Origin of the sequence: Polaromonas sp. UBA4122 (assembly GCA_002381615.1) — a bacterium.
Taxonomy (GTDB): Bacteria; Pseudomonadota; Gammaproteobacteria; order Burkholderiales; family Burkholderiaceae_C; genus Polaromonas.
In genome coordinates this window covers 1-57,671 of record DFWY01000029.1, presented here as the reverse complement: position 1 = coordinate 57,671, position 57,671 = coordinate 1, and the positions used below count along the sequence as shown (strand labels likewise).

The following is a 57,671-nucleotide window of genomic DNA, read 5'->3' as shown; positions in this document are numbered from 1 at the left end:
GACTTCGTCAAGGGTTACCGGCACGACCGGCTCTGCACAGTGCCGGCCACCGAACTGGCGTTGAAACACGTCGGCCGGGCGGTGCCCAACGCGGCGCTTTTGGGAGGCTTCGCCGCCATCAGCGGCAAGGTCAAGCTGGAATCGGTGTGTGCCGCGATCCTGGACAAATTTCCCAAGAAAATCGCCGAAGGCAACATCGCGGCCACGCGCGAGGCATACAACATGGTGATGGAGCAAATGAAGGAGATGCAGCATGCTTAAGCAGACCGAAGGCTCCCATGCCATGGCCGAGGCGATTGCCTTGTGCCGCCCAGAAGTCATCTGCGCCTATCCGATCACGCCCCAGACCCACATCGTTGAGGGATTGGGCGAAATGGTGGCCGCCGGCGAATTGAAAAATTGCGAGTTCATCAACGTCGAGTCGGAGTTCGCCGCGCTGTCGGTCGCCATCGGCGCCTCGGCCGCCGGGGTACGCACCTACACCGCCACCGCAAGCCAAGGTCTGCTATTCATGGCCGAGGCAGTGTACAACGCCGCCGGCCTCGGCCTGCCGATCGTCATGACCATCGGCAACCGGGCCATCGGCGCTCCCATCAACATCTGGAACGACCATACCGATTCCATGTCGATGCGCGACGCCGGCTGGATCCAGATCTACGCCGAGACCAATCAGGAGGCCGTCGATCTGCATATCCAGGCTTTCCGCCTGGCCGAAGAATTATCCATTCCGGTGATGGTGTGCGTGGACGGTTTCATCCTCACCCACGCCTACGAGCGGATAGACATCCCAACCCAGGAACAGGTGGATACCTATCTGCCACCCTTCGAGCCGCGCCAGGTGCTCGATCCGAAAGAGCCAGTATCCATTGGCGCCATGGTCGGCCCCGAAGCTTTCCTGGAAGTGCGCTACCTGGCCCACCACCGGCAGATGCGCGCGCTGGAATTGATTCCGCAACTCTCCGCCGAGTTCAAGCAGCAGTTCGGCCGCGAGTCAGGCGGCCTCATCAAACCCTATCGCTGCGAAGATGCCAAGACGATCGTGGTGGCGCTCGGCTCCGTGATGGGCACCATCAAGGATGTGATCGACGAGATGCGCGCCGAAGGCTGCTCAATTGGCGCTGTGGCGATCTGTTCGTTCCGGCCGTTCCCGAGCGAGGAACTGCACGATCTACTGTCGCATGCCAAGCGCATGGTGGTGCTCGAAAAATCGCTGGCGGTCGGTATCGGCGGCATCGTTTCGCACAATCTGCGCATGGCGCTGTCCGGCATTTCGCTGCACGCCTACACCGTGGTGGCCGGACTCGGCGGGCGCGCCATCACCAAGGACAGCCTCCGGACACTGTTCGACAAGGCGTTGAAAGACGAGTTGGAGGCGCTCACTTTCCTCGACCTCAACCACGAGATCGTGAACCGCGAACTGGAACGTGAAAAGCAGGAACGCCGTTCCGGACCATCGGCCGAAAACATCTTGCGCGACCTCGGCACCGTCGCAGCCACAATCCGCTGAAAGGGTCACCATGGAGATGCAACAGATCAAGTTCTACCAGACCGGCACCTTTACCGTCGGCAACCGCCTGCTCGACCAGAACCAGCGTTCGGTGCAGGCCAACATGGAGCGCACCAACTCGCTCAATTCCGGCCACCGCGCTTGTCAAGGCTGCGGCGAGGCGCTTGGCGCGCGCTACGCGATAGATGCCGCCATGCGTGCCGCCAATAATCAAATCATTGCCACCAATGCCACCGGCTGCCTGGAAGTATTTTCGACGCCTTACCCGGAAACCTCTTGGCAGATTCCGTGGATTCACTCGCTGTTCGGCAACGCCGCGGCGGTAGCCACCGGCGTGGCCGCTGCCATGAAAGTCAGGGGCCGCACCGACGTGCGCGTCATCGCCCAAGGTGGCGACGGCGGCACTACCGACATCGGTTTCGGTTGCCTGTCAGGCATGTTTGAGCGCAACGACGACGTGCTCTACATCTGTTACGACAATCAGGCCTACATGAACACCGGCGTGCAGCGTTCCTCCGCCACGCCGCCCACCGCGCGCACGGCCACCACCATGCCGCTCGGGACCGAAGGAGGCGCTCCGTTCGGCCAAGGCAAAAACGTACCGTTGATCGCCATGGCGCACGAGATTCCGTACGTCGCCACGGCCTCGGTAGCCTATCTGCGCGACCTCGAAAGCAAGGTCACGAAGGCGATGTCGATGCACGGCGCACGCTACATCCAAATCCTGGTGCCTTGCCCGCTCGGCTGGGGTGCTGAATCGCACGACACCATTCGCCTGGCGCGTCTGGCGGTGGAGACTGGAATGTTCCCGCTGTTCGAAGCCGAGCACGGCGAGGTGGTCAGCTCCACCAAGATCCGTCATCGGGTGCCGGTCGAAGATTACCTGAAGCCGCAAAAGCGCTTCGCGCATCTGTTCGGCAAACAACCCGCGGTCGAGACGATCGCACGCATACAAGCCATCGCCGACAAGAACATCAAGAAGTACAGCTTGCTGGAGGAGCGTTGAAATGGATAAACCGTTTGCCATCACCCTCGACGTCGGCTCCTCGCTGGCCAACCGCACCGGCTCCTGGCGCACCAGCCGGCCGGTGTATGTCGACCGCCTGCCGCCCTGCAACAATGCCTGTCCCGCCGGAGAAAACATCCAGGGATGGCTGTTCCATGCCGAGTCGGGCGAATACGAAAAAGCCTGGCGCGAACTGGTGAAGAACAATCCGATGCCGGCCATCATGGGGCGCGTTTGCTATCACCCATGCGAGTCGTCCTGCAACCGCGGCCAGCTTGACGAGACGGTAAACATCCACGTGGTCGAGCGCTTCCTTGGCGACGAGGCCATCAAACATGGTTGGAAAGTGGAACTGGCGCCAACGTCAGGCAAGCACGTTCTGGTCATCGGCGCCGGCCCCTCAGGCCTGTCCGCCGCCTACCACCTGCGCCTGCTCGGCCACGCCGTGACCATCCTGGAAGCGGGGTCGCTGACCGGCGGCATGATGCGCTTCGGCATCCCAAAGTACCGCCTGCCGCGCGAAGTGCTTGATGCCGAAGTCAAGCGCATCGAGGACATGGGTGTTGCGATCCGACTCAACCACAAAGTCGACGATGTGCTGGCGACGATGAAGGAGGGCGGTTTCGACGCAGCCTTCCTTGCTGTCGGCGCCCATCTCGCCAAGCGCGCCTACATTCCGGCTGGCGACGCCAGCAAGATTCTCGATGCGGTTTCGGTGCTGCGCGGCATGGAAGGCGAAGACAAGCCGTTGCTGGGACGACGCGTCGTGGTGTATGGCGGCGGCAATACTGCCATCGACGTGGCACGCACAGCCAAACGCCTGGGCGCGGAAGAATCGATCATCGTCTATCGCCGCACCCGCGAGAAAATGCCGGCGCACGATTTCGAGGTCGAAGAGGCGCTGCAGGAAGGCATTATGATGAAGTGGCTGTCGACCATCAAGGATGCCGGGGAAACCAGCTTCACGGTGGAGAAGATGGCGCTGGACGAAAAAGGCTTTCCGCAGCCCACTGGCGAATACGAAACCATCGAGGCTGATTCCCTGGTGCTGGCGTTGGGGCAGGACGTGGATCTTTCACTCTTGGAAAATGTGCCCGGTCTGACCAACGAAAACGACATGGTGCAGGTGGACCGCGGCATGATGACCGCCTATCCTGGTATCTTCGCGGGCGGCGACATGGTGCCCTCCGAGCGCACGGTCACGGTTGCCATAGGCCACGGCAAGAAAGCGGCACGCAACATCGACACATGGCTGCGAGGGACCTCTGTTGAGGTCGCGCAAAAACATGAGGCGGCCACCTTCGACAAGCTCAACACGTGGTATTACACGGATGCACCCAAAACAGTGCAGCCGGTGCTCGATATCATCCGCCGCCAATCCACTTTCGAGGAGGTGCTGGGCGGCCTCGACGAAAGCAATGCGCTGTTGGAAGCACGCCGCTGCCTATCCTGCGGCAACTGTTTCGAGTGCGACAACTGCTATGGCGTCTGCCCCGAAAACGCCGTCATCAAGCTCGGCCCGGGCCAGCGTTTCAGCTTCAACTACGACTATTGCAAAGGCTGCGGCATCTGCGTCACCGAATGCCCGTGCGGTGCGATCAAGACGGAACCCGAAACGATTTGAGCGGAAACCGGGCGAAAAAATGACAGTATGAAATTTATTTTTTAATTTGGTCGCGTTGACGAGGCGCTGCCAGCAAAGATATCGAATCACCAAATATACGAATTAGGTAAGCTCCCTTTTGGCTGTATCTCGGTGCCCCTCAACGGCCACGCTGGCCGACTCGTCACCATTGGCCGGCTGGTCGCTTGCTGCGTATGAATGCTGCAATCGCCTCAACCGAATCCGGGCGGTTGCCGCGCTGGGCGAACTGCAGCGCGGTCAGGCCTTGCTGGTTCTTGAGCTGCACATCGGCGCCTTCCTGCAACAGGAGTTTGACGGCTGCTGGCTTGCCATACATGGCTGCCATCATCAAGGGCGTGGTGCCGTTGGGTGATTCGGCGTCAATGTAGGCGCTATTTTCAAGCAACAGGCTGATGACGCTCAACTGCCCGCCGCTGGCAGCGTAATGCAAAGGGGTCCAGCCCGTCTTGTTGACGTCGGCCCCCCTTTTAATCAACTTCTCGACCAGGTCCTTGTGGCCTTTGAGTGCAGCCAGCATGAGCGGGCTTTCTCCCTTGATGTTGAGAATATTTACATCGGTTTTAGGCCAGTCGATCAATACCTGCGCGGCTTTGAGTGAAGGCTCGCGCAACGCCACATACAGACCATACTGGCCTTGCGGGTCTATCGTGTTGGCATCAAAGCCGCGCGCCAGAAGGGCCTTGAGCTTACCCGGGTCGTCCTGCTTGATGGCACTAAAAAAGTCATCATAGGAGCCAGCATGAACTAAGCTAAATCCAATAAAAACAAATAGATATATGATATTTTTAATGTAATTTATGAGGTTTCTACTCATGCGACTACTCCCGTAAACAGCTGCTCAAAATTGCGACTGGTCGCCTCGGCGATGGCTTCCAGGGGTTGCTGTTTGAGTTTGGCGATCTGCTGCGCCACCAGGGGAACATAAGACGGATTGTTGGTTTTTCCACGGTAAGGCATCGGGGCTAGATAGGGGCTGTCGGTCTCGATCAGCATGCGGTCAAGCGGTACAAACCGGGCTACTTCCCGTATGTCACCGGCGTTTTTGAAGGTCAGAATGCCTGAAAAGGAGATGTAAAAACCCAGGTCGAGCGCTGCACGGGCTACCGCCTGGGTTTCTGTGAAGCAGTGGAAAACACCGCGCGCCTGCCCTGCGCTACCGCCCTCCTCTTTCAGGATGGCCAAGGTGTCGTCGGATGCGCTGCGGGTATGAATGACCAGCGGCTTCCCGGTTTGGCGGGCCGCGCGGATATGTACCCGAAAACGCTCGCGCTGCCATTCCATGCCGGCCATGGTGCGCTCACCCAGCCGGTAATAGTCCAGCCCGGTTTCACCGATGCCGACCACTTTGGGCAGGCTTGCGCGCTGCAGCAGATCGTCGAGGCTGGGCTCCAGCACGTCCTCGTTGTCGGGGTGTACGCCCACGGTCGACCAGAAGTTGTCATAGCGCGTAGCGAGCTGGTGGACCGTCTCAAACTCTTCCAGTGTGGTGCAAATGCACAGGGCCCTGCTCACTTGGGCATCCTGCATGGCTTGGCGAATCTGCGGCAGCTGTGCCTGGAGCTCGGGAAAGCTCAAATGGCAATGGGAATCGGTGAACATTCAGAAAAGACGTGGTTAAGTATAAAAAAAGGCCTGTAGCCCACGTGTGAAGGGCGCAGGTAGCTATGAAACATGTAGCGTGTCAGCAGAGACAACACGGCACCTGCTGGCGTCTACATGATGTCTAAATGGTCTGCGTGGGTCGGTCGGAGGCCAGATGGGCGCCCAGGATTTCTTCAATCTTGATCTTGAGCTGGCGAGACTTTTCGTCGGAAGGAAACCGGACACCGACGCCCTGGGTGCGGTTGCCGGCGGCCCGTGGTGGTGTGACCCACGCCACTTTACCGGCCACCGGGTAGCGCTGGGTGTCCTCGGGGAGCGTCAGCAAGACGTAGATATCGTCGCCCAGCTTGTACTCGCGCGCGGAGGGAATGAAAATGCCGCCTTCTTTAAACAGCGGAATGTAAGCGATATACAGTGCCGCTTTTTCCTTGATGGCCAACTGAACAACACTAGGCCGGGCGGTGGCTGAGGCAGGGGAACCGGCGGGAGGCGATGTACTCATTGCGTTAGTTTATCGGTTTGGCTGCGCCTGCATAGAGCCAAAGTGCTGGAATTGCAGCACTTGCAGCACTCATTTTGCGTTGAGCGCCGTACGGGCACGGCTGACCAGCGATTCCAGCATCAACCCCAGGTTGTATGGATGCTCCACGGTACGGGCGATGGTGCTTAGTTCTTTAGCCCAGTTGGCAAGCGCATAAAGACCGAGTTTCCCCGCTGAGGGCGCCGGAAGGTCGTTGGCACTGAAAAACCGTGGAGAAGCCCCCACCCGGACCGCCAGGACGTCATGGCAAAGCTTTTGCAAAGCATCGACGGCTTGGGCAGGCCCCCAGTCAGCCAGCGCGCTGACGTCGCCCCGGGCCATGGCTTTGGGCAAGGCCTGCCAGCGCTGAGATGCGTCGCTGGGGGGGCTGTTTTGCGCCCAGGCCAAGGCATCGGCAGGACGCCCGCCGGCCGCCATCAGGAGCGTCTGCAGATCGGCGGCATCCGGCGGCCGGACTGCTTTTTTGGCGCTACCCTCCTTGTCGGCCCGTTGGTTCTGACGCACGGCTTCTTTGCCGAGCCAGGTCAAGGCTGGCTCAAATTCGGGCCAAAGCATGGTGTGGCCTAGGCAGCGGCTGCGGATGGTCGGCAGCAACTGGTGCGCCGCCTCGGTCGCCAGAATGAATTTGACCGCACCGGGCGGCTCTTCCAGCGTTTTGAGCAGGGTGTTGGCCGTGACGTTGTTCATGCGCTCGGCCGGAAACACCAGCACGACCTTGGTGCTGCCGCGGGAACGCGTGAACTGGGTAAACGACACAGCTTCGCGCGCCGCATCCACCTTGATTTCTTTGCTGGGTTTGCGTTTTTTGCTGTCCAGCTCATCCTGCGTTTTCTCGTCCAGCGGCCAGCCGAGTGCCAGCGACAGGGTTTCGGGCATCAGCATGCAAAAGTCGGCGTGGGTGTGTACGTCCACCGCATGGCAGCTGCCGCAATGGCCGCAAGCGCCTTTGGGCGTGGGCTGCTCGCACAGCCAGGTCCTGGCCAGCGCCAGCGCCAGTTCAAACTGGCCCAAGCCTGATGGCCCACTGAGCAGCCAGGCGTGGCCGCGCTGGGCCAGCAGGCTTTCCAGCTGGGTTTGCAGCCAGGGCGCGAGGGGCGGGTTTTTGACGGCTATATCCACGCTGATATCACTCATGGCAACCAGCCTTTGGCTACAAACACCTGCCGTACCGCCTGCCAGACCGCTTCGCGGGTTTGTGAGGCGTCAATGCGGGCAAAGCGTTCTGGGTGGCCTTGCTGGCGATCGGCATAGCCTTGTGCAACCCGGCGGAAAAACGCCAGGGGTTGCGCTTCAAATTTATCGGGTACGCGCGCGCCTTGAAGCCGCACCGCGGCCTCTTCGGGCGGCAGGTCAAACCAGACCGTGAGGTGAGGCTCGATGACGGTTTCGACTTCGGGCTTCATCGGCGAGTTGCCCGCCGGGTCACCGAGCAGCCCTTCGTCAGACTGCACCCATTGCTCCAGGGTCGACAGCACATTCAGGTCAAAACCGCGCCCCGCCCCCTGGTAGGCAAAGGTGGCGTCGGTGAAGCGGTCGCACAGCACCACGTCGCCGCGCACCAGTGCAGGCGCAATCACGCGCACAAGGTGGTCGCGCCGGGCTGCAAAAATCAGCAGGGCCTCGGTCAGTGGGTCCATGGGGTCGCCTAGCACCATGGCGCGAAGTTTTTCGGCCAGCGGCGTGCCGCCGGGCTCGCGCGTCAGCGTCACCGCCCTGCCCTGCGCCCTGAAGGTGTCGGCCAGGCCCGCAATGTGCGTGGATTTGCCCGCGCCGTCTATGCCTTCAAAGCTGATGAAAAGGCCGTGCATGGTCATTCGATTTACTGGCCCCGGATGTATTGGTTGACGGCGTGGTTGTGCTCGTCCAGGCTGGTGCTGAACTGGCTGCTGCCGCTGCCGTCATTGCGCGCTACAAAATAAAGCGCTTGGGTGGGCGCGGGCTGTACGGCCGCCAGCAAAGCGGCTTTGCCGGGCATGGCAATTGGGGTGGGCGGCAGGCCGACGCGGGTGTAGGTGTTGTAAGGCGTGTCTTCAGCCAAGTCGCGTTTGCGCAGGTGGCCGTCAAACTGTGGGCCCAAGCCATAAATTACGCTCGGGTCGGTCTGCAGCAGCATGCCCATTCGCAGCCGGTTGGTGAAGACACCGCCGATTTGCGGACGGTCGGAGGGCTTGCCGGTCTCTTTTTCGATAATGCTGGCCAGAATCAGGGCTTGCTCCGGGGTTTTCAGGGGCGTGCCGGGGCTGCGTAGCGCCCAGGCGGCCTCCAGTCGTTTGTCCATCGCCCGGGCGGCACGCTTGAGCACGGCCAGATCGCTGGAGCCTTTGGCATAGGTATAGGTGTCCGGGAAAAACCGGCCTTCTGGATGCATGCCCGGCCTGCCCAATTTTTCCATGATTATTTCGGGGCTTAGCCCTTGCGTATCGGGTGCAAGCTGCTCTTCTTTTTGTAGCGCTGCACGCACCTGCGTGAAGGTCCAGCCTTCGACCAGTGTGACGCTTTTGAGGGTTTCCTCGCCGCGCACCAGCATGCTCAGCAGTTTGCGCGGCGTGGTGCCGGGTACCAGTTCATAGCTGCCGGCCTTGATCAGCCGGGCTTGCCCCGAAAAGCGGAACCAGGCCTGCAACAGCAGCACAGGCACTTCAGCGCCGCTGGCCACCACGGCGTTAGCCACGCCGCTGGCGGGTGTACCGAGCTCGATTTCAAGGTCCACCACCTGGCTGCCCGGCTGCAGCCGCAGGGGAATGGGTTGGTGCAGCCACCACCAAGCCGCACCGCCCAGCAGCAGGGCACCGGCCAACACCCATTTCAGCAAACTTGTAAAGACACGACGCACAACCGAGCTACCTTTTCAGTATGGAACGCAAAACCAAGGGGCTATGATAATTCAGGATATCTCCACCACCATAGCAAACCGCCCCATGACCATGCCCAGCACTGCCCTAGATATTTCCGGCATCGCCGAACTGACGCACCTGGGGGTGATTCGCGTGGCTGGCGTTGAGGCCGTGAAGTTTTTGCAGGGCCAGCTGACGCAGGACGTGGCCTTGCTGAGTCTGTCGGAAGCGCGCCTGGCCGCTTTTTGCAATGCCAAAGGCCGCATGCAGGCCAGCTTTGTGCTGTTCAAGCGTAGCCATGAAGAAGTCTTGCTGGTGTGCAGCCGCGACATTCTGGCCGCCACACTCAAGCGCTTGTCGATGTTTGTGTTGCGCGCCAACGCCAAACTCAGTGACGCCAGCGGTGATTTTGCGCTGTACGGCGTGGTTGGAAATACACTTAATACTATTGAATCAATAGCTGACGGTTCCCGTCCTGCTTGGTCTAAGGTCGATATTGATGATGCAAATCTGGTGTTTTTACACCCGGGCGCCGGTCTGCCGCGCGCGCTCTGGTGTGCGCCTGCCGGTTCACCCGCGCCCCAAGGTCCGCACGTCGACCTGGCCGTGTGGCACTGGCTGGATGTGCGGTCGGGCATTGCCATGATCACCCAGCCGATTTTTGAGGCCTTCGTGCCGCAAATGCTCAATTACGAATCCGTGGAGGGCGTGAACTTCAAAAAGGGCTGCTACCCCGGCCAGGAGGTCGTGGCGCGCAGCCAGTTTCGCGGCACGCTGAAACGGCGCGCCTACCTGGTGCATACCGCAGGAACACCCGCTGTCGGGCAAGAGGTGTTTCACGCATCCGACGCGGAGCAACCCTGCGGACTGGTGGCCGCTGCTGCGGCCAACCCCTCGGGCGGGTTTGACGCGATTGTGTCGATGCAGACGTCAGCCGCTGCCGATGCGGCTGATGGGCGCCTCACCTTGGGGACTGCCACAGGCGCTGCTTTGGCGCTGCTGCCACTGCCCTACTCCTTGCTCGAAGATATCTGAGCGCACTGATAGTTAAACGCATGAGTTTAAAGGCTTCAACATGTGTTTGATCGCATTTGCCATCGGCGCTTCGGCCCGTTGGCCGCTGGTGATTGCGGCCAACCGCGATGAGTTTTTGAACCGTCCGACCCAGCCTTTGGGCCGCTGGCGAACCGCCCATGGACAGGAAATCATTTCCGGGCGCGACCTGCGCGCCGGTGGAACCTGGCTGGGCATGACTTCCGGCGGGCGGGTGGCGTTTCTCACCAATGTGCGCGAGGCTAAGCCCCAAGCTGCGCCACGTTCCCGCGGCGAACTGGTGACGCGCTGGCTTGAAGAGGGCGGCGACGCCGAAGCGTTTGCACTGGCGCTGCAGAAAGACGGCGCAGCCTACGGCGGCTTCAACCTGGTGCTTGGTGATTTTCAGCGAAATGCCTGGACGTGGATCACCAACAAATCCGCCGCCGCTTCGACCCTGCAGGTGCAGCCACTGGAACCCGGAGTGTATGGCCTCTCCAATGCGGCACTGAACACGCCGTGGCCCAAAACCACGGCACTGAAGAGAGTGCTGGCTGCCGCCTTGACGGAAGCGAATGCGCCTGAGTCGGATGCCCCGGATGCGATGCAAGACTTACTCTGGACGGGACTGGCCAACCGCGAACGTGCCCGTAGCGAGCAACTGCCCGCCACCGGCGTGCCCCTGGCGTTCGAAGAGGCCTTGTCCAGCGCCTTTGTGGAATTTCCCGAACACGCCTATGGCACACGCTGCAGTACCGTGTTGCTTGCCAGCGCGCAGGACAGCCGCGAGGGCGCGCGGCGCTGGGATGTTCGAGTGGAAGAACGCACGCATCTGCACGCAGAACAGCCGGCGAAAGAAATAGCGGGAGCCTCCCACGGCCACAGCAGCGCTACCCCGCAGACCAGCAGCTTTCTGGTCCCTTGGCAGCAACTGCCAGCGCTTTGATATAGCTGACCCTAAAGCGCCTTGAACATTTCAATATGCGGAATGCCGACTTCGTCAAAAGGCGCTCCACGCGGCGCAAAACCCAGGCGCTGGTAAAAACCTTCGGCACTGCGTTGTGCGTACAGCATGACCTCGGCATCGCCGCGTTGTTGGGCGGCGTCCATCAATGTGTGCAGGATGCTCTGCCCGACGTGTGAACCCCGCAGGGCGCGGTGAACCGCCATGCGGCCTATCTTGCCCACATCACTGGCGTGCCTGAGCAGCCGCCCCGTGGCGATGCCCTGCCCCAGGCTGTTGTAGGCTACGGCATGAACGGCTGTGGCGTCGGCTTCATCCCACTCCATCTCCAACGGAATACCCTGCTCCTGCACAAACACGGCGGTTCGCACTTTCGCCGCATCCGTGCCCAAGGCGGCCCAGCCCCCGGTTTTGATCTGGAGCATCGCCTCCCCGGCTTCAAAGCATGTCAGCAGGCTGCGCAGCGCGTCCGGCACGGGTTTGGCGGTTTGTGATGCCGGGTCCGCAAACACATAGATCAGCTCACAGGTGATGAGCAACTCATCCCCACGAAAAATGGCACCGGAGAAAACCATGGACGACTTGCCGACACGGGCACATGTGAGCGCCACATCGAGCCGGTCATCAAAATGCGCCGACCCGTGGTACTCAATGCTGGCTTTTTTGACGTAAAGATCGCCGCCAAGCTGCAGCATGGCCTCTTCATACGGCAGGGCCAGCGCGCGCCAGTAGTCCGCCATGGCCGTGTCGAAGTACATCAAATAATGCGCATTGAACACGATTTTCTGCATGTCAACTTCCACCCAGCGCACGCGCAGTCGGTGAAAAAATCGAAAGTCTTGTCGTTTCATATTGGTGAAGTCAGGTTGAAAGTGTGCCAAAAGCTTGCCGCAGCGCCCGCGCCGCATCGGCATGAGCGCGGCCATCACGCGCCAAAGTGACTGCGATCAGGGTTTTCTTGCAATTCATGGGCGTCTGCAGCTATTAAAGTAGAGTGAACCTGATTCGGACAAGATTGGGACAAGATCAGGGATTAGCCCCGCATCGTACAACGCAGAAAGACAAGCAAGCCATGGCCTTCATTTACTACGTCACCCAGATCCAGTTTGAATTTGGCGCCATCAAACTGCTCAGGCAGGAATGCGAGCGTGTCGGCATCACCCGGCCTCTCATCGTTACAGACCCCGGCGTCAAGGCGGCAGGCATACTACAAAAAGCGCTCGATGCCCTGAATCCGTCAGGCTCCGGCATGACGGTGGCCGTGTTTGACCAGACGCCCTCCAACCCCACCGAAGCAGCGGTGCGCGCGGCAGCCGCGCTGTACAAAGCCAGCGGCTGCGACGGCTTGATTGCCGTGGGCGGCGGCTCGGCGATTGATTGCGCCAAGGGCGTGGCGATTGCCGCCACTCACGAAGGCCCGCTCAAAACCTACGCCACCATCGAAGGCGGCTCACCGAAAATCACCGAGCGCGTGGCGCCGCTGATTGCCGTGCCCACCACCAGCGGCACCGGCAGCGAAGTGGCGCGCGGCGCCATCCTCATCGTGGACGACCACCGCAAGCTGGGTTTTCACTCCTGGTACCTGGTGCCAAAAACCGCGATTTGCGACCCAGAACTTACCCTCGGCCTGCCCGCCAAACTGACCGCCGCCACCGGCATGGACGCGATTGCGCATTGCATGGAAACCTTCATGGCGCCCGCCTTCAACCCACCGGCCGACGGCATTGCGCTGGATGGCCTGGAGCGCGGCTGGACGCACATCGAGCGCGCCACGCGCGACGGTAGCGACCGCAGGGCACGTTTGAACATGATGAGTGCCTCGATGCAGGGCGCCATGGCCTTTCAGAAAGGGCTGGGCTGCGTGCATTCGCTGAGCCATAGCCTGGGCGGTGTTGACCCACGCCTGCACCATGGCACGCTGAACGCCATGTTCTTACCCGCCGTGGTGCGCTTTAACGCCCAAGCCGAATCGGTGCAGAAAGAGCATCGCCTGGACCGCATGGCCCGCGCCATGGGGCTGGCGTTAGGCAGCGACATTCCCGAAGCCATCAATGACATGAACGCCCGCCTCGGCCTGCCCACCGGCCTGGCGGCGATGGGCGTACAGCGCGACCAGTTCAGCCGCATCATCGAAGGCGCGCTGGCCGATCATTGCCACAAGACGAATCCGCGGCTGGCCAGCGTGGAGGACTATGAGGAGATGTTGGAGCAGTCGCTTTGATGGTTGCGCCTCCCCTGACCACATTCAGAGGCTCGCCGGCACCTTTCGGCTGACGCCGGACGGTCAAACGTGTATCCCCGAACGACAGAAAAAGACTGTGAGGAGTCGGTCAGTGACGGCGAGTGGCTGGCAACAGCATGCCCAAAGCGGCCAGTGATGACTCCGAAAAGCAGAGGGTTAGAACGCCACGTTAATGGGCAGCCGGAACAGAGCGAACGCAGCGTGTGAGATTTCCCAGTGAGCGTAGCGAACGAATTGAACGCTTTGTTAAGTGTGTGGCACTGAAATCATCTCGTGAACTTCTTTTCTTAGCACTTCCACGACCTCATTCAATGCATTACAAAGCTCGTCTGCTTTTTCCTTGGCTGTATCTGTATATACAGCGTCTTGTGTAGACGAATCCCAGTCAGGTTCAGTCCACAGCTTGATGTTTATCAACCAAATTTTCCGACGTTCGTCGTAATGTAAAAAAATTAATTTAAAAAAGGGGCAATCGCATGAATCTCCTGAACTGGGTACGCGGTCCCTTTCTTATCGTAGCGATTTTTATCTTCGTCGTGGGCGTCTCTTGGCGCCTCTTTTCTTTGTGGCGAATACCTGTTTCACAAACGACTGGTGCGCCCGCGCGGCAAGAATTTGGCACCGGCGCCGCACTCAGAGCGGCATTCACACGTATGGTGCCAAGGGGTGGCTTTCATCCAAGCGCCACCCTGGTCAACAGCAACCCCTATGTATTTCACATAGGGCTGGCTGTTGTGTTTCTGGGCTACGCGCCGCACATTGCCTTCGTCCGGCGCACTACCAGCTTGTCGTGGCCGGCGCTTCCCGACCTTGTGATGTACCTTTCTGCCGCCGTCACCATAATTTCGCTGCTCCTGGCCCTGCTATTTCGCCTGACCGATCCAGTATTGAAAAAGATTTCCAAGGCCGACGATTGGATCACTTGGACCGTCACATTCCTTCCCCTCGTCACCGGCATGGCGGTGATCGGTGATTCGTCCGCCAGCATCTTGACGCGTGACCATGTGATCTATCCCGGCCCGCTGGCAGTGCATTTGCTGACGCTGGAATTGCTACTGATGTGGTTTCCGTTCGGCAAACTGATGCATGCCTTTTTGGTGCTGCCGGCCCGCATGCAGCTGGCCACGTTCTTCGGCCGTCGCGGAGTGCGCTCATGATTAATATGGATGTTTTTCATGGTTTTCTGGAAGCCATTCACCACCTGCCGGAGATGGCGCAGCCCGTTCCACTGACTGACGTGGAACGGCTGGCGCGTGCCAAGACTGTCATGCGCGCCAAGATCGACCGAGGACTGGCGCTCGACCTCGAAGCCTGCGTCAACTGCGGCTACTGCTCTGAGTCCTGCCATTTCTACCAAAGCACGGGGGACCCCAAGTACAGTCCCAGCCGAAAGCTGGATTTACTGCGCCGCGTGCATGCGCGTGAGACCTCGGCCTTCGCGCCCCTGAAACGCCTGTTCACCCCCGACATCACCGTGGCCGACCTTAAGGAGTGGCAGGAACTGGTCTATGACTCGTGCACCGAATGTGGCCGCTGCAGCATGATCTGCCCCATGGGCGTCAATACCGCGCGCGGCGTGAACGTGATGCGAGAAGCGCTTTACGAAGCGGGGCTTGCGCCGCTTGAACTGCAGGCTGTTGCACAAGAACAGGCCGAACGCGGCACAGTGTTCGGTGTCGGCCCGGCGCAGCTCCAGCAGACACTAGAAACTCTGCGCGCGCAGGGCATTGTAATTCCGTTGGACGAGCCCAAAGCCGACGTGATGCTGGTCACTACCGTGATCGACGTGTTGCTATATCAGGATGCGCTCGCGGCTGCGGCGCGTATCCTAAACTATCTGGGGGTGCGCTGGACGCTGCGCAGTGCCGGTTTCGAGGCGGCGAATTTTGGTCTGTTGTCGGGCAGCGAGGCGCTGCAAAAAGCCGCTAGCCAGCGCCTGATTGATGAGGCGCTGACTATTGACGCCAAAATCGTCATCCTGCCCGAGTGCGGCCACGCTTACCCTGCGTTGCGCTGGGACGGACGATTGACCAACGGCCAGCCGCTACCGTTTGACGTGTTGGCAGTATCTGAATACATTGGCCGCGAGGTCACCAGCGGTCGGCTTAAGCTGCTGCCCGCAGAGCCTGCGCAAGCCGGCCGCAAGATCACGTACCACGACGCCTGCAAGCTCGCGCGCCATGGCGGCGTGATGACCGAGCCGCGTGATGCGCTCAAAGCGCTGGGTATGGACCTGATTGAGACCACCCCCACGGCTGAGCAAAACTGGTGCTGTGGTGGCGGGGCTGGCGTCTTTCTTATCAACCGCGCTGAGGGCTTGCGCCACAAGGCATGGGAGATCAAACGTGAGCAGATCAATGCCACAGGCGCTGATACCGTGGTGGTGTCCTGTGCCAGTTGCCGCCTGAACTTCATGGCCGGTGCCGAAGCCGACCAGTGGCCCACAAAGATTGAAAGCGTGGTCGAGATGGTGGCGCGGCAGTTACCAGCTTGAATTCGTGCTATGGCAGGTCGAGTCCCATCGCGCTCAAGACCATCGAATGGGCAGTGCTGCAGCAACTGGTGTTTGGTCACCAAGACAGCCGAACTGAACTTTCAGTAAAGCGCTCGCAATTAAAGTGCCCGGACCAGGCTGGAAAATTCATTCCGACGTTCGAGCGGATCTATCACATCCGCGAAGGATAGACGGTGCAAAAAAAGGGTGAAGGGCATCCTGATAGTGGCTGAAAGTGAATGTATGGAAATGGCCTATCTGATTTCCTTGTTCCGTTGGCACCAATACACCACGCAGAGGCGCAGCGTTATAACTATTGGGCTTGTTGCCCAATTTCGCACGAATCCTTGCGGTCACCCCTTTTGCCCCGGTTGCAGTTCGTAGTGCTGGTGAATATCGTCATGCTCCAGCCTTTCAAAGGCGGCCAGCGGGTCATTCAGGCAAGCCGTGGCCATGCGCCTATCGAGGAACCCCACCAGATGCACCGGGTGCGTGGTCCGGGCCAGCCAGTCACCCAAGATGAAACGGTCAAGTGCACCCAGAATCAGGCCCTTGGGGGCCGCCCGCTGCGCCTGGCACCACCGCAATGTCTTGCGGCTGCAAACCGTTTTTCTCGATATGCCGTCGCGCCAGAGGCGCCGACGTAGAAGCGGAGGGCTTTCATCGGAGGACTGATCTTGAGTTTATAGATGGTCGGTCTGCAATTTGCTATATTTTTTATAGCTGTTTGCTAACGTTCTATATGGGCTACAGGGCTATTTGACCATCAAACTTCCTAAAAAGCCGTCGTGGGTGAGACCGAGGCACGCCCTCGCCCACCCTTCCCTCCTTGGCCCTATTTCTTGAGTGCCGCCAGCTTGCTGAAGGCCGACTCCATGGCAGTCCCTGCTGCAGGCTGAGGTGCACCTTGACGCCCGCCGCCATAACCGCCGCGATTTTGCGGGCCGGGCCGCGCGCTTTCAAAGCGGTTGTCACGCGGGCCGTCGCGCCGTGCGGGGGCATCGCCCAGTTTCATGGTCAGGCCGATGCGTTTGCGCGCCACGTCGATTTCGGTCACGCGCACCTTGACGATGTCGCCGGTTTTCACCACCTCGCGCGCGTCGGTCACAAACTTGTTGGCCAACTGGCTCACATGCACCAGGCCGTCCTGGTGCACACCAATATCCACAAACGCGCCAAAGGCCGCCACGTTACTGACGGTTCCTTCCAGCATCATGCCTTCCTTGAGGTCCTTGATGTCTTCAATGCCGTCGTTAAAGCGCGCCACCTTGAAGTCAGGGCGCGGGTCGCGCGCTGGTTTTTCCAGCTCGGCCAGGATGTCCTTGACCGTGATGACACCGAACTTCTCATTGGCGAACAGCTCGGGTTTCAGGGTTTTGAGCATCTCGGCGCGGCCCATCAGTTCGGCCACAGGTTTTCCGGTGTGCACCATGATTTTCTCCACCACCGCGTAGGTTTCAGGGTGCACGCCGGTCATGTCCAGCGGGTTGCTGCCGCCGCGCAGGCGCAAAAAGCCGGCGCTCTGCTCAAAGGTTTTGGTGCCCAGGCCGGTGACCTTGAGCAAATCGGCGCGGCTGGCGAAGGCGCCGTTGACGTCGCGCCAGCGCACCACCGACTTGGCCACCGTCTGGCTCAGGCCCGACACGCGCGCCAACAGCGGCACGCTGGCGGTGTTCAGGTCCACGCCCACGCTGTTCACGCAGTCTTCAACCACGGTGTCCAGGCTGCGCGCCAGGTCGCTCTGGTTCACGTCGTGCTGGTATTGGCCGACGCCGATCGATTTGGGGTCGATCTTGACCAGCTCGGCCAGCGGGTCCTGCAGGCGGCGCGCAATGCTGGCGGCGCCGCGCAGGCTCACGTCCACGTCGGGCATTTCCTGGCTGGCAAACTCGCTGGCCGAATAGACCGATGCGCCGGCTTCGCTGACCACCACGCGCTGCATGCCGTCAATCTGCTTCATCAGGTCGGCGGCCAGCTTGTCGGTTTCGCGGCTGGCCGTGCCGTTGCCAATGGCGATCAGGTTGACGCCGTGCTTGTCGCAGAGCTTGGCCAGGGTGTGGAGCGAGCCGTCCCAGTCTTTGCGTGGCTCGTGCGGGAAGACCGTGGCGGTTTCCACCAGCTTGCCGGTGGCATCGACCACGGCCACTTTCACGCCGGTCCGAATGCCTGGGTCAAGCCCCATCACCACGCGCGGGCCAGCGGGCGCGGCCAGCAGCAGGTCGCGCAGGTTGTCGGCAAACACCTTGATGGCGACTTTTTCGGCGTCCTCCCGCAGGCGGGTGAACAGGTCGCGCTCCAGCGACAGGCTGAGCTTGACGCGCCAGGTCCAGGCCACGCATTTGCGGATCAGATCGTCGGCCGGCCGTGCCTTGTGGCTCCAGCCCAGATGCAGTGCAATTTTTCCTTCGGCAATGCTGGGCTGGCCTGCTTCTGGCGGCACCGGCAGCACCAGCTTGGCGTCCAGAATCTCCAACCCGCGGCCACGGAACACCGCCAGCGCGCGGTGCGAGGGCACGCGGCCAATCGGCTCGTCGTAATCGAAGTAATCGCGGAACTTGGCGTTATCGGCGTTGTTTTCGTCCTTGCCGGTGACCAGCTTGGACGAAAACAGGCCTTCGCTCCAGAGCCAGTTACGCAACAACTGCACCAGTGCGGCATCTTCGGCCCAGCGCTCGCTCAGGATGTCGCGCACGCCGTCGAGCACGGCCTGCACTGTGGTGAAATCGTCGCCGCTTTCGTTCTTTTCGGTTTTCACATAGGCGGCGGCCTCGTCGGCGGGCACCAACGTGGAATTTGCAAACAGCGCATCGGCCAGCGGCTCAATGCCGGCTTCGCGTGCAATCTGGCCTTTGGTGCGGCGCTTGGGCTTGTAGGGCAGGTACAGGTCTTCCAGGTCTTGCTTGGTGGCGGCCCGCTCAATGGCGGCGCGCAGCGGTGGCGTGAGCTTGCCCTGCTCTTCAATGCTTTTTAAAACGGCTTCGCGGCGGTCTTCGAGCTCGCGCAGGTAGCTAAGGCGGTATTCGAGTTCGCGCAACTGGATGTCGTCCAGCCCGCCGGTGGCTTCCTTGCGGTAGCGCGCAATAAACGGTACAGTCGCGCCGCCATCGAGCAGCTCCACCGCTGCCTTGACTTGATGTTCCTGGGCTTTGATTTCTGCGGCAATCTGGCGGATGATTTTCTGCATATTGGAAAAATAGTGTTCGGCTGGAAGGCTATGAGAAGGCCATGAGCTGGGACAGGCTTGCGGCCTGCCGGCAAGCCCTTCCCCCCATAAACTGACGTCAAGGGACGGCATTGTCCCACAGCTGAAAAGGACCCTCATGCTCATAATTGCAAGCTACTTTGTAGCGAATTTATTCAGTCCTCCAGAAAGACAACCATGCGTATCCGCACCATTCTTTTAGTCATTGCCATTCTGCTTGTTGCGGGCTTTGTCGCACTCAACGTGGACGAGTTCACGCGCATCAGCGTGCTAAGCCTGGGCTTCACCACCATCCAGGTTTCGCTGGGCCTGGTCATGCTGCTGTTGCTGGTCGCGGCAACGGTTGTTTTTCTGGCCAGCACGCTCTATATGCAAAGCACCCACCTGATTGAAACCCGAAAGAATGCCCGTGAACTGAACACTCAGCGCGAGCTGGCCGATAAGGCCGAAGCCTCGCGCTTTACCGAATTGCGCAGCTACCTGGAAACGCAAGCCACGGCCGCGCAGCAACACGACGTCGCCGTCAGCACCGTGCTGACCGAGCGCTTTGCCCAGCAGCAGCAGGCACTGCTGACCCGCATCGAGCAATCCGACAACACCATGGCCGCTTACATGGGCCAGCTGGAAGACCGGCTGGAACGCCGCGGCGCAGTCAACCACATCATGAACAGGGATAGCGTCAACACACCGCTGGCTTGACAACTGCGAAGGCTGCAGTTCCCGCCCGCCCGCCGATGTCTGCGGCCGGTACAGCACAATGCTGACATGAAATTTCGCAGCCATCGAAGACCTTGCCTCGCGGCGCAACTTTCGGTGCAGCTTCCAGATCAACAGGCATGCGTGGCTCATTCAGCGACCCCCGATACTCGCGTGGGTCAAAGCCTTTCCAGCAGGCGTTGAAGCCTGACGCGACTTGAACCTGCTTAAAAAGATCCTCCGGGCCCTCCTGCTCGCGCCGGTTGCCCTGCTTTTGCTGTTCGAGGAATGGGGCTGGGAGCAGCTGGCTGCAGGCTTTGCCGCACTGGGCAGGTTGCCGTGGTGGGGCCAGCTGGAGCGGCTGATTACGCGCTTGCCGCCCTGGGCGGCCCTGCTGGTTTTTGGTATACCTGTGGGGGCGCTGGTGCCTATCAAGCTGCTGGCGCTTTACCTGTTTGGCCGAGGCCATGTCATGCTGGGCTTGGGGCTGGTGCTGGCCGCCAAGCTCACCGGCACGGCGCTGGCGGCGCGGCTGTTTCAGCTCACCCAGCCCGCGCTGATGCAGCTGAAGTGGTTTGCACGTCTCTACACCCCCTGGAAAAACTGGAAAGACCGCCTACTGGAGCAGGTGCGCAGCTCGTGGCCCTGGCGCATGGCCCACCAGCTCAAAGTGCGTGTGAGCGTGCATATGAAGGTTTGGCGCATTCGCATCCGGGCGGCTTTAAGATCTGCAGGCTTGTAAATTGGGCTCCAGCGCTTCCGTCGCGAACAAAAAACACGCGCTACGCCGCTGAGGTGGTCAAAGTTGATTTGATCCGCGTTTCCCTAAGAGGTTGAAGACTTCATTCAGCATGACACCAACCTTACAAAAATGTAATCCCTGCGTCACCGTTGTGGCGGTTTCGAAAGAGCAGACTTTGATATGTCTGGAAACAATGGATCGTTTTAGATAATTTTTAAAAGTCATTTCTTTTTTTGGAGTAACTCATGAATGCATATTTGAAGATCGTTTCAAAAATTGGAATACCCGTGGCTGGCTTGTTGGCGTTGTCAGCGTGTGGCGGAGGTGGCGATTCCGGCCTCGGTACGGTAGGTTCCCATACACCTACCACAGTGAGCGGTACAGCCGCCAAAGGCCTTGTGAAACAGGCCAATGTTCTCGTTTGCCGAATCGTGAACGGCATACCAGAGGCGGACGCGACGTGCGCATCGGGGACCACGGGGCCCGATGGTTCATTCAGCGTCACGATGAGCGACGGCTATACCGGCCCAGCAATGATAAAAGTCATGGCGGGGACTGGAACTACGATGCTCGACGAAACCACCGGTGCCTATATTCCCTACAACATGACCATGAGGGCAATGGTCCCCGCGGTATCCGCCACGACCACCGTTTATGTGACGCCGTTTAGCGAAATGGCGGCCAGTGCAATGGGCACATCTGGCATAGATGCAGGCAAGATCACCCAAGCCATGACCACGGTAGGGACAATGATGGCAGGCTTGGGCGTTGACCTGAGCATCAAGCCGATGATGGATCTGAAGAACAATGGCTCCGACCCGGCCATGCTGGGCCAGCAGGCCAATATGGTCAAGCAGCTGACAAGAGTGATGATGGCAGCCAAATACGCAGGTTCGCTGAAAGATTCGAATGGTGCCGCCTGCAACGCGACAGGAACATCTACCCCTCAGCAAATCGCATGTACCGTGAACGTGATGGCTAGTGTGATGACAGGCGCGGCGACGACTGATCCAACAAAGGCTGCTACGGTCCTCGCTGCATTGAATGCCCAGACCGTAACGACGGCATACATGCCCATCATCAAGGCGGATGGAACGCTCGCCATGCCCATGCAATCGGTTGACATGACATCGACCACGACCACGTCCACGTCTATGCAGGCTGCCATGCAGAGCGCGGGGATGACAACTGCCGCTGCTCCCAACACCGCAACCACCATGATGAACGGAATGCACTAGAAAATATCACGCTCCGTCTCAACCAAGTGCTGATGGAAACACGGTTGAGATGGATGTCGTACCTTGTATTTCGTGAGGCTGTGACGCCCGGGATGTGCGACAGGTTGACAGTAAACGTGGTCAACTCGCCTGACGACGCGGCCGAGATCGTGCTTCCATGGGAGAACGACGATCGACCTGGTGATGGCCAGTCCCAGGCCTCAACTGCTAAAGAACCTATCACTATGCGCAGCGCCCAATTGAAGACCCGATGCGGACGTTGGGCACCGCTGCTTTGAGCGGGGTTCCTGTTGGTTGGCCAGATCCACAGCCTTCTGAACGTGCCACGCATCGCGTTCTGGTTCTATCTCCTGCTCGGTGTCTTGCTCATGCTACCCAAGCCGGCCAGACATGCGTTAACAGGCTCGAAGTCCAAACGACGTCAATCTGCAGTGCATTCAGAAGGCGCGCGTCAGTGTTGGTCAGGGTCGCGACGCAAAGCACGAATCCGCGAAATGATAATGCCGACAATCCCACCGACAATCATTGTTTCGCCGAGAATATGGTGCCAGCCACCCATCGGAGTAAGCAACAACATCGAGCCGCCGATCACGAGAGCCGCGAAAGCGATGGCACTCGTGAGCCGCTCCAGATTGCGGCTGAAGCGACGTCCCACGGCCTCCAAACCCGGAAGTCGACCGAGATTGCCTTCGGCGATACGTCGCAGGATGCGTCGCGTGTCGCCGGGCGCATCGTTTATCAGTCGCTCCATTTCGCGCGCAAGCTTGGTGGTCTTTTCCTTTATCCGCCCCAGTGAGAAGTGCTGTGCGGTCAGGCGTGAGATTTCTTCGCGAAACGATTCCATGTGGTTATAGCTCGGGGCGAGTTGGCCAATCATCGACTCCAGGATGACGAAAGCACGCGTCAGCAGGACAAACTCGCCAGGATTGTGTACCCCGTTCCGGCTTCCGGCACGCAGCAGAGATTCGAACGCATTCCCGATCGAAACATCCGCCAGATTGGTCCTGCGGATTTCATAAATCACTGCCTTGATGTCCACCAATAGCTCCGCACGGTTGACTTTTTCATTCGCCGGCGCCATTTCCAGATAAGCCTCGGTGGCGGCCCGCGCATCGCCTTTGACGACCGCTTCGAGCAGGAGTGTCAGCGATTCGCGCATCGGCTCGTCAAGGTCGCCCGTATTCCCAAAATCGAGAAGGGAGAGCCGCCCATCGGGCAGAACGAAGACATTGCCGGGATGCGGGTCGGCATGAAACAACCCTTCTTCGAAGATCGAATGCAGCATCAGCTTTACCAGGGTGTTGATCACCCGCGGCATCGCTTCCGGGTGCAGCTTGGCGTAGCTATCCACCCGTTCGCCGGCCGAGTACTCCATCGTAAGCACGGTTTCTCCCGAATACTCTGCCACGACATCCGGAATCCAGAGATCGGGGACATCTGCCAGCGCGGCGCGAATGAGCATGATGGAACGCGCTTCGCGACCAAAATCAGTTTCCCGGTGAAGACTGTTGGCCAATTCACGCACCACAACAGGGAGATCGAGGGCGCGCAGACGCGGAAAGAGCTTTTCTCCCAGACCTACCAGGTAAGTCAGTGCCGCGATATCGGTGGAGATTATTGCTTTAAGGCCGGGCCGCTGCACCTTCACGGCCACGTGACGCCCGTCCGGCATTGTCGCCTCATGCACCTGGGCGATGGTCGCGGCGGCTAGCGGCGTTTCGCCGAACGCTGAGAACAACTCAGTAAACGGGGCGCCCAGTTGGACTATGAGCGTCGCGCGAACCACGTGACTGTCCATCGCCGGCAACTGGTTGTGCAGCAACTCCAACTCATCGATGTAGGCGGCCGGCAGCAGGTCGCGCCGCAACGCGAGCACTTGTCCGAATTTGAGAAAGACTAGCCCCAGCTCCTCGAAGGTTTCCCGTACCTCCTTTGGTGGCGGCCAATGTCCCCTGCCGAACAGGGCTCCCAGGAACTTGTGTCGGGCGAGCACGCGCAGGATTTGCATTAGTCGCGGTGCCGCTCGCAGCACGGTACTTTTCTGCAGGTCGATCAGTACAGCCATACGCTCCTAACATTCATGGATAAAAACCATACATAGTTGACTCCTTTACTTGGTAGCAGGCGGTGGCATTCGGTCCATCATCATTTGCATCATGGCCTCCATCATTCCCATGCGCTTTTCCATCATTTGTTGACGTTCGTTCATGTTGGCTGGCATCGGCTTTTGGCCTTGCATGCTACCCATGCCAGCGCCTTTCATGCCGCCCATCATTGCCATGCCGTCCTGCATGGTTTTCATGTGTTCGGCCATTAGCTTGCTACGCTCTTCCGGGGTCTTGGCGTTCATCATCTTTTCGTGCATGCCCTGCATGGTCTTCATCTGGGCATCCATCTTGGCCATCTGGTCCGGTGTGGCCATGTTGTTGGCAGCTGCGGTGCCCATGGGCATCGCCGGGGCGGTGTTGCAAGCAATCAGTGTGCTGGCGGTGGCGAGGACAATGGCAAGTGGAATGAATCGAAAATGGGTCATGGCAAACTCCTTGTTAGGTTGGGTAACGTTGGAAACATGGGGAACTGCGAAGCAAGGCGGACTCGATGCACAAGCGGCGCTCAAAGACATCGGTCCGAACGCGAACTGACCGTTGGAGCGGGCCAAAGCGCCAAGCTCAGAAAACGAATGGCGACCGGCGGGGCCGCGGCCGGTCATCGAAAGACTGCCTGCAAGATGCTTTGTATTCACCCACGTCGCCGGATGGTTAGGCAGGTGATCCGGTCCCTCATCCTGCAGCAGACATGGCGTTGGCGATATCCCCGGTTAACGCAAATACCCTCGCCACCAGCGCCTGCATGACAGTGCAACGTCCGCCACAACCGGCACATTTTTGGCAACCGGAGAGAGCGTGAAATGCGCTAGTGTTCATGGCGTCAGGTAGCGTATTCATTTCGCCTCGTCAACCATCTGGATGGTCTTTTCCTCGACCTCTTTGGCAACTTGAACTAACGCGGCATCCTGAGATAGCGCCGAAAGCATTTGCGCTGGCTTGATAAGGCCAATCTGCGTTTTTCCCTTCTCCGTATACACCGAGATACGACACGGTAACGCCATGTTGAGGCGCATATCGGTGGACAAAACTTTTGCAGCTTGAGCCGGATTGCAGACTTCAAAAATCTTGCACTCCTGATTAAATGCAATGCCTTTACTGCGAAGTGTGGTCCCCAAGTCGTGGACATGCAGCACCCCGAAGCCATGATGGATAACCGCCGATTCAAGATCTGTCGATGCTTGGTTGAATGATTTGTTGGTTTCAACTATGTAATACATGAAGTTTCCTTGATCTTTGTGATGGGCAAAAAATGCCCTGGTTCGAACCTAACCGAATTTTGTGTGAGAAGGCCTGGAACCTGGCCCCCGGACCTTTTTGCCTGCAGCCGTGCTTGTAATTCAGGACGCCTCGCAGTGCTCTGCAGGCTTCCCGACCCAGATCACTTCTTTTGCTTGATGACCCACACCACAAGAGCGACAACCACGATAACAAGCAAAATCGGCATCCATATCCCGCCGTATCCGCCCATCCAGCCGCCGCCCCAGGCGCCCCCATTCATCATGTTTCCGCTCTGCGCGAAAGAGACGCCGGTGGCCAACAGAGACACCGTACCAACAGCCATAGCACGAAAATTTTGCATGAATTTTCCTTATTGAATTGAAGAAACTAGCGGATTAGTTCGACACAGGGCGCTTGACACCGACAGATGATTCTGCGGCCGGACGAATCCGGGCAATGTAATCCAAATTCCTCAGGTGCCGTCAGCCGATATATCCGCTGTGGCCGCTAAAAGCGCATGACAAAATGGCATCGGAAGCCGTGCCGCTAAAGCGAATCTATGCGGACATCCTTCCGACGTCAGTGCGGTAGCACACAGCCAAAGAAGATTGCACAATGAAGCGGCTGACACAAACCATGAACCGGGGCAAGATAGATTCATAGAATGGCAAAACAGGAAAGACGGCTTCCGCTGCTTTGCTGGTTGGCAATTCAGCGGCGATGCTGCGGTAGTTCTGTTCTCCCTGCGTCGTGGTGATCGGGCGGTGTGGGCTGCGGGCGGCGCTGGTAGCCACCAGGTCGAGGGAGAAGTTGGCGTTCGGCGTGGCGAAGATCACATCGTGATTCGGACTGAGGACAATCACTTCGAGGCTGTGGTGTCCGACGAGCGAGTGCTTCAGCAGTTGCGTAATGCGTTCGAGATCGTCTTGCGACTTCCACCTCTCAAGGGTGTGGCTGGTCAGCTTGTTGGCGCCGATTGAATGTTGACCCAGAGCCCAAAAACGGCCGGAGCCGTAAAATACCGCAGCATGCCAGAGCAGCGCGCTGAACACCCCGGCGAACAACCAAGCCGAAGCGGTGGCCGTCTCCAGGTGTCAGGCTAACAATCGCCCCGACCAACACCATTCACCCCAAAACAGAGCTGTAGCGCGGACCCGCCCAAACTAGCCCCGGAATACGCAATTGCTAGTTGAAGAAAAAAACCCGCCACGAGGGCGGGATTTCAGGGAAGCGGCAACAAGCCGCTGCGGTTTGCTGAGTGCCTTATCTGGCGTATTTCTGCCTATCCAAGGTGACGCCTGTCCAAACTCACACGGGTAGATGCATGTTCGGGTGCAACTCGTTGCACTTGCCGCCGCTCTCTCCACCGGCCACGTAGTCACCGGTACGAATGGCTTCGGCGAGTTCGGCCTTGACCTGTTCACGAGTGATGCTCGATTGCACTTGCTTGGCCGGATAGACGCTCGGGTATAGCTCATTGAGCTTGCCGCCGGTCTCCCCACTGGCCATGATGTCACCGGTGCGTACGGCTGCCGCGAGTTCGGCTTTTACTTGCTCACGGGTGACGCTTGACTGCACCTGCTTGGTTGGATAGCGGTTCGGGTACAACTCGTTGAGCTTGAGGCCGCTCTCGCCACCGGCCATGATGTCACCGGTGCGTATGGCTGCGGCGAGTTCGGCCTTGACTTGTTCGCGAGTGACTCCGGCGAAGGATGGGGCGCCAGCGATCAGGCCGGAAGCGAGGATCAATGCGGTTGCTGTAAATTTGAGCTTCATGATGATTCCTTTTAAAGGTTGATAGACATTTCCGGGCAGGTCGGTCGTCATCGTGTACCGTCTTGTCCAGCTTCAATCGCCACATTGCGATATGAGTTAACTGTACAAAGCGGACCCCGACAAGAACGTGACGGATAAATTACAAATTGGTCAGTAATTTGTCAGCGCATGAATTAACGAATCGCCACCAGCGCCTTCGGCAGCTCGGCGCTGGGGACGTCGATGCTCAGGGTGCGCGTGGCAGTCTGATCGTGAATGTGGTTACTGCGCCAGCCGATGCGACCGAAATCGTGCCGCCATGAGCGATGACGATCGACTTGGTGATGGCCAGCCCCAGGCCCGTGCCTTCGCTGCTGCGTTGCCGCGAGGGATCGACCCGGAAAAAGCGGTCGAAAACCCGCTCCAAATATTCCTGCGGAATCGCGTCCCCGGTGTTTTCCATGCGAATCGAGACTGTGTCCGCGCTTGCGCTGATAGTGACGCGTAGCGTTGTGTCCGCGGCCGAATGCCGGACTGCATTCGACAGCAGGTTGCCCAGCGCCCGCCGCAACATGAGCCGGTCCGCGCTCACCTCGGCGTCGCCTTCAAGCGTGAGGCGCAGCCCCTTTTCTTCGGCCACCGCATCGTAATAATCGAACAGTGCAAGAACCTCTGCTGCCAGCTTGACCGTTTCCCGGGTCGGCACCACCAAGTCGTTTTCGGCCTTGGCCAGCAGCAGCATGTCCGAGATCATTCGAGCCATGTGCTCGAACTCCTCGGCGTTCGATTCAAGAATGCTGCGGTACTCGTCGGCGCTACGCTGGCGCGACAGGACGACCTGGGTTTGAGTCATCAGGTTGGTCACCGGGGTACGCAACTCGTGTGCGATGTCTGAGGAAAAATCCGAGAGCCTGCGAAACGCATCTTCCAGCCGTGCCAGCATCTCATTCAAGGATTGGGCGAGTTCAGCCAGTTCGACCGGCGCCGATTCCACCGGCAGGCGATGGCTGAGTTGTTGCGCCGTGACCACTTGCGCTTGGGCGCGCATGGCGCGCAGCGGTGCCAAGCCGCGCCGGACGGCTGCCCAGCCAAGAAAGCCGGTCAGCGCGGCGGCGCCGGCAACGAAGATCCACAGCGTCTGCAGGAAAGAACGCATGAACGCCTGATGGTGCGCGATGTCGGTGGCCACCGCCACGATCACCCTTGAGCGTTCGCTGATGCCGGTCGGCAGTTCAGCCGCGATGCCGCGGTAGGTCTGTTCTCCCAGTGTCCAGGTAATCGGGCGGTGCAGGCTGTGGCTGGCGTCGACAGCCAACAGGTCGGGAGAAAAGCTGGCATTGGGCGTGGCGAAGATTACATCGTGATCCGGGCCGAAGACGGCCATTTCGAGGCCGTGGTGTCCGATCAGCGAGTTGTCCAGTAGTTGCCTGATGCGTTCGAGATCGTCCGTCGACTTCAAGTTCCCAAGGGTATGTCGGGCCATCTCTATCTTGCCCGTCAAAACTTCCATGTCCTGCTCTTCGAAGTGTTTTTCCACCGCGGAGGCGATTACGAACCCGAGCGATAGCAGGACGGCCGACGATGCGATGACGAACAGCAAAGTCAAATGCCGGGTGATCGATTTTCTTCCAGTCAAGCGCAATCGGGATTCTCCAGAACGTAGCCCATGCCCCGTACGGTACGGATGAGCTTGGGCTCAAAATTATCATCCAGCTTGACGCGCAGGCGGCGCATGGCGACCTCGATGACGTTGGTGTCGCTGTCAAAATTCATGTCCCATACCTGCGACGCAATCAGCGAGCGTGGCAGCACTTCACCCTGGCGGCGCAGCAACAGTTCAAGCAGGGCAAATTCCTTGGCCGTCAGATCGATGCGCCTGCCTGCGCGCGTGACCCGACGTCGCATCAAGTCGAGTTCCAGGTCTGCCGCATGCAGGAACTCTGCCGCCGTGGTCTTGCTGCCTCTGCGCAATAGCGTTCGCACCCGGGCCAGCAACTCAGAAAAAGCAAAGGGCTTGACCAAATAGTCGTCCGCGCCGAGTTCCAAACCTTTGACGCGGTCATCGACATGGTCGCGCGCGGTCAGGAACAGGACCGGCGTGTCCTTGCCAGCCTTGCGGATGCCCTGCAAGATCGTCCAGCCGTCGATTCCGGGCAGCATCACATCGAGAATCGCCAGGTCGTAAGCCTCGGTCAGTCCGTGATGCAGACCTTCCCGGCCGTCTCGCACCAAATCGACGACGAAGCCGGCTTCGACCAAGCCCTGTTTCAGGTAGTCCCCGGTCTTGGGTTCGTCCTCGACAATGAGGATTTTCATAGCGTCTCCTAATCAGTTGAGGACAGAGCTTCGTTACGCTCCGGTCTGTCCCGCAAAGTTTCATTGTTTATGCAAAGTGGCCGCAATTCTGCGCTGCTTCGACCGCTCCGCAGCGCAGATAACAGAAATGTAATCTTGCGGTCAGCGTTCTGTCGGGGCGAGGTGTGCAAACTACGGGACGTCAATCACCCTTGTTTTTGCCCGACACTAAACCCTAGGAGAAAATCCATGAAGACTTTCATCACCCCGGCTCTCATCGTGCTTGCCACCGCAGGCTTTTCCACGCACGGTATTGCCCAAATGCAAATGGACCACAGCAGCCATGGCGGCCCCGCTGCGATGCAGATGGCATCCGCCGCCGAAACGCCTCTGACTGATGGCGTGGTGAAGAAAATTGACAAATCAACGGGAAAGGTTACCTTGTCCCACGGCCCACTGCCCGGCGGCATGCCGGCGATGACCATGACTTATCGCGTCAAGGATGCGGCCTGGCTCGACACAATGAAGCCAGGGCAGAAGATTCGCTTCGCCGTCGACCCAGCAGACGACATGACCGTGCTGCGCTTCGAGCCGGCAAAGTAAGCCGCCAAGGACCGGCGCTTGCCGGCCCGATTAAATGACAAACAAGGACCTTCGCATGAAATCGTTCCAGAGCCCCCGGGGCCTCTTGTTCGCTGCTGTTGTCGGCATTTGGTGCTTCGCGGCACAGGCCCAGGAAGCACCGCCGGGTGCGGATGTGGAAAGGTTGCTTGCCATCGCCAGGGAGGCAAATCCCGAATACGCCGGCATGCGTTACGAGGCGCAGGCCGCCGCCGAGCGTGTGACGCCGGCCGGTGCCTTGCCTGACCCCAGGTTCCGCACCGAGTTGATGGACATCACCAAGGGGGGCGAGCAGAACCCCACCCTTTTGCCCAGCAATGTCGGCAGCACCCGCTACACGCTGATGCAGGACCTGCCGTGGTTCGGCAAGCGGGACTTGAAGCGGGAAATCGCCGAATTCGAAGCCGAAGGCAGCCGGGGTAAGGCCAGGGGAACCTGGTCGGAACTGGCAGCAAAGATCAAGACCGCGCAGGCCCAACGTTATTTCCTGCATGGCAACGAGAAATTGACCCAGGAAATCCTCGATCTGATCGTCCGTCTGGAGAAAATTGCGCAGAATCGATACGCCAACGGTCTCTCCGCCCAGCAGGACGTCATCCGGGCGCAGATTGAGCAGACCAACATGAAGAATGAACTGGTTGCCCTGGAGAGCGAAAGCCGACAGGTCAATGCACGCCTGAATGCCCTCTTGGCACGACCCGCGGCAGCGCCTCTGGCGCAGCCGGAAAAACTGCGCACTTTGCCCGTTCCAGGCCAACTCAACCCTGCGGCGCTGGAAGAGCGGGTGCGCACCCGCAACCCGCAATTGTTCACCGAAGAGGCGCGCATCAAGTCGGCCGAAAAAGGCCGTGATCTGGTCTACAAGAACCGTTATCCGGATTTCAATGTCGGCATTGCCCCGGTCCAGTATGGCAGTGCGATCAAGGAATGGGGGTTGATGGTGGAGATCAACATTCCATTGCAACAATCCTCACGCCGTTCGCAGGAACGGGAAGCCGAGGCCACGCTGTCGGCCGCCCGCTCACGCAAGGAGGCAAGCGCAAATCAGCTGCTCTCCGAACTCTCGGAGAATCTGGCCGGTTTGGAGGCGGCGCAACGCACGGATGTGCTGGCGACGACCAGCCTTCTGCCGCAAGCTGAGCTGACGTTCAATGCGGCCCTGGCTGGCTACGAGAACGGCAAGCTGGATTTTGCCACCCTGCTCGACGCCCAGCGACAAATCCGCCAGGCCAAACAAAACCAGATCAAGGCACAGGCCGAGGCGCAATTGCGTCTCGCCGAAGTTGAAAAGCTACTAGGGGAAGATCTATGAAACAGGGTACTGGAATTGCCATCGGCGTGGTCGTGGTCGTGCTGATCGCTGCTGGCGGTGGCTACTGGTTAGGCAACAGGGGGGCCTCCCAGTCCCATGGCACTGCAGCGGTGACGGCCGGTGCCGCCAATACGGCCGGCGACACCGGAAAAAAGGAGAGAAAACTTCTTTATTACCGCAACCCGATGGGCCTGCCCGACACCTCTCCTACCCCGAAAAAAGATCCGATGGGCATGGATTACATTGCGGTCTACACGGGCGAGGAAGATACTGAACCGGCTTCCGCCAACCAGATCAAGATCAGCACCGAGAAGGTTCAAAAACTCGGGGTACGCACCGAGCCCGCCCAGCTCCGCACCATGGACAGATTAGTCCGCGCGGCCGGACGGATCGAACCGGATGAACGGCGGGTCTACGCCATTGCTCCCAAGTTCGAGGGTTACGTCGAGCGCCTGTATGTAAATTTCACCGGCCAGCCTGTCAGCAAGGGCCAGCCGCTGTTCGAGGTCTATAGCCCGGAACTGGTGTCCGCCCAGCGGGAATACGCCATTGCTGCGCAAGGCGTGGAATCGCTCAAGGATGCGGGCGGCCAGGCACAGGCGGGCATGAAGCAACTGGCCGAGGCCAGCCTGCAACGCCTCAGGAACTGGGATATTTCGCAACAACAGGTCAAGGCGTTGGCCAAATCCGGTGAGACGAAACGGACGATGACCTTCCTCTCCCCAGTGGCCGGCATCGTCATGGAGAAAAAGGCCGTGCAGGGCATGCGCTTCATGCCTGGCGATGCGCTCTATCAAGTCGCGGATTTATCTGCCGTGTGGGTTGTTGCAGACGTCTTCGAGCAGGACATCGGCCTGGTCAAATCCGGTGCCAAAGCAAAGGTCAAAATCAACGCCTACCCGGACAAGGAGTTCACGGGCACCGTGACCTACATTTACCCGACCCTCAAGGCCGAGACGCGGACCGTTGCGGTGCGCGTGGAACTCGCCAACCCCGGCCTGCTCCTCAAACCCGCCATGTTCGCCCAGGTGGAATTACCCGTAACGGCCAAGGGCCAGGTGGTCACCGTGCCAGTGTCTGCGGTCATCGATAGCGGCACACGCCAGATTGTCCTGATCCAGCAAGGCGAAGGCCGCTTCGAGCCGCGCGAGGTCAAGCTCGGCTCGCGCACCGACAACTACGTTGAAATCCGCGAGGGCTTGAAGGACGGTGAACAGGTGGTGGTTGCGGCCAACTTCCTGATCGATGCCGAAAGCAATCTGAAGGCGGCAGTCGGCGGTTTCGGCAGCTCGGCCCCAGCAGCGGCAGTCAAAGCGGGAACGCCGGCAGAGCAAGAGCTGCCAGCCGTCAAAGCATCAGGCCACCATGCCGAAGGAACGGTGGACAGCATTGATGCGAAAGCGGGCACAGTCAGCCTCAGTCACGGCCCGGTCGCCAGCCTGAAGTGGCCGGCCATGACCATGGAGTTCAAGGTCGCCAATGACGCCTTGCTCAAAGACTTGAAGCCGGGAGCCAAGGTCGCTGTCCAGTTCGTCGAGCGTCAGCCGGGTGAATGGGTCATCACCGATGTCAAACCAATGGCTATTGCCAAAGGGGCCAGTGCACCCGCGTCCGCTACCAGCGCTCACTGACCGGGATCTAGCATGCTGTCCAAAATCATCGAATGGTCGGGAAGAAACCGCTTCCTCGTCCTGCTCGCCACCCTGTTCATTGTTCTCTGGGGCGTTTTCGCGGTCCTCAGAACGCCGATCGACGCCCTGCCTGACCTCTCGGACGTGCAGGTCATCGTCTACACCGAGTACCCCGGCCAGGCGCCGCAGGTGGTGGAAGATCAGGTCACCTACCCGCTGACGACCTCCATGCTGTCGGTACCCAAATCCAAGGTGGTGCGCGGCTTTTCTTTCTTCGGCGCGTCCTTCGTTTACATCATCTTCGAAGACGGTACCGACATCTACTGGGCACGCTCGCGCGTGCTGGAGTACCTCAACTTTGCTTCCGGGCGCATGCCCAAGGGAATCACGCCGCAGATCGGCCCCGACGCCACCGGGGTCGGCTGGGTCTACCAATACGCGTTGCTGGCCAAAGACAAGACACTGGCCGAACTGCGTTCCATCCAGGACTGGTATGTGCGCTATCAGTTGACCAAGGCGCACGGCGTCGCTGAAGTGGCCTCCATCGGCGGCTTCGTGCAAACCTATCAGGTGACGGTCGACCCGGTAAAGCTGCGCGCCTACAGCATCCCGCTGATGAAGGTGGCGCAGGTGATCCGTGACTCGAATCGTGATGTCGGCGGCCGGGCCGTGGAGATGGCCGAGACCGAGTACATGGTGCGCGGCAAGGGCTACTTGCGCGACAAGAGCGATATCGAATTGCTGGTGGTCAAGAGCGACAAGGGCACGCCGGTGTTGATCCGTGACATTGCGCGGGTGGAACTCGTGCCCGATGAACGACGCGGTCTGACCGAACTCAATGGAGAAGGTGAAGTGGTGTCGGGCATCGTCATGGCCCGCTATGGTCAGAACGCGCTGGAAGTGATCCGTAACGTCAAAGACAAGATCGCCGAAATCGGCCCCGGCTTGCCCGCAGGAGTGACGGTGCAACCAGTCTATGACCGTTCCGAGTTGATCAACAGCGCCATCGAAACCCTGAAGAGAACGCTGCTGGAGGAATCGCTCATCGTCGCGGCGGTCTGTGTCATCTTCCTGTTGCATGTGCGTAGCGCACTGGTCGCCATCCTGATGTTGCCGGTGGGCATCCTGATCTCCTTCATTGCCATGCGGCTGTTGGGCATGAGCTCCAATCTGATGAGCCTGGGCGGCATTGCGATTGCCATCGGCGCCATGATCGACGCGGCCATCGTCATGATCGAGAACGCCCACAAACACCTGGAGCGCCTGCCCGAGGGTCACACGACCAGCGATCGGTTTGATGCCATGCTGGCCGCCTGCAAGGAAGTCGGGCCGGCACTGTTCTTCTCGCTGCTGATCATCACGGTGTCCTTCCTGCCGGTCTTCAGCCTGGAAGGCCAGGAAGGGCGGCTGTTCTCGCCACTGGCCTACACCAAGACCTTCTCCATGGCCGGCGCTGCGCTGCTGTCGGTCACCTTGGTGCCGGTGTTGATGCTGTTGTTCATCCGCGGCAAGATCATGCCGGAGGCGAAAAATCCGGTGAATCGCTTCCTGATCTGGGTCTATCGACCCATCATCGCCGGCGTGATGCGCTGGAAGAAGATGACCATCGCCGCCGCCTTGGTGGTATTGGGCCTCTCGGTCTACCCGGCCTCCCAGCTTGGCTCGGAGTTCATGCCCACGCTCAACGAGGGATCGCTGCTCTACATGCCGGCTTCCCTGCCCGGCATGTCGATCACCAAAGCGGCTGAGCTGCTGCAGACGCAGGACAAGATCATCAAGAGCTTCCCCGAAGTGAGCTCGGTCTATGGCAAGGCCGGGCGCGCCAACACGGCAACCGATCCGGCACCGACCGAAATGTTCGAGACGGTGATCAACCTCAAGCCACCATCCGAATGGCGCGCGGGAATGACCATTGACAAGCTGATTGCCGAATTGGACAAAGCACTGCAATTCCCCGGCGTCGCGAACTCCTGGACCATGCCGATCAAGGCGCGCATCGACATGCTGTCTACCGGCATTCGCACACCGATCGGTATCAAGGTTTTTGGCAAGGATCTGGACGAAATGGAAAAACTGGCCAAGCAGATTGAGACCGTGGTGAAAGCTGTGCCGGGCACTTCCAGCGCTTTTGCCGAGCGCATTACCGGCGGCTTCTACCTCAACATCGAACCGGACCGCGAGCAACTGGCCCGCTACGGGCTGGCCGTGGGCGACCTGCTGGACGTGATCGGCACGGCGCTCGGTGGTGAAACAGTTACCACCACCGTCGAGGGCCGGGAGCGCTTTGGCGTGACGGTGCGCTATCCGCGCGAGCTGCGCTCTGACCCGCAGCAGATTGCCCGCGAGGTCCTGATCCCCACGACGGACGGTGCCATGATCCCCTTGGGGCAAGTGGCCAAGGTGGTCGTCGCCAAGGGTGCGCCCGGCATCCGCACCGAGAATGCGCTGCTGTCCGCCTACATCTATGTCGACATTCGCGATCGCGACATTGGCGGCTATGTCGCCGACGCGAAGAAGGCGGTGGCCGAGCAGGTCAAGTTCCCACCCGGCTACTACGCCACCTGGAGTGGCCAGTTCGAGTACATGGAGCGGGCAGCCGCAAAGATGAAGGTCGTCATCCCGGTGACGCTGTTGTCCATCTTCCTGCTGCTCTATCTCAACTTCAGGCGCATCACTGAAACGCTGATCGTGATGCTGTCGGTGCCGTTCGCCCTGGTCGGCGGCGTCTGGCTGATGTGGCTGCTCGGCTACAACCTGTCGGTGGCGGTAGCGGTCGGCTTTATTGCGCTCGCCGGGGTGGCTGCCGAGACCGGCGTGATCATGCTGATCTACCTCGATCATGCCTGGGAAGCGGTCAAGGCGAAGTGCCGCGAATCCGGCCGTGCGCCCAGCGTCGGCGACCTTTATGAGGCCGTGATGGAAGGCGCCGTCGAGCGCGTGCGACCGAAGATGATGACCGTGGTGGCGATCATGGCCGGCCTGCTGCCCATCATGTGGGGCACAGGCACTGGCTCGGAAGTCATGAGCCGTATCGCCGCGCCGATGGTGGGCGGCATGATCTCAAGCACGGTACTGACGCTGGCCGTGATTCCGGCGATTTATGCGTTGGTCAAGCAGTGGCGGCTGAAGCGGGGCATGGAGAACTGATATGAGGCATGGAGCAGTGAAGCGACAGAAGGCGGTACTATAAATTCGTCATAGCGAGCGCAGCGCGGCAATCCATGCACAATTTGTCATTCTGGCGAAGGTCGGAATCCAGCGTGCTCTACTCGCCAATATTTATACAAAAGGTATCTCTAGACCCCGTGGATATTGCGCAAGCAGCTATTAAATAAGAAGCAAATAGAGGCGGGTGATGATGGCCGCGCCCGTTACCGCTTCGTTACTGTCTATTTCTCCAGAATGGGGAACAGTTTAGGATCACTCACCAACTCAGCAGCCTCCCATGCGCAAAACCTCCATCGACAAAAACAAAATCAAGTTTCTCCTGCTGGAGGGTATTCACCCTTCGGCGGTCGATGTGCTGAAAGCGGCGGGCTACACGCACATCGAAAGCCTGGCCGGAGCGCTGCCAGACAACGAGCTCAAAGCCAAAATCGCGGACGTGCATTTTGTCGGCATCCGCTCCCGGACCCAGCTCACGGCTGAGGTGTTTTCCCATGCGGCCAAGCTGGTGGCGGTCGGCTGCTTTTGCATAGGCACCAACCAGGTTGATTTGAATGCGGCGCGCGAGCGCGGCATTGCGGTGTTTAATGCGCCGTTTTCCAATACCCGTTCTGTCGCTGAATTGGTGCTGGCCGAAGCCATTTTGTTGCTGCGGGGCGTGCCCGAGAAAAGCGCGGTGGCGCACCGTGGCGGCTGGCTCAAGTCGGCCGAGAACGCTTATGAAATTCGCGGCAAGACCCTGGGCATCGTCGGTTATGGCTCCATCGGCACGCAGTTGTCGGTGCTGGCAGAAGCGCTGGGCATGAAGGTGGTGTTTTTCGATGTGGTCACCAAGCTGCCGCTGGGCAATGCCCGGCCGGTGGCCCGGCTGAAGGATTTGCTGGCAGAAGCCGATGTGGTCAGCCTGCATGTGCCCGAAACCAAAGCCACGCAATGGATGATTGGCGCCGCAGAAATTGCCGCGATGAAGCCGGGCAGCGTGCTGATCAACGCTTCGCGCGGCACGGTGGTCGAGATTGAGCCGCTGGCCGAAGCCCTGCGCCAGAGAACGCTGCTGGGCGCGGCGATTGATGTTTTCCCGGTGGAGCCGCGCAGCAACAAGGACGTGTTCGAGTCGCCGCTGCGCGGCCTCGACAACGTGATACTGACGCCGCACGTCGGGGGATCGACGATGGAAGCGCAAGAAAATATTGGCGTTGAAGTGGCGGAAAAACTGGTGAAGTACAGCGACAACGGCACCTCAACCTCGTCCGTCAACTTCCCCGAGGTGGCGCTGCCGGCCCACCCCGGCAAACACAGGCTGCTGCACATTCACCGCAACGTGCCCGGCGTTCTTTCGAAAATCAACAAGGTTTTTTCCGACAACCACATCAATATCGCCGCGCAGTACCTGCAGACCAATGAAGCCATCGGTTATGTGGTGATTGACATCGATGCGGAGCACTCCGACATGGCGCTGGCTAAACTTTTAAAGGTGCCCGGCACCCTGCGCAGCCGTATTCTTTTTTGAGCGCAGCCTGCGGTGACGGGGCATTGAACTATTAAAATAATAGCTGCCTGTGCCCGTGCCTATTGGGCTAGAGGCACTTTTTGCATATGAAAATGTTCAAGCCAGCCGGCAGCGCCCCTGAAAATGACGGTTGGGGCTGGATGCTTACTTTGCGCTTGAGTTCCCCGGTTCGCCCGGCGAGCCGGCGGGGGGCTGCAGTCCCAGCAATGCCGCGAGGTCGGCGGTCGACAAGGTGCCTTCGTGCGTCACCAAGGCGCCGGTCTGTGCCTGGGTGGCCACAATGCTCGGGACTGAGGTGAAGCCAAAGCGGGTCAACAGCTCCGTGTTTTTGGCAACAACGGCCTTCTGCGCCTCGATGTCGCTGCCCGCGCTGATGCCGCCCCGCTGGGCCTGCATGGAGGCTTCATGTTCATCCATCGCAGCGACCGGGTCCTTGGCGGCCAGCAAGGTGGCGCCCTGGGCCGTGCTCGACGGGTTCAGGAGGCCCACGGGAATCCAGACAAATTTCGCCTGGGAATTCAGCGGTTTCGCGGCTTCCCACAGCGCGCCGCAATGCGGGCATTGTGCATCAAAGAAAACGTAAACGGTGCGCGCGCTCATTATCGTGCCTGCCGTGAAACCCTTGGCTTCGGCTGCAATCGCGGCCATCGAGACCGGCGTGGAGGCGGCTTTCGCCGGTGTGCCGGTGCCGGTGCCGGGAGCCTCGTTGCAGCCGGCAATTAGCAGACTGGCCGCAATCAGCGCGGCCGGGATGAATTTGAGGAAGCGTTTGGACATCATGGCAGTCAGGAATGGAAAGAGGTGAAAGGATAGCGTAAAGATGCCCGCATGCCTGTGCTGGAACCGTATTTCAAACTCCGGGCGACTCGGTTACCTTGACAACGCTGCCGCCAGTTCCTGTGCCAGCATGAAAAACTCTGGCGAGCGCTGCACCGACACATGGGTGGCACCGATTGCGTAAGTCAGGCGCGTTTTCACACCCTGAGTTTGCAGGCTGGCCACATAGGCTTCGCTGAATTTGGGCAGCGTGTCGTCGTCTTTGTTGCCGACCACCAGGCTGATGCGCGTGCCCGCCTTGATATTGTCCACTTCGCCCTGCGGCGACAGGCTGTGCGTCCAGTGATCCGCTTTGCCAAGCAAAGCATTGCGCCATTGCCGCCACTGCGGTACATCGCACGGGCAAGCGGCCAACAGGTAAGCATCGGCACTGGCCGGAAAACGGCCGGCCAGCAGCGCCGTCATGGCAGCGCCCCCCGAGTAGCCGATCAGCAGTATCTTTTTACCGGGGTTGAGCGTGCGCAGCCGCTCCAGCGCAGCCGCGAGTATCTCGACATTGCCGGGCGTGTAGTCGTCATCCTGCGCGCTGGTGGTGCCGTCAGATACGCCAAAATAGCTGCGGTAGCCCGGCCGCTGGAGGGCGATGGTGGTGGCTTTGAGTTGTTGCGACAGGTTAAACGCCGTGCCGCTGTCCACCGGCAACTCGACGCTTCCGCCGTGGTCACCATGCAGGAATACGAGCAGCACCCGGGCGCTGGCCCCGGCGGGTTCGAATTTACGGATGACCACGCAATACTGGCTGCTGCCGGCGCGTTCAATGCCGTCCGCCATTTTGCCATCGGGGCATTTGATGTCCGGGGCCGCAGCGCGCGCCAGCGGTAGCCAGGCAAGCATCAGGGTCAGCGCGATGCTCAGAGCTGCCGCTACTCGCGTGAAACCGTTCGCTTTGATTTTTGCGGCGATGTGCCGGATGATTTTCTGAATGTTGTTTAAAGACACAGTTGGCAAAGCAGCGAGTTTGCCACAGCCCCTCGGCCGCCCTCTACCGTTCACTTCTAGCGCTGAGCACGCTATTTATTTAATAGCTTATTGCGCCCGGCAATATTGGGCTAGAAGCCTAAAAGGCTTAAAAAATTGGGCGCCAGAATAAAGGCGGACTCACCGCAAAGGGGTCATTCAGTCGACGGCGTCGGGCGCCCGCAGTGGCACCAATAGCCGCATCCGGGTGCCCACCTTGGCCTTGGTGGCGATCTCCAGGTGGCCGCCCAGCTTGAGGGCGCGCAGGCGCATGCCTTCCAGACCCTTGCCCATGGGCTGACCGGCCTCGCGTCTGGCAATGCCGGTGCCGTTGTCGCGCACTTCCAGCAGCATGGATTCGCTTTCCGGCACGTAGCAGCAGACCACCTCGACCACGCTGGCATGGGCATGACGCATGATGTTGGACAGGCATTCCTGGGTGATGCGCAGCACCTGCAGCGCCCGCTCTCCGCGCAAGGCTTGCAGCGGTCCGTCCACGTCCACCTTCCAGATCATGCGGACGCCCAGTTTGTCCAGCGAATGCTGCACGCGGTAGCGCAGACGGCCCAGCGCATCGATCACGCTGTCATCCGTCGTGTCGATGGTGTCCACCATGATCTTGAGGTCCATCAGGCACTGTTCCAGGGCTAGCGCGACCTCCTGCTGTTGCGGCGCGTGGGTGTCGAGCGAGGCCAGAAGGTTGACCAGCTGCGAGCCCACGCCATCGTGCAGGTCCTGCGCGATGCGCCGGCGCTCGTCGGCCACCGCCGCGCTGGCGAGGTTGGTCGCGGGGCCAAAGCCGGTGACGTTCTCCCAGGCCGACGCGAACGAGTGCTCCGTTCCAGGCACGCCCGCCAGCTCGGGGTGCCCGACCCGGTTGGTGATCAGCAACCAAAGCAGCAGCAGGTAGGCGGCGTAGAAATAATGCGCCACAGGGTGGTCCAGGATCGGGCCGTTGTCGACGAGCAGATCCTCGAAGCCGATGCCCAGACCCAGCAGGCTGCCGCCAAGCACCAGCCAGCAGCGGTAGGTTCCCCGACGACAGGTTTTTAGCCACACATACAGCGACAGCGCGCTGGCACAAACCAGGTTCAGCACCACCCAGAGCTCATAGGCCAGGTTCTGCTGCAGCGAACCCCACACGTACCAGGTCAGCAGCAGCAGCCCGAGCACGCCCTGTGTCATCCACATGGCATGTATTTTGAAGCGGGTGACCGAGGTGCTGACCAGGAAAAAGAATGACACCGCGACGATGGCGATCTGGTAGCCGGCATAGGTGGCAAATAACGCCAGCAGATAGCTTGGATAGGTTGTGGCCAGAGTGTTGGCGCTGCTGGCCAAAAGGTAGGCCAGACAGCCAGCCATGGCGACCGCGAAAGCCAGGTCAATCGGGTTGCGCTGCCTTTTCCAGGCCCGGCCCGACACGGTCAGCACCGCCACCGCCGCGACGGCGCTCAATACGGCACCTGCCTGCGCAGCCCAATGGTAGGCGACGTGTGACACGAGCGGCCTCTAGAAAAACCCGCGATGTGCCGCAAAACTTACGGCTTGCGCACGTGTGCGCACATCGAGTTTGCGATAGATGTTTTTGATGTGGGTATTGACCGTATGGCCACTGATGGCCAGCCGGGAGCCGATTTCCAAACTGGTATAGCCCGAGGCCACCATCTTCAGCACTTCCTTCTCGCGCTCGGACAACTTGCCCTTGCCCTTGTCCTTGTCCTTGTCCTCGTCACTTCCGGTGTGCGGGATGTCATGGCTACCGTCCTGTGCGTGATTGAACTTGCTGAGCAGGCGCCGGGCCAGATTGGGTGTGATGGAGGCTCCGCCGTTGACCACCTGCAATACGGCCTGTGAAAAGTTGCCAAACCAGGAGTTTTTGACCAGGTAACCCGTGGCGCCAAGTTCGAAGGCATGCAGGGCGTGCTGCGCGTCTTCCATCGCCGAGATGACCACGGCTTCGGCCATGGGCCGCACGGTTTTCATGTGCTTGATGAGATCAAACCCCGTGCCATCGCCCAGGTTCAGGTCCACCAGCATCACGTCAAACTCATGCAGGTCAATCAGGCGCCGCCCTTCCTTCATGCTGCTGGCCTGTGCCACGAGGTCGATCCGCATGTCCGACAGCAGTTCCTGCGCAATAACCAGGCGCATGTGCGGGTCATCGTCGATCAGCAATACGCGAACCGGCTGCCCTGGCTGACCCGTCAGGAAATCCGGCCAAATGAAAGGCGGACTGCTTTTCGCAGCGAAGTGATGGTCCGGCGTTAGTGGGCCCATGTTCATCAATGAACTTGACGTGATGTCAGACTGGATCCGATTGTTCATAACCACTCCTGAAATTTCAGTTCTTCCTGGGAACGCTTTAGATATTTATTCGTTCTTGTGACGGTTTTATTACACCTGCTTGCGTTGATTGGCGTGGAAATGGTTATTCTTTTTATCGCAGAGTTACACAGTAGGGCAAATTGATACGTATATCAATGAGAAAAATACAGAAACAGGAAAATAAATACAAATCATTTTTGTGGTTACATATAGTAACTACTTAACTAAAACCCTGTGGTTCCCACCAAAAAAGATAGCAAGACAGGCTCATGTTGCTTCATGGAAACAACCAGACATGAGCGGCAAACAGAGCCCGGGGCTACTGAGCCGCGAGCCAACTGCGCTGTACGACCTACTTCCTGCCAAATGGCGGAACGAAAGCAGCCACTTGATACGGTGATACAGCCGCAGGAGAGTCGTGCCATCAGTATGCGGAAATTCGGTTATCAGGCTTGCAGCGCCGACCTCAGCTCACGTCCGATCTCCGGTCGCTCGGCGAAAGGATCCATCGGGTTTTTCTGCTGCACGATGCATTCCATGCGGGTCTGCACGTTGCCCAGCGCCTTGGGGTGGCTGAAAATGTAAAACTGGTCGGCCGCGATGGCGTCGAACACCTTTTGCGCCACTTCAGCGGCCGTTACCTTGCCTGAGTTGACGGCCTTGTCGCTCATGGCCTGGCCGATCAACTGGCTGCGAGTCGGCTTTTCCGCAGGTAATTCTGCGGGCCGGTTGCGGTGGCTTTGGCTGATGCCGGTCGGCACGAAATACGGGCACAGCACCGAGGCGCCAATCTGGTCACTGACAAGACGCAGGTCCTGGTACAGCGTTTCGCTCAGGCTCACCACAGCGTGCTTGCTTACGTTGTATACGCCCATGTTGGGCGGATTGAGCAGCCCGGCCATGCTGGCGGTGTTGACGATGTGGCCCTGCCAGCTGGGGTCTTTTGCCGCCGCTTCGAGCATCATGGGTGTGAAAATGCGCACGCCGTGGATCACGCCCCAGAGGTTGACGCCCAGCACCCACTCCCAGTCCTTGACGGTATTTTCCCAGATCAGGCCGCCGGAGCCGACCCCGGCATTGTTGAACACAAAGTGCGGCGCGCCAAAGCGCGCGAACACGGCCTGGCCCATGGCTTGCATTTGCTCGGCATTCGATACATCGAGCTTGAAGGACAGCACCTGGGCGCCTTGAACGTTGACTTCAGCCTTGACCTCTGCAGTGGCCTGATCGAGCGCATCCTGCTGGACGTCGATCAGCACCAGGTTCATGCCCAGTTTCGCGCCCAGGCGTGCGCATTCCAGGCCAAAGCCCGAGCCCGCACCGGTGAGAACGGCGGTTTTACCTTTGAAATTCGTGATCATCAATAAGTCCTTGAATTAAATGGGGGCGCAGCATTTCGACCTGGGGAATACCGTCTTCCACATATGGCGCCCCGGTTTTTACGAAACCATGCTGCCTGTAAAAGGGCTCCAGTCGGCCCTGGGGTGGTCAACGCATCAAAGGCCACAAAGCGCCATGTGATGTCGCTCATGTTGACGTTACCGCCTTGAGTGAATAGCCGATGCGCGGGAAGTGCACATGCACCGTACCTGCCCGCTCGTCGGTGCGGCGCAGTGTGTAGTGCATGCGGGTTGCGGCAATGAGCTCGCCTTCGGTGGCCTCGGGGCCAAAGCTTTCGGCGCTGACCAGCACGCGGCTGCCCAGCGGGATGCCGTGCTCATCCTGAAAAATATCGTCATGCAGCGGCGCTGGTGTTGACGCAGCCGCAACGGCAATGGCATCCAGCGCGCTGGTTTTTTCCATCGTGCCGTGGCCAATGGCGGCCATGCGGTCCATCCAGTCCAGTATGGCGGGCGTGGCGTTCAGGATGCCGGCCAGCAGCGGCGTGCGTTCGCGCGTGAACCACAGCGGGTGGACCATCGCAAAGTCGGCGATGCACGGCACCTCGCCCAGCAAAAAGGGCCAGTCGTTGAGCATGTCCGACAGGCGGCGCAAGTAGGATTTGTAGGCCGCAGCGGCGTCTGGCGGGCGCAGGCGCAGCATGCCCGCGCTCATGGCTTTGCGGTCTTCGCCAAACGCGCGGGTCACTTCGGGCGGCGTATTGCCGAATAGCTGGGCCAGGCCTTCAGGCTGCATGTTGAACGCCATCGAGGTCCAGAACAGGGTGGTGTCAGCCCATTGCGCAAGGGTCCGCGCCATGCCTTTGATGGGCTCCGGGTAAAGCGTGGGCCGGGGCTGAATATGCTCCAGCACGTCGGCAATCAGGGTTGTGTCGCAATAAATGTCGGCGCCGATCTGCAGCACCGGCGTTTTGCGGTAGCCGCCTGTGAGCGCCACCACGTCGGGCTTGGGGCTGATCATCGGGATGAGCACGGACTTCCAGGCCATGCTCTTGAAGCCCAGCATCAGGCGCGTTTTCTCGGAAAAGGGCGAGCTCGGGTAATGGTGAAGGATCAACTCAGTCATGGAGGGTGCTCCTGGATGCTTGAATGTCTTTACGGTTAATGAGGCATGGCCCTTGCAATGATGCTGTTGAAATCAGTGCCAGATGCCAGCGTACCGAAGGCCTGGCCCCAGTTGCCGGCCAGGCGCGAGTCGCAGAAAGCGCCAAACACCGCGCCAGGCGCCGTCTGGTAAAGCAGCGCTGCCTGCACCGCCAGGGCCACGTCCTGCGCGAGGCGGCGCGCCTCAAGCTCGGATGTGTCAGACGCCTGGGAGGTCATATTTTCGGCACGGCCCGGCAAAGCTGCTGCGAGCCGGTCCAGTGCGGGATGCGCACCTTTGGCGGCGGCAAGCTCCTGGGCCAGGGCGGCCACGGCATCGGCCTTGCGCAAGGCGCGCAGCAGGTCCAGCGCCATGATGTTGCCGGCACCTTCCCAGATGGAATTGACTGGCATTTCGCGGTAGATGCGGGCCATGATGCCCTCGCCGCCCTCCTCTACATAGCCGTTGCCACCCAGGCATTCCATGGCCTCCTGGGCGAAGTGGCTGCCGCGCTTGCAGATCCAGAACTTGGCAATGGGCGTCAGCAGGCGCGCCATGGCGGCTTCATGAGCGTCTGTGGCCTGGTCAAACGTCCGGGCCAGGCGCAGCGCCAGCGCAGTGGCGGCTTCAGACTCCAACGCCAGATCGGCCAGCACATTGCGCATGAGCGGCTGGTCTATCAGCCGCTTGCCAAACGCCTTGCGCTGGGCGGTATGGTGAAGGGCGATGCTCAGGGCCTGGCGCATCAGGCCGCTGGTACCCAACGCGCAGTCCAGCCGCGTCATCGAGCCCATTGCCAGGATTTGCGGAACGCCACGGCCCTCATCGCCGACCAGCCAGGCGTGGGCACCCTGGAATTCGACTTCCGAGCTCGCGTTGGCCTTGTTGCCCAGCTTGTCTTTCAGGCGCTGAATCTGGATGGCGTTAAGGCTACCGTCCGGCAGCACACGCGGCAGAAAAAAGCAGCTCAGGCCGCCTTGCGCCTGGGCCAACACCAGAAAGGCATCACACATGGGCGCCGAGAGAAACCATTTATGGCCGGTGATGGCGTAACGCTCTCCCCAACTGTCATGGCCCGCAGGCTCGGCCCGTGTGGTGTTGGCCCGCACATCCGAGCCGCCCTGCTTCTCGGTCATGCCCATGCCCATGGTCAGGCCGGGCTTAGCGCGCCACACTTTAAGCGCCGGGTCGTAGGCGCGGCTGGTGAGCTTGGGGCCCCAGTCGGCATAAATGGCGGCGTTGCTGCGCAGCGCCGGTGTGACCGCATAGGTCATCGAGATCGGGCACAGCACCGAAGGCTCCAGCTCGGTAAAGAGCATGAAGCCTGCGGCGCGCTGGACGTGCGGTGAGACACTTGCACAGGCCCAAGGCGTGCCATGCAGTCCCGCGCTGGTTGCTAGCTTCATCAGCTCGTGGTAGCCGGGATGAAACTCCACCTGGTCCATGCGCCGACCGAAGCGGTCATGGCTATGCAGTTCGGGCGTGTGCGTGTTGGCAAGGCGCGCATGGGTTTGCATCCCGGCACTGCCTAGCGTTGCGCCCAGCTCGGTGAGTTCGGCCGTGTCGAGCTTGGGCGCGTTGAACTTCAGTGCAGCGCGCAATGGCCGGTTGGTGTCGAACAGGTTGTAGTTGACCAGCGGCTCGGGCTGGTTGAAGACCTCATGCGTGATGTCCATGGCTCTCTCCTCTAATTCCTGTGCGCGCCTCTGCTTGTGCCTGCGCTTTGCTGCGCGCCTTAAACCAGCTTGACCAGCTGCTTGCCGAAGTTCTTGCCTTTGAGCAGGCCCAAAAAAGCCTCTGGCGCGGCTTCCAGGCCCTGCGCCACGGTTTCGCGCGGCCGCAGCTTGCCAGTGGCCACCAGCGTACCGAGTTCCTTGAGCGCTTCGGGCCAGATTTCCATGTGCTCGCTGACGATAAAGCCCTGCAGCTTGAGCCGGTTGGTCAGGATCAGCGCCGGGTAGGTCAAAGGCACCGGCTGGCCGTCGTAGCCGGCGATCATGCCGCACAGCGCAATCCGGCCAAAAGCATTCATGCGCGGGAGCACAGCGTCAAGCACCATGCCGCCTACGTTTTCGAAATAGCCGTCAATGCCATCGGGGCAGACTTCTTTCAGCGCCTTGGAGAGCGACGCCGCATCCTTGTGCTGTTTATAGTCGATGCAGGCGTCAAAGCCCAGCTCTTGCAGCGCGTACTTGCACTTGTCGGGGCCGCCAGCAATACCGACCACGCGGCAGCCGCGTGCTTTTGCCAGCGCCGCGAAGGCGCTGCCCACGGCACCCGTGGCGGCGCTGACCACCACGGTCTGACCGGCCTGGGGTTCGATGATTTTCACCAGGCCATACCAGGCGGTGACGCCCGGCATGCCGACCGCACCCAGGTAATGGGAAAGCGGCACATGGCTGGTGTCAACTTTGCGCAAGGCGCCCGGCTGCTCCGCGTTGACAACGCTGTATTGCTGCCAGCCGCCCATACCGACCACCTTGTCACCGGGCTGGAACTTGGGCGAGCAGCTTTCCACGACTTCGCCGACGGTGCCTCCGCCCATCACCTCGCCGAGCGGCTGCGGCGCGGTATAGCTCTTGGAGTCGTTCATGCGGCCGCGCATGTAAGGGTCCAGGCTCAAGAAGTGGTGGCGCACCAGCACCTGGCCGTCCTGCAAGGCCGGTGTCTCGCGGGTCACGAGCTTGAAATTGCTGGCGACGGCTTCGCCGGTGGGGCGGTTGTCGAGAAAAATTTGTTGATTGACAGGCATGTGAATCTCCGAGAATGGGTTTGAGGACTTCTATAACTGCGACAAATACTATGGTTTTGATAGCTGCTTGCGCTCGTCATGCTTGGGCTAGAGCACGATTTTGTTGTTGAAAAGCGCTTTAGTCGGTTGAAATGGGACTGACAGGCGCGTTCAGCGCATTCGCGCTCTTCGGTCCCGTGGCCAGACGTCTGACGTATTTGAACGTTCCAGTCGCGTGGGCACAAGCATGGCCCTGCGCGTTGTAAAGCGTAGCTTCCGTAAACGCCAGCGTTGCAGTGCGGTGCATCAGCCGGCCCTTCGCGGTGAGCTTGCTGCCGTCGCCCGGTGCCGGTCGCATGAAGCTCGTTTTCATTTCGATGGTGACCACCCCCATCTCCTTTTGCACACTGCGCGCGGCCACGGCCATCGTCACATCCAGCAGCGTCATGCAGGCGCCGCCGTGCGTGACGGCAAAGGAATTCAGGTGCTCTGGTCGTGGGGTGTAGCCAATAGCCGACTGACCGCCCTCAAACAGCTCCAGCACGAAGCCGAGGTGGGTTACGAAAGGAATTTCTGCGCCAAAGTTCATAGTATCCTTAAAGAAGTGCGCCGCGCCGGGCCGCCCCAAGCAAGCACAGCCCCCTCGGGGGGCAGCGCAGTACACGAGGTGACAAGCGTGGGGGCCATATCAGCCACCGGTTACCACAGACACGCCACCATCCACCGCCATCCATTGACCTGTGATGTGTTTTCCGGCGCCGGATGCATAGAGCACGCACAGGCCCTTGAGGTCTTCGTCATCACCCAGACGGCCCAGCGGAGCGTGCGCGGCGAGCTTTTCTTCGCCCAGGGCCTTGAGCGTGCCCATGGTCATCTTGCTCGGGAAAAAGCCCGGGCAGATGGCGTTCACGTTGATGTTGTAGGCGCCCCATTCGCAAGCCAGTGCCCGTGTGAAGTTGATCACCGCGCCCTTGGACGTGTTGTAGGCGATGGTGGTCATCTCGCGCGGGTTGCCGCCCAGGCCGGCAATGGAGGCCACGTTGATGATGCGGCCCGACTTGCGCGGGATCATGCTGTGTTTGGCGATATGCTGCGACAGGATGAAGTAGCCGCGGATATTGAGGTTCATGACCTTGTCCCAGGCGTCCACCGGGTGGTCTTCAGCCGGCGCACCCCAGGCGGCACCGGCGTTATTGACGAGGATGTCGACATGCCCGAAGCGTTGGATGGTTTCATCGGCCAGCGCGCGGATGTCGGCCTCTTTGGAACAGTCGGCGGCGATCCAGTCAGCATCGATGCCCGCAGATTTCAGCCCGGCAGCCGACTCCATCAGGTCTTCGGCCTTGCGCGAGCTCAGCATGACCCGGGCACCGGCCTCACCCAGCGCCTGCGCGAGTTGCAGGCCCAAGCCGCGCGAGCCGCCAGTGACGAGTGCGGTTTTGCCGGTGAGGTCAAACAGTTGCTGAATGGTACGGTTCATGCGTGGTCTCCTGAGATTTCATAGTCAAGCACCCTGCGTGTCTGGCGCAAGGTGCCGAGGCCGCTACTGATGTGCTGCTGATGATGATGAGGGTGATTTTGACAGGCAGCCAGTGCTGCGCTGTCTTCAAATGGCGAGTAAAGCACAACATCGCAGTTGGCTTCCAGGTCGGCTGTCCTGGTGGCGACTTCAAACCTCAGCATGCCCGGCACCAGACCGCGGCAGCTGTCCAGTTGGGCCTTGAAGTGCGGCGCATCAGCGGGGTCCAAAAGCTGCCACATGACGATGGGTCTGATCACTATTCAACCTTCATTTTCGAGCGCACATAGATCAGGATAAAGCCGAGCACAGCGACCAGCCCGCCCCACACCTCCAGGGACCCGCCCAGGTCGTCGTTGATGCGCTGTACCGACAAGCCCAGGACCAGCGTCAGCAGGCCGCCATAAATCAGTGTCCAGATCAGTCCCTGCAGGCGCGCCACGGCCTTATTGGAGACAACACCGGAAGATGATTTGAAAAAACTCATTAAAACGCCTCTTCAGGCAAGTCAGCACAGGTCAGGTCACGCGCTTCAACCACCTTGAGCCAGGCGTCTATTTTTGGCAATTCGTAGTGATAAAAATAGCGTGTAGCGCCCAGTCTACCTGAAGTAGCCGCTATCGATTTAATAGCATCCGCTTGAAGCGCGGCCAGCGCCACATCGAGCCAGATCCAGGCCAGCACGGTATGGCCGAAGCCCTGCATATAGGGCACCGCATTGGCCAGTGCATCGCCGGGGTTGCCGGTGGCCCAGGCGGCTTGGGTCGCGTTGCGCACCTGTAGCAGCGCATGACCCAGCGCCTTGGCATGGGCGGCCATCTCGGGCACCTGGATAGCGCGCTCAATGGTGGCATTGATGCGCGCCGCCAGTAGCTGAAGGCCCCTGCCCCCTTCCATCAACACCTTGCGACCCAGCAGGTCCATGGCCTGAATGCCGTGGGTACCTTCATGAATCATGTTCAGACGGTTGTCGCGCCAGTATTGCTCCACCGGGAAGTCGCGGGTGTAGCCATAACCGCCATGCACCTGAATCGCCAGCGAATTGGCCTCCAGACACCATTCGCTGGGCCAGCTTTTTGCGATGGGCGTGAGCACTTCGAGCAGCAGCCGCGCGTCGTCGGCGGCCTGCGGCTCGGCCGTGTGGTGCTCGTCCACCAGGCGGGCGCAATACAGCTCGAGCGCCAGTGCGCCTTCGCAGAACGCCTTTTGCGCCAGCAGCATGCGCTTGACGTCGGCGTGCTCGATGATGCGGCTTTGCGGTGCCGAGGCGTCTTTGCCTCCCACTCCGACTGGCCTGCCCTGCGGCCGGTTCCTGGCATAGTCGAGCGAGGCGTAATAGCCCGCCATGCCCAGCATGGTGGCGGCCGTACCCACACCAATACGCGCCTCATTCATCATGTGGAACATGCAGCGCAGGCCTTCATGCGGCTTGCCCACCAAATAACCCACGGCGCCAGCCTCGCCGTTCACGGGATATTTGCCTTCACCAAAGTTCAGTAGCGTGTTGGTGGTGCCGCGCCAGCCCAGCTTGTGGTTCAGGCCGGCCAGAGCCACATCATTGCGAGTGCCCGTAAGTTGACCTTCGGTGTCCACCAGTTTCTTCGGCACGATGAACAGCGAAATGCCGCGTGTACCGGCAATCAGCTTGCCGTCAGGCCCGGGTATTTTTGCCAGCACCAGGTGAATGATGTTTTCAGTCAGCTCGTGTTCGCCGCCTGAAATCCACATCTTGTTGCCCTTGAGGCGATAGCGTGGGCCCAGCGAGTCGGCTTCAAAATCAGCGCCGTCGGGCAGCGCGCGGGTCGTCACATCGCTGAGCGAGGAGCCGGCTTGCGGTTCTGACAGGCACATGGTGCCCGACCAGCGCCCCGAAAATTCGTTCAGCGCAAAGACTTTTTTCTGCAGCTCGGTGCCGTGCACCATCAGCAAGTTGGCATTGCCCACCGTCAGCAACCCGGAACCCATGCTGACCGAGGCCATCGCAAAAAAGCTGTTGGCCGCCGCTTCTACCGTGTAGGGCAGCTGCATGCCGCCGAGCGCGTAGTCTTGCGCCGCACTGAGCATGCCGGATTCAGCATAGGCCTTGTGCGCATCGTGCGTGGCCTGCGGCAGGATGACTGTTTCGCCGTCAAACGTTGGCTCCTGCGTATCAACCAGTCGGTTAAAGGGCGCGTACTTTTCGCGGGCGATGCGCTCGCAGGTGTCAAACACGGCATCAAAGGTCTCACGCGAATGCTCGGCAAAGCGTTCGCGCCGGTTCAGCGACTCGGCATCAAGCCACTGGTACAGCAAAAAATCAAGGGTGGGCCGGAGGTTCATGGTGCGCTGCAATCTCCAGGGAGGGACATTATTTCGGAGGCTCTTTGTCCGGCAGGCGGGCAATCGTGCCCTGGGCCACGGCACAGAGTTTTTCCTCGCCGTTCATCACCGCAAAAACGTCACAGCGGCAAACCGCCTGCGATTGACCAGCATACACCGCCTGGGCACGCGCAATCAGCCGATCGCCGATGGCCGGTCTGACGTAGTTGATCTTGAATTCAGAGGTGACCACCGGAACGCCCAGCGCCGCGCCACCGGCGTAGGTAAGCGCGTTGTCGGCCGCATAGCTGACCACCCCGCCGTGCACAAATCCGTTTTGTTGAAGAATTTTTTCGGTCACCGGAACGTGCAACTCGCAATGACCCCGGGACAGGGCGTGCAACTCGGCGCCAATCAGCACACTGAAAGGCTGCAGTGCAAGAAACGCCTGCCCTTTCTGAAGGAACAGGGCTTCGTTCGTCATGGTTGCAATCGACTCACAGAACTTCGAAAATCCCGGCCGCGCCCATGCCGCCGCCAATGCACATGGTCACGCAGACGCGCTTGATGCCGCGGCGCTTGCCTTCGATCAGGGCGTGGCCCGTCAGGCGCTGGCCGGTTACGCCGTAGGGATGGCCCACCGCAATCGCGCCGCCGTTCACATTGAGCTTGTCCATGGGAATGCCCAGCTTGTCGGCGCAGTACAGCACCTGCACGGCAAACGCCTCGTTCAGCTCCCACAGGTCGATGTCGCCAACTTTCAAGCCCAGCCTGGCCAGCACCTTGGGGATGGCGAATACCGGGCCAATGCCCATTTCATCGGGCTCACAGCCTGCAACGACAAAACCAAGGAAGCGGCCCAATGGCTTGAGCCCTTTTCTCTCGGCTACTTTTTCGTCCATGACCACCACGGCGCCGCCGCCGTCGGAAAACTGGCTGGCATTGCCGGCGGAAATCACGCCGCCCGGAACGGCGGGCTTGATGCCGCTGATGCCTTCCTTGGTCGTACCTTCGCGAATGCCTTCGTCCTTGCTCACAGTGACCTGCTTCGTGCTCAGGCCCATCACCGGGTCAGCCACACCGGCGGTGACGGTAATCGGTGCAATCTCGGCATCGAACAGGCCGGCGGCCAGCGCCGCTGCGGCCTTTTGCTGGCTGCCCGCGCCATATTCGTCCATGCGATCGCGCGAAATACCGTAGCGCTTGGCAACCTGCTCGGCCGTTTGCAGCATGTTCCAGTAAATCTCGGGCTTGTTCTTGGCCAGCCAGTCTTCGCGCAGCATGTGGGTATTCATTTCCTGCTGTACGCAGGAAATGCTCTCCACACCGCCGGCGACGTAAATGTCGGCTTCGCCGGCCATCACGCGCTGGGAAGCCAGGGCAATGGCTTGCAGGCCGGATGAGCAAAAGCGGTTGACGGTCATGCCCGACACGGTGACGGGGCAGCCGGCGCGCAGCGCAATCTGGCGCGCAATGTTGGCGCCCGTGGCGCCTTCAGGCGTGGCGCAGCCCATGATCACGTCATCGACTTCGGCTGCGTCGATGCCGGCACGGGCAATCGCATGCTGGACGGCATGGCCGCCCAGGGTGGCGCCGTGGGTCATGTTGAAGGAGCCTTTCCAGCTTTTGGCCAGAGGTGTGCGGGCGGTGGAAACAATTACAGCTGAGGTCATGAAAATCTCCGGAAATCAGTTAAAAGTCTTGCCTTCGGCGGCGAGTTTGGCCAGCAGCGGCGCGGGCTTCCAGAAGTTGGCGTCGTCCAGCGGGTTTTGCGCAAAGCGGTTCATGCTCTGCACCACGTTGAAGAGGCCGACCTGATCGGCGTACAGCATTGGGCCGCCGCGGTGAATCGGGAAGCCGTAACCGGTGAGGTAAACCATGTCGATGTCGCTGGCCTTGGAGGCAATGCCCTCCTCCAGAATGTGCGCGGCCTCGTTTACCAGTGAGTAAACCAGGCGCTGAACAATTTCTTCGTCGGAAATCTTGCGCGGCTCCACGCCGATGTCTTTGCGGTGTTTTTCAATCATGTCAACCACGAGCTGTGAAGGGATGGCATCGCGCTTGCCCGCCACGTAGTCGTACCAGCCCGCACCGGTTTTCTGGCCGTAGCGACCCATTTCACACAACAGATCAGCAGTTTTACTGTATTTGAGGTCCGGCTTTTCGGTGTAGCGGCGCTTGCGGATAGCCCAGCCAATGTCGTTGCCAGCCAGATCACCCATGCGAAACGGACCCATGGCAAAACCGAACTTTTCGACAGCCTTGTCAACCTGCGCTGGCGTGCAGCCCTCTTCAAGTAAAAAGCCCGCCTGGCGGCTGTACTGCTCGATCATGCGGTTGCCGATGAAGCCATCGCAGACGCCAGAGACCACGGCAGTCTTCTTGATTTTTTTGCCCAGCGCCATCACGGTAGCCAGCACGTCCCTGCCAGTCTTCTCGCCGCGCACCACTTCGAGCAACTTCATGACGTTGGCCGGGCTGAAAAAGTGGGTGCCGATCACGTCCTGCGGACGCTGGGTGAACGAGGCAATCTTGTTCACGTCGAGCGTCGAGGTATTGGTAGCCAGAATCGCACCGGATTTCATGACCCGGTCGAGTTCCTTGAATACTTTTTCCTTCACTCCCATTTCCTCGAAAACGGCTTCGATCACCATGTCGGCGTCCTTCAGATCGTCGTAGCTCAGCGTGGTGCTGAGCAGGCTCATGCGCTGCTCGTATTTGTCTGCTTTCAGCTTGCCCTTCTTGACCTGCGCTTCATAATTCTTGCGAATCGTGGCAATGCCGCGGTCCAGTGCTTCCTGCTTCATTTCCAGCATCTTGACCGGAATGCCGGCGTTGAGGAAGTTCATGGAGATGCCGCCGCCCATGGTGCCGGCGCCAATCACGGCGATCGACTTGATCTCGCGTTTCGGCGTGTCTTCCGGCACGTCCGGAATCTTGGAGGCGGCGCGCTCGGCCATGAAGATGTGGCGTAGCGCGCGGCTTTCAGGTGTCCACATCAGGTTGATGAAGAGCTCGCGCTCAAACCGCAAGCCGTCTTCGAATTTCTGTTTGGTCGCGGCCGCCACGGCGTCCACGCATTTCAGCGGCGCGGGGAAGTTTTTGGCCATGCCCTTGACCATATTGCGTGCAAATTGAAAGTAGGCGTCGCCGTTGGGGTGCTGGCAAGGCAGGTTGCGCACCAGCGGGAGCGGACGTATGTCGGCAATGGACTGGGCAAAGGCGAAAGCCTCTTCAGCCAGGGATTCGGGCGACTGGGCCATTCTGTCGAACAGTTTCTGGGCGGGGATCTGTGCCAGCAGCTCACTCTTGACGGGCTCGCCGCTCACGATCATGTTCAGGGCCGGCTCAACTCCCAGCGCGCGTGGCAGGCGCTGGGTGCCGCCCGCCCCAGGCAACAAGCCCAGCTTGACCTCTGGCAGCGCAACACTGCAGCCCGGCGCTGCAATGCGGTAATGGCAGCCCAGTGCCAACTCCAGGCCGCCGCCCATGCACACTGAGTGAATCGCGGCAACCACGGGCTTGGATGAGTTCTCAATCATCAGGATGACACTGAGCAGGTTAGGCTCCTGCAATGCCTTGGGACTGCCAAATTCCTTGATGTCGGCCCCGCCCGAAAAAGCTTTGCCTGCGCCAGTGATCACGATGGATTTGACGGCGGCATCCAGATTGGCTTTCTGCAGGTTGTCGGTGAGGCTTAAACGGGTGGCGTAACCGAGGCCGTTAACGGGAGGGTTGCTCAGGGTGATGAGCGCCACGGTGCCGTGAACTTCGTAGTGGGTTGTCATTGAGAGGTTTCTTTCCTTGATTGAAGTTTCAGCTGCATCGGCCCCGGATGCAGGGGGAATAAGCATTAGGGAAAATAGTACGATCGTTCTTTTATTATCGTAGGGGTCTTCATAAAGGTGCAAGCACCCATGGTTCCGATTTGTCCCAGCGGGGACAAGTGCAGGAGATTTTTTACACTTCGAGCCACTCTTTTCGGATGTACGCGTCGGCCCGCAGGCTGTCGGGTGTGCCATCAAACACGATGCTGCCATGACCCATCACCAATACCCGGTCAGAAATGGCCATGGCAATGGTGAGTTTCTGCTCAATCAACAGCACGGAGATGCCCTTGGCTTTGAGTGTTTGCAGGTATTGGCCCACCAGTTCCACAATTTTTGGGGCCAGGCCTTCGGTCGGCTCGTCAATGATGATGAGGTCTGGGTCGCCCATGAGGGTGCGGCACAGCGTGAGCATCTGCTGCTCGCCACCCGACAAAACCCCGGCTTCGGTGTGCTGGCGCTCCAGCAGCCGCGGAAACAGGGTGTACATGTCACTGAAGGACCAGCGTGACCCTTTGCCAGAGCCCTTTTGCCCCAGCAGCAGATTTTGATGCACCGTCAGTTTAGGAAAGATGTCACGGTTTTCAGGCACGTAGCCAATGCCGAGATGGGCAATCTGGTAGGCCTTTTTTCCCACAATGTCCCCGTCAAATTTATCGGTTTTCCAGCCGATAAAGCCTTGGCAATCGACCAGTCCCATGATGGCTTTGGCAGTGGTCGAGCGACCCGAGCCATTGCGACCCAGTAAAGCGACAATTTCGCCGGGCAGCACCTCAAACGAAACGCCATGCAGGACATGGCTTTTGCCATAGAAGGCGTGGAGATTTTTGACGTTCAACATAGTCAGTGTTTTCCGGCCTGCTGGTCCGCCACGGAAGAGCCCAGATAAGCCTCCTGCACACGCTGGTCAGCGCGCACGGCTTCGGGCGTGTCGTAAGCAATAATTTCGCCGTAAACCAACACGGCAATCTTGTCTGCAAGGCCAAAAACCACGCCCATGTCATGCTCTACCGTCAGCAGTGTCTTGCCCACGGTGACTTCCTTGATCAGGCTGATGAAACGACTGGTCTCCGAGCGGCTCATGCCCGCGGTGGGCTCGTCCAGCAGGATCACGTTGGCGCCGCCAGCGATGGTGATGCCGATTTCCAGGGCACGCTGTTCGGCATAGGTCAGGTTGGTCGCCAGCACATCCCGCTTTTTGTCGAGCTTGATCATGGTCATCAAGGCTTCAGCGCGTTCGTTGGCGTCATCCAGATCCGCGAGAAACTTGAGGAAAGTGTATTTGTAGCCCAGGCTCCAGAGCACGCCACAGCGCAGATTTTCAAACACGCTGAGCTTGGGGAAAATATTGGTGAGCTGGAAACTTCGCGACAGGCCGAGCCGGTTGATTTCAAACGGCCTTTTGCCGTTGATGCACTGGCCATTGAGCAGAACTTCCCCGCCGCTGGGCTCAAAGCGTCCGCTGATCAGGTTAAATAGCGTGGATTTGCCCGCGCCGTTGGGCCCAATGATCGCCACCCGCTCGCCCTGCTGGACCGCCAGATTGACGCCGCGAATGATTTCCGTTTTTCCAAAATTTTTGCGAAGGCCTTTCAGTTCCAGCGCGTAGTGTTGTGCTGCGCTCACAAGGCCTCCCGCCGTTTGATTTCCTTTTCTATGGACTCCTGAATATCGCCCCATTTCAGGGCAAACCGGCGCCGTGCGAGTTCGAAGAATCCAAGGGCTACCAGCATCACCGCAGCAGCCGCACCCCAACTGCCAGCGGAGGCTGTGTTGAGCTGCATGCCCATGAAGGTCAGCTGGGAACCCAGCGCGGCACCCAGTTGAAGGTGGTAGACCATCTCGATCATGGAGGCCGCACCGGCGAAGGCAATGAATCCGGTGACAAACAAGGCCAGGTAATTGCGCCAAAGCGGCTTGAGCTTGCCGAACGCAGCCACACGCACGTTCATCATGATCAGGCTGGCAAAGCCACCGGGCGCAAACATGACCATGAATAGAAACACCAGCCCAAGGTACAAGAGCCAGGCTTTGGTGAACTCGCTTAGCAGCACAAACGCCAGCACCATGAGAACCGCACCAATAATGGGGCCAAAGAAGAAGGTCGCACCACCCAAAAAGGTAAACAGCAGGTAAGCGCCAGAGCGGTAGCCGCTGACCACCTCGGAGGTCACAATCTCGAAGTTCAATGCGGCAAGCCCACCCGAGATACCGGCGAAAAAAGCGGCAATCACGAATGAGATGTAGCGCACTTTCTGGGTGTCATAGCCCACAAACTCAACCCGCTCAGGGTTGTCGCGCACGGCATTGAGCATGCGGCCAAGCGGCGTGCGGGTGAAAGCAAACATCAAGGCGGTACAGACAAAGGTGTACACCGCTATCAGGTAGTACAGCTGTATTTGCGGGCCAAAAGTAATACCCAGCGGCTTGGGTCCAGTGACTCGATTGCCGGTAATCCCGCCCTCCCCGCCAAAAAATTCGGGGAACATCAGCGACATGGCCCAGACCAGTTCACCCACGCCCAATGTGATCATGGCAAAGGTCGTGGCTGATTTTTTTGTAGTCACCCAACCCAGGAGCACGGCAAACAGCATACCGGCCAAGCCGCCTGCCAATGGGATAAGGCTGACGGGAAGCGGAATTTGTCCGCGACTTACGAGGTTCAAGGTATGAATGGCAGCAAATGAGCCAAGCCCTGAGTACACTGCATGGCCAAAGCTCAGCATCCCCCCTTGCCCCAACAGCATGTTGTAGCTCAGACAGACAATGATGGCTATGCCCATCTGCGACAGTATGGTCTGGCTCAGGCTGCTGGTGAACAGAAGCGGCACCACCGCCAGCAGCACAGCGAAAAGGCTCCAGATCATGAAGCGCCCGATGTTGAGCGGCTTGAATTGGTAGTATTTGGCTGCCACTGTTAGCCCTCCCGGGTACCCAGAAGACCCTTGGGTCGGAACGTCAGCATCAGCACCAGAAACAGGTAAGGCAGGATGGGCGCGATCTGGCTGATCTTGAGCTTCAGTACAGCGTAGCCGAATGTTTCTGGCGTCACCGTCACCCCAAGCATTGCGGCAGCACCCATCAAGGAACTGTCAACGGCCACCGCGAAGGTCTGGATGACGCCAATCAGCACGGAGGCCAGAAAAGCCCCGACCAGGGAGCCCATGCCCCCGACCACCACCACCACAAAAATGACCGAACCCACTGCGGCCGCCATGCTGGGCTCGGTGACAAACGCATTGCCACCAATGACACCGGCCAGCCCCGCCAGCGCAGCCCCGCCGCCAAACACCAGCATGAACACCCGCGGGACGTTATGGCCAAGCGCTT

General features: G+C 59.8%; 53 protein-coding genes and 1 pseudogene (1 of these 54 running past the window's edge). 17 read left to right on the top strand and 37 right to left on the bottom strand.

Annotated elements, in window-relative coordinates; genetic code table 11:
* The 4 genes in view from B3F77_RS04230 to B3F77_RS04215 are tightly spaced (at most 10 nt apart) and all read left to right on the top strand, a layout consistent with a single transcriptional unit that may run on beyond the window.
* A protein-coding gene (locus B3F77_RS04230; protein WP_349678378.1) for a 2-oxoacid:acceptor oxidoreductase family protein crosses the window boundary here: on the top strand, positions 1-261 show its end. The gene continues 324 nt to the left of window position 1, outside the view; 261 of the gene's 585 nt are visible here — the last part of the coding sequence; its start codon lies off the left edge, out of view; the stop codon is at positions 259-261.
* Positions 254-1,507: a pyruvate ferredoxin oxidoreductase gene (gene porA, locus B3F77_RS04225; RefSeq protein WP_293603748.1), complete on the top strand. Its 1,254-nt coding sequence runs from the start codon at positions 254-256 to the stop codon at positions 1,505-1,507. The genes B3F77_RS04230 and porA overlap by 8 nt, the downstream gene beginning before the upstream one ends.
* Positions 1,508-1,517: 10 nt before the next feature.
* Entirely contained in the window at positions 1,518-2,513 is a 996-nt protein-coding gene (locus B3F77_RS04220) for a thiamine pyrophosphate-dependent enzyme (protein WP_293603747.1), read from the top strand.
* 1 nt (position 2,514) lies between these two features.
* On the top strand, positions 2,515-4,137 hold the full coding sequence (locus B3F77_RS04215; RefSeq protein WP_293603746.1) for an NAD(P)-binding protein: 1,623 nt from the start codon (positions 2,515-2,517) through the stop codon (positions 4,135-4,137).
* A gap of 163 nt (positions 4,138-4,300) precedes the next feature.
* Here B3F77_RS04215 and B3F77_RS04210 read toward each other — a convergent pair whose 3' ends face one another.
* The 6 genes from B3F77_RS04210 to mltG form a co-directional block, all read right to left on the bottom strand.
* A complete protein-coding gene (locus tag B3F77_RS04210; RefSeq protein ID WP_293603745.1) occupies positions 4,301-4,972 on the bottom strand; it encodes an ankyrin repeat domain-containing protein in 672 nt (223 codons plus the stop codon).
* A complete protein-coding gene (locus B3F77_RS04205; RefSeq protein ID WP_293603744.1) occupies positions 4,969-5,757 on the bottom strand; it encodes a TatD family hydrolase in 789 nt (262 codons plus the stop codon). The genes B3F77_RS04210 and B3F77_RS04205 overlap by 4 nt, the downstream gene beginning before the upstream one ends.
* Positions 5,758-5,881: 124 nt before the next feature.
* On the bottom strand, positions 5,882-6,262 hold the full coding sequence (locus B3F77_RS04200) for a PilZ domain-containing protein (protein WP_293603743.1): 381 nt from the start codon (positions 6,260-6,262) through the stop codon (positions 5,882-5,884).
* A gap of 69 nt (positions 6,263-6,331) precedes the next feature.
* Positions 6,332-7,435 (bottom strand): DNA polymerase III subunit delta', encoded by a 1,104-nt coding sequence (locus B3F77_RS04195; RefSeq protein WP_293603742.1) that lies wholly within the window; start codon positions 7,433-7,435, stop codon positions 6,332-6,334.
* Positions 7,432-8,115 carry a dTMP kinase gene (tmk, locus tag B3F77_RS04190; protein WP_293603741.1) on the bottom strand — a complete coding sequence of 228 codons (684 nt, stop codon included), beginning with the start codon at positions 8,113-8,115 and terminating at the stop codon, positions 7,432-7,434. Before tmk ends, B3F77_RS04195 begins: the two co-directional genes overlap by 4 nt.
* A 5-nt stretch (positions 8,116-8,120) precedes the next feature.
* Positions 8,121-9,134: an endolytic transglycosylase MltG gene (gene mltG / locus B3F77_RS04185; protein ID WP_293603740.1), complete on the bottom strand. Its 1,014-nt coding sequence runs from the start codon at positions 9,132-9,134 to the stop codon at positions 8,121-8,123.
* Between the two features lie 85 nt (positions 9,135-9,219).
* Between mltG and B3F77_RS04180 the strand changes: the two genes are divergently transcribed.
* Complete coding sequence (locus tag B3F77_RS04180; protein WP_293603768.1) at positions 9,220-10,170, top strand: YgfZ/GcvT domain-containing protein; 951 nt, start codon at positions 9,220-9,222, stop codon at positions 10,168-10,170.
* A gap of 40 nt (positions 10,171-10,210) precedes the next feature.
* Positions 10,211-11,113, top strand: a complete 903-nt coding sequence (locus B3F77_RS04175; RefSeq protein WP_293603739.1) for an NRDE family protein — start codon at positions 10,211-10,213, stop codon at positions 11,111-11,113.
* An 11-nt stretch (positions 11,114-11,124) separates the two neighbouring features.
* Here the strand turns inward: B3F77_RS04175 and B3F77_RS04170 are convergent, their stop codons facing one another.
* Positions 11,125-11,982, bottom strand: coding sequence for a YbgC/FadM family acyl-CoA thioesterase (locus B3F77_RS04170; protein ID WP_293603738.1), 858 nt, complete (start codon positions 11,980-11,982; stop codon positions 11,125-11,127).
* Positions 11,983-12,203: 221 nt separating this feature from the next.
* Between B3F77_RS04170 and B3F77_RS04165 the strand changes: the two genes are divergently transcribed.
* The 3 genes from B3F77_RS04165 to B3F77_RS04155 all read left to right on the top strand — a co-directional run bounded on the left by B3F77_RS04165 (position 12,204) and on the right by B3F77_RS04155 (position 15,867).
* Positions 12,204-13,352, top strand: coding sequence for an iron-containing alcohol dehydrogenase (locus B3F77_RS04165; RefSeq protein WP_293603737.1), 1,149 nt, complete (start codon positions 12,204-12,206; stop codon positions 13,350-13,352).
* Between the two features lie 497 nt (positions 13,353-13,849).
* Positions 13,850-14,530, top strand: a complete 681-nt coding sequence (locus B3F77_RS04160) for a hypothetical protein (protein WP_293603736.1) — start codon at positions 13,850-13,852, stop codon at positions 14,528-14,530.
* Positions 14,527-15,867: a (Fe-S)-binding protein gene (locus B3F77_RS04155; protein ID WP_293603735.1), complete on the top strand. Its 1,341-nt coding sequence runs from the start codon at positions 14,527-14,529 to the stop codon at positions 15,865-15,867. The genes B3F77_RS04160 and B3F77_RS04155 overlap by 4 nt, the downstream gene beginning before the upstream one ends.
* 359 nt (positions 15,868-16,226) lie before the next feature.
* On the opposite strand, the pseudogene B3F77_RS04150 reads toward B3F77_RS04155, so the two are convergent.
* Together B3F77_RS04150 and B3F77_RS04145 are read right to left on the bottom strand one after the other, a co-directional pair.
* A pseudogene (locus tag B3F77_RS04150) lies at positions 16,227-16,531 on the bottom strand (phospholipase); the annotation flags it as partial.
* A 171-nt stretch (positions 16,532-16,702) separates the two neighbouring features.
* Complete coding sequence (locus B3F77_RS04145) at positions 16,703-19,051, bottom strand: Tex family protein (protein WP_293603734.1); 2,349 nt, start codon at positions 19,049-19,051, stop codon at positions 16,703-16,705.
* Between the two features lie 195 nt (positions 19,052-19,246).
* On the opposite strand from B3F77_RS04145, the gene B3F77_RS04140 reads away from it, so the two are divergent.
* From B3F77_RS04140 to B3F77_RS04130, 3 genes are all read left to right on the top strand, one after another.
* Positions 19,247-19,768, top strand: a complete 522-nt coding sequence (locus B3F77_RS04140; protein ID WP_293603733.1) for a hypothetical protein — start codon at positions 19,247-19,249, stop codon at positions 19,766-19,768.
* Positions 19,769-19,982: 214 nt separating this feature from the next.
* Positions 19,983-20,507 (top strand): hypothetical protein, encoded by a 525-nt coding sequence (locus B3F77_RS04135; protein WP_293603732.1) that lies wholly within the window; start codon positions 19,983-19,985, stop codon positions 20,505-20,507.
* A gap of 245 nt (positions 20,508-20,752) precedes the next feature.
* A complete protein-coding gene (locus tag B3F77_RS04130) occupies positions 20,753-21,745 on the top strand; it encodes a hypothetical protein (RefSeq protein WP_293603731.1) in 993 nt (330 codons plus the stop codon).
* A gap of 451 nt (positions 21,746-22,196) precedes the next feature.
* Here the strand turns inward: B3F77_RS04130 and B3F77_RS04125 are convergent, their stop codons facing one another.
* The 8 genes from B3F77_RS04125 to B3F77_RS04090 form a co-directional block, all read right to left on the bottom strand.
* Complete coding sequence (locus B3F77_RS04125) at positions 22,197-23,810, bottom strand: ABC1 kinase family protein (RefSeq protein WP_293603730.1); 1,614 nt, start codon at positions 23,808-23,810, stop codon at positions 22,197-22,199.
* A 45-nt stretch (positions 23,811-23,855) separates the two neighbouring features.
* Positions 23,856-24,278 carry a hypothetical protein gene (locus tag B3F77_RS04120; RefSeq protein ID WP_293603729.1) on the bottom strand — a complete coding sequence of 141 codons (423 nt, stop codon included), beginning with the start codon at positions 24,276-24,278 and terminating at the stop codon, positions 23,856-23,858.
* 408 nt (positions 24,279-24,686) lie between these two features.
* Complete coding sequence (locus B3F77_RS04115; protein ID WP_293603728.1) at positions 24,687-25,070, bottom strand: DUF302 domain-containing protein; 384 nt, start codon at positions 25,068-25,070, stop codon at positions 24,687-24,689.
* A 161-nt stretch (positions 25,071-25,231) separates the two neighbouring features.
* Complete coding sequence (locus B3F77_RS04110) at positions 25,232-25,432, bottom strand: hypothetical protein (RefSeq protein ID WP_293603727.1); 201 nt, start codon at positions 25,430-25,432, stop codon at positions 25,232-25,234.
* Positions 25,433-25,628: 196 nt separating this feature from the next.
* Complete coding sequence (locus B3F77_RS04105) at positions 25,629-26,135, bottom strand: hypothetical protein (protein ID WP_293603726.1); 507 nt, start codon at positions 26,133-26,135, stop codon at positions 25,629-25,631.
* Positions 26,136-26,379: 244 nt separating this feature from the next.
* Complete coding sequence (locus B3F77_RS04100) at positions 26,380-26,847, bottom strand: DUF4148 domain-containing protein (protein WP_293603725.1); 468 nt, start codon at positions 26,845-26,847, stop codon at positions 26,380-26,382.
* A gap of 226 nt (positions 26,848-27,073) precedes the next feature.
* Positions 27,074-28,468, bottom strand: coding sequence for a heavy metal sensor histidine kinase (locus tag B3F77_RS04095; RefSeq protein WP_293603724.1), 1,395 nt, complete (start codon positions 28,466-28,468; stop codon positions 27,074-27,076).
* Positions 28,459-29,142 carry a heavy metal response regulator transcription factor gene (locus B3F77_RS04090; RefSeq protein WP_293603723.1) on the bottom strand — a complete coding sequence of 228 codons (684 nt, stop codon included), beginning with the start codon at positions 29,140-29,142 and terminating at the stop codon, positions 28,459-28,461. The genes B3F77_RS04095 and B3F77_RS04090 overlap by 10 nt, the downstream gene beginning before the upstream one ends.
* 228 nt (positions 29,143-29,370) lie before the next feature.
* Between B3F77_RS04090 and B3F77_RS04085 the strand changes: the two genes are divergently transcribed.
* The 5 genes from B3F77_RS04085 (at position 29,371) to serA (ending at position 37,360) form a co-directional block, all read left to right on the top strand.
* On the top strand, positions 29,371-29,724 hold the full coding sequence (locus tag B3F77_RS04085) for a copper-binding protein (protein ID WP_293603722.1): 354 nt from the start codon (positions 29,371-29,373) through the stop codon (positions 29,722-29,724).
* A gap of 55 nt (positions 29,725-29,779) precedes the next feature.
* The gene (locus tag B3F77_RS04080; protein ID WP_293603721.1) at positions 29,780-31,054 is read left to right on the top strand and encodes a TolC family protein; all 1,275 of its coding nucleotides are present in this window, start codon (positions 29,780-29,782) and stop codon (positions 31,052-31,054) included.
* Complete coding sequence (locus B3F77_RS04075) at positions 31,051-32,685, top strand: efflux RND transporter periplasmic adaptor subunit (protein WP_293603720.1); 1,635 nt, start codon at positions 31,051-31,053, stop codon at positions 32,683-32,685. The genes B3F77_RS04080 and B3F77_RS04075 overlap by 4 nt, the downstream gene beginning before the upstream one ends.
* 12 nt (positions 32,686-32,697) lie before the next feature.
* Complete coding sequence (locus B3F77_RS04070) at positions 32,698-35,832, top strand: efflux RND transporter permease subunit (protein ID WP_293603719.1); 3,135 nt, start codon at positions 32,698-32,700, stop codon at positions 35,830-35,832.
* 298 nt (positions 35,833-36,130) lie between these two features.
* Positions 36,131-37,360 carry a phosphoglycerate dehydrogenase gene (gene serA / locus B3F77_RS04065; protein WP_293603718.1) on the top strand — a complete coding sequence of 410 codons (1,230 nt, stop codon included), beginning with the start codon at positions 36,131-36,133 and terminating at the stop codon, positions 37,358-37,360.
* A gap of 144 nt (positions 37,361-37,504) precedes the next feature.
* Here the strand turns inward: serA and B3F77_RS04060 are convergent, their stop codons facing one another.
* From B3F77_RS04060 to B3F77_RS03965, 20 genes are all read right to left on the bottom strand, one after another.
* Entirely contained in the window at positions 37,505-38,137 is a 633-nt protein-coding gene (locus B3F77_RS04060; RefSeq protein WP_293603717.1) for a thioredoxin fold domain-containing protein, read from the bottom strand.
* Between the two features lie 93 nt (positions 38,138-38,230).
* The gene (locus tag B3F77_RS04055; RefSeq protein ID WP_293603716.1) at positions 38,231-39,031 is read right to left on the bottom strand and encodes an alpha/beta hydrolase family protein; all 801 of its coding nucleotides are present in this window, start codon (positions 39,029-39,031) and stop codon (positions 38,231-38,233) included.
* Between the two features lie 282 nt (positions 39,032-39,313).
* On the bottom strand, positions 39,314-40,657 hold the full coding sequence (locus B3F77_RS04050) for a sensor histidine kinase (RefSeq protein WP_293603715.1): 1,344 nt from the start codon (positions 40,655-40,657) through the stop codon (positions 39,314-39,316).
* A gap of 9 nt (positions 40,658-40,666) precedes the next feature.
* Positions 40,667-41,434 (bottom strand): response regulator transcription factor, encoded by a 768-nt coding sequence (locus B3F77_RS04045; protein WP_293603767.1) that lies wholly within the window; start codon positions 41,432-41,434, stop codon positions 40,667-40,669.
* Between the two features lie 494 nt (positions 41,435-41,928).
* Positions 41,929-42,843 (bottom strand): SDR family oxidoreductase, encoded by a 915-nt coding sequence (locus B3F77_RS04040; RefSeq protein ID WP_293603714.1) that lies wholly within the window; start codon positions 42,841-42,843, stop codon positions 41,929-41,931.
* Between the two features lie 166 nt (positions 42,844-43,009).
* The gene (locus B3F77_RS04035) at positions 43,010-43,948 is read right to left on the bottom strand and encodes a glutathione S-transferase family protein (RefSeq protein ID WP_293603713.1); all 939 of its coding nucleotides are present in this window, start codon (positions 43,946-43,948) and stop codon (positions 43,010-43,012) included.
* A 35-nt stretch (positions 43,949-43,983) separates the two neighbouring features.
* Complete coding sequence (locus B3F77_RS04030) at positions 43,984-45,642, bottom strand: isovaleryl-CoA dehydrogenase (RefSeq protein ID WP_293603712.1); 1,659 nt, start codon at positions 45,640-45,642, stop codon at positions 43,984-43,986.
* A gap of 59 nt (positions 45,643-45,701) precedes the next feature.
* Complete coding sequence (locus tag B3F77_RS04025) at positions 45,702-46,718, bottom strand: NADP-dependent oxidoreductase (RefSeq protein WP_293603711.1); 1,017 nt, start codon at positions 46,716-46,718, stop codon at positions 45,702-45,704.
* Positions 46,719-46,836: 118 nt separating this feature from the next.
* On the bottom strand, positions 46,837-47,286 hold the full coding sequence (locus B3F77_RS04020) for a PaaI family thioesterase (protein WP_293603710.1): 450 nt from the start codon (positions 47,284-47,286) through the stop codon (positions 46,837-46,839).
* Positions 47,287-47,385: 99 nt separating this feature from the next.
* The gene (locus tag B3F77_RS04015) at positions 47,386-48,177 is read right to left on the bottom strand and encodes an SDR family oxidoreductase (protein WP_293603709.1); all 792 of its coding nucleotides are present in this window, start codon (positions 48,175-48,177) and stop codon (positions 47,386-47,388) included.
* The gene (locus tag B3F77_RS04010) at positions 48,174-48,458 is read right to left on the bottom strand and encodes a Dabb family protein (RefSeq protein WP_293603708.1); all 285 of its coding nucleotides are present in this window, start codon (positions 48,456-48,458) and stop codon (positions 48,174-48,176) included. Before B3F77_RS04010 ends, B3F77_RS04015 begins: the two co-directional genes overlap by 4 nt.
* A gap of 17 nt (positions 48,459-48,475) precedes the next feature.
* On the bottom strand, positions 48,476-48,703 hold the full coding sequence (locus B3F77_RS04005; RefSeq protein ID WP_293603707.1) for a hypothetical protein: 228 nt from the start codon (positions 48,701-48,703) through the stop codon (positions 48,476-48,478).
* Positions 48,703-50,535 carry an acyl-CoA dehydrogenase gene (locus tag B3F77_RS04000; protein ID WP_293603706.1) on the bottom strand — a complete coding sequence of 611 codons (1,833 nt, stop codon included), beginning with the start codon at positions 50,533-50,535 and terminating at the stop codon, positions 48,703-48,705. Before B3F77_RS04000 ends, B3F77_RS04005 begins: the two co-directional genes overlap by 1 nt.
* 28 nt (positions 50,536-50,563) lie before the next feature.
* On the bottom strand, positions 50,564-50,998 hold the full coding sequence (locus B3F77_RS03995; RefSeq protein ID WP_293603705.1) for a PaaI family thioesterase: 435 nt from the start codon (positions 50,996-50,998) through the stop codon (positions 50,564-50,566).
* Positions 50,999-51,011: 13 nt separating this feature from the next.
* Positions 51,012-52,187, bottom strand: coding sequence for an acetyl-CoA C-acyltransferase (locus B3F77_RS03990; RefSeq protein ID WP_293603704.1), 1,176 nt, complete (start codon positions 52,185-52,187; stop codon positions 51,012-51,014).
* A 15-nt stretch (positions 52,188-52,202) separates the two neighbouring features.
* Positions 52,203-54,302, bottom strand: a complete 2,100-nt coding sequence (locus B3F77_RS03985) for a 3-hydroxyacyl-CoA dehydrogenase NAD-binding domain-containing protein (RefSeq protein WP_293603703.1) — start codon at positions 54,300-54,302, stop codon at positions 52,203-52,205.
* A gap of 172 nt (positions 54,303-54,474) precedes the next feature.
* Entirely contained in the window at positions 54,475-55,182 is a 708-nt protein-coding gene (locus tag B3F77_RS03980; RefSeq protein WP_293603702.1) for an ABC transporter ATP-binding protein, read from the bottom strand.
* Positions 55,183-55,184: 2 nt separating this feature from the next.
* Positions 55,185-55,967, bottom strand: a complete 783-nt coding sequence (locus tag B3F77_RS03975; protein WP_293603701.1) for an ABC transporter ATP-binding protein — start codon at positions 55,965-55,967, stop codon at positions 55,185-55,187.
* Positions 55,964-57,208, bottom strand: a complete 1,245-nt coding sequence (locus tag B3F77_RS03970; protein ID WP_293603766.1) for a branched-chain amino acid ABC transporter permease — start codon at positions 57,206-57,208, stop codon at positions 55,964-55,966. Before B3F77_RS03970 ends, B3F77_RS03975 begins: the two co-directional genes overlap by 4 nt.
* A gap of 50 nt (positions 57,209-57,258) precedes the next feature.
* Positions 57,259-57,671 (bottom strand): ABC transporter permease subunit (locus B3F77_RS03965; RefSeq protein WP_414702955.1); only part of this gene is annotated, 413 nt, incomplete at its 5' end.

Coding starts and splice junctions, on each gene's coding strand:
- porA (WP_293603748.1), top strand. CDS start 254: ATGCTTAAGCAGACCGAAGGCTCCCATGCCATGGCCGAGGCGATTGCC.
- B3F77_RS04220 (WP_293603747.1), top strand. CDS start 1,518: ATGGAGATGCAACAGATCAAGTTCTACCAGACCGGCACCTTTACCGTC.
- B3F77_RS04215 (WP_293603746.1), top strand. CDS start 2,515: ATGGATAAACCGTTTGCCATCACCCTCGACGTCGGCTCCTCGCTGGCC.
- B3F77_RS04210 (WP_293603745.1), bottom strand. CDS start 4,972: ATGAGTAGAAACCTCATAAATTACATTAAAAATATCATATATCTATTT.
- B3F77_RS04205 (WP_293603744.1), bottom strand. CDS start 5,757: ATGTTCACCGATTCCCATTGCCATTTGAGCTTTCCCGAGCTCCAGGCA.
- B3F77_RS04200 (WP_293603743.1), bottom strand. CDS start 6,262: ATGAGTACATCGCCTCCCGCCGGTTCCCCTGCCTCAGCCACCGCCCGG.
- B3F77_RS04195 (WP_293603742.1), bottom strand. CDS start 7,435: ATGAGTGATATCAGCGTGGATATAGCCGTCAAAAACCCGCCCCTCGCG.
- tmk (WP_293603741.1), bottom strand. CDS start 8,115: ATGACCATGCACGGCCTTTTCATCAGCTTTGAAGGCATAGACGGCGCG.
- B3F77_RS04180 (WP_293603768.1), top strand. CDS start 9,220: ATGACCATGCCCAGCACTGCCCTAGATATTTCCGGCATCGCCGAACTG.
- B3F77_RS04175 (WP_293603739.1), top strand. CDS start 10,211: ATGTGTTTGATCGCATTTGCCATCGGCGCTTCGGCCCGTTGGCCGCTG.
- B3F77_RS04170 (WP_293603738.1), bottom strand. CDS start 11,982: ATGAAACGACAAGACTTTCGATTTTTTCACCGACTGCGCGTGCGCTGG.
- B3F77_RS04165 (WP_293603737.1), top strand. CDS start 12,204: ATGGCCTTCATTTACTACGTCACCCAGATCCAGTTTGAATTTGGCGCC.
- B3F77_RS04160 (WP_293603736.1), top strand. CDS start 13,850: ATGAATCTCCTGAACTGGGTACGCGGTCCCTTTCTTATCGTAGCGATT.
- B3F77_RS04155 (WP_293603735.1), top strand. CDS start 14,527: ATGATTAATATGGATGTTTTTCATGGTTTTCTGGAAGCCATTCACCAC.
- B3F77_RS04145 (WP_293603734.1), bottom strand. CDS start 19,051: ATGCAGAAAATCATCCGCCAGATTGCCGCAGAAATCAAAGCCCAGGAA.
- B3F77_RS04140 (WP_293603733.1), top strand. CDS start 19,247: ATGCGTATCCGCACCATTCTTTTAGTCATTGCCATTCTGCTTGTTGCG.
- B3F77_RS04130 (WP_293603731.1), top strand. CDS start 20,753: ATGAATGCATATTTGAAGATCGTTTCAAAAATTGGAATACCCGTGGCT.
- B3F77_RS04125 (WP_293603730.1), bottom strand. CDS start 23,810: ATGGCTGTACTGATCGACCTGCAGAAAAGTACCGTGCTGCGAGCGGCA.
- B3F77_RS04120 (WP_293603729.1), bottom strand. CDS start 24,278: ATGACCCATTTTCGATTCATTCCACTTGCCATTGTCCTCGCCACCGCC.
- B3F77_RS04115 (WP_293603728.1), bottom strand. CDS start 25,070: ATGTATTACATAGTTGAAACCAACAAATCATTCAACCAAGCATCGACA.
- B3F77_RS04110 (WP_293603727.1), bottom strand. CDS start 25,432: ATGCAAAATTTTCGTGCTATGGCTGTTGGTACGGTGTCTCTGTTGGCC.
- B3F77_RS04100 (WP_293603725.1), bottom strand. CDS start 26,847: ATGAAGCTCAAATTTACAGCAACCGCATTGATCCTCGCTTCCGGCCTG.
- B3F77_RS04090 (WP_293603723.1), bottom strand. CDS start 29,142: ATGAAAATCCTCATTGTCGAGGACGAACCCAAGACCGGGGACTACCTG.
- B3F77_RS04085 (WP_293603722.1), top strand. CDS start 29,371: ATGAAGACTTTCATCACCCCGGCTCTCATCGTGCTTGCCACCGCAGGC.
- B3F77_RS04080 (WP_293603721.1), top strand. CDS start 29,780: ATGAAATCGTTCCAGAGCCCCCGGGGCCTCTTGTTCGCTGCTGTTGTC.
- B3F77_RS04075 (WP_293603720.1), top strand. CDS start 31,051: ATGAAACAGGGTACTGGAATTGCCATCGGCGTGGTCGTGGTCGTGCTG.
- B3F77_RS04070 (WP_293603719.1), top strand. CDS start 32,698: ATGCTGTCCAAAATCATCGAATGGTCGGGAAGAAACCGCTTCCTCGTC.
- serA (WP_293603718.1), top strand. CDS start 36,131: ATGCGCAAAACCTCCATCGACAAAAACAAAATCAAGTTTCTCCTGCTG.
- B3F77_RS04060 (WP_293603717.1), bottom strand. CDS start 38,137: ATGTCCAAACGCTTCCTCAAATTCATCCCGGCCGCGCTGATTGCGGCC.
- B3F77_RS04055 (WP_293603716.1), bottom strand. CDS start 39,031: ATGCTTGCCTGGCTACCGCTGGCGCGCGCTGCGGCCCCGGACATCAAA.
- B3F77_RS04045 (WP_293603767.1), bottom strand. CDS start 41,434: ATGGGCCCACTAACGCCGGACCATCACTTCGCTGCGAAAAGCAGTCCG.
- B3F77_RS04040 (WP_293603714.1), bottom strand. CDS start 42,843: ATGATCACGAATTTCAAAGGTAAAACCGCCGTTCTCACCGGTGCGGGC.
- B3F77_RS04035 (WP_293603713.1), bottom strand. CDS start 43,948: ATGACTGAGTTGATCCTTCACCATTACCCGAGCTCGCCCTTTTCCGAG.
- B3F77_RS04030 (WP_293603712.1), bottom strand. CDS start 45,642: ATGGACATCACGCATGAGGTCTTCAACCAGCCCGAGCCGCTGGTCAAC.
- B3F77_RS04025 (WP_293603711.1), bottom strand. CDS start 46,718: ATGCCTGTCAATCAACAAATTTTTCTCGACAACCGCCCCACCGGCGAA.
- B3F77_RS04020 (WP_293603710.1), bottom strand. CDS start 47,286: ATGAACTTTGGCGCAGAAATTCCTTTCGTAACCCACCTCGGCTTCGTG.
- B3F77_RS04015 (WP_293603709.1), bottom strand. CDS start 48,177: ATGAACCGTACCATTCAGCAACTGTTTGACCTCACCGGCAAAACCGCA.
- B3F77_RS04010 (WP_293603708.1), bottom strand. CDS start 48,458: ATGTGGCAGCTTTTGGACCCCGCTGATGCGCCGCACTTCAAGGCCCAA.
- B3F77_RS04005 (WP_293603707.1), bottom strand. CDS start 48,703: ATGAGTTTTTTCAAATCATCTTCCGGTGTTGTCTCCAATAAGGCCGTG.
- B3F77_RS04000 (WP_293603706.1), bottom strand. CDS start 50,535: ATGAACCTCCGGCCCACCCTTGATTTTTTGCTGTACCAGTGGCTTGAT.
- B3F77_RS03995 (WP_293603705.1), bottom strand. CDS start 50,998: ATGACGAACGAAGCCCTGTTCCTTCAGAAAGGGCAGGCGTTTCTTGCA.
- B3F77_RS03990 (WP_293603704.1), bottom strand. CDS start 52,187: ATGACCTCAGCTGTAATTGTTTCCACCGCCCGCACACCTCTGGCCAAA.
- B3F77_RS03985 (WP_293603703.1), bottom strand. CDS start 54,302: ATGACAACCCACTACGAAGTTCACGGCACCGTGGCGCTCATCACCCTG.
- B3F77_RS03980 (WP_293603702.1), bottom strand. CDS start 55,182: ATGTTGAACGTCAAAAATCTCCACGCCTTCTATGGCAAAAGCCATGTC.
- B3F77_RS03970 (WP_293603766.1), bottom strand. CDS start 57,208: ATGATCTGGAGCCTTTTCGCTGTGCTGCTGGCGGTGGTGCCGCTTCTG.